This window comes from Anabaena sp. UHCC 0399 (assembly GCF_034931465.1).
Lineage (GTDB): Bacteria > Cyanobacteriota > Cyanobacteriia > Cyanobacteriales > Nostocaceae > Trichormus > Trichormus minutissimus.
Map to the genome: position 1 here is coordinate 1 of NZ_JAYGGZ010000045.1, position 57,671 is coordinate 57,671.

The window sequence follows — 57,671 nt, forward strand, 5'->3', positions numbered from 1 at the left end:
GCACTTCTTCCTCGCTGCTTGGCCTGTCATCGGTATCTGGTTTACCGCTTTGGGTGTCAGCACAATGGCTTTCAACTTGAACGGTTTCAACTTCAACCAATCCATCATTGATTCTCAAGGTCGTGTCATCGCTACTTGGGCTGACGTAATCAACCGCGCTAACCTGGGTATGGAAGTCATGCACGAGCGTAACGCTCACAACTTCCCCTTAGATTTGGCTGCTGGTGAAGTTGCTCCTGTTGCTATCAGCGCGCCTGCTATCAACGGTTAATCTTTAAGTCTTCGCTAATTAAAAACACCCCCCGAGAACGGGGGGTGTTTTTGTTTGTGTTGAATTTGTTGCTGATTTTGGCAACTTGCTGTGCAACCTGTTGATATTTTAGAAAATTTGAGAATGTTAATATTTGGATAAACTCAGCAGCTATTTAAACTATGACAGCGACAACACCAAAACGAGAATCTCAACGCAAAGTGCTGTTATATCATGGCGAGGATGGATATTTTGTTGTGGAAGTACCGAGTTTACCAGGTTGCATCAGTCAGGGAAAAACTCGTGAGGAGGCTTTAGCTAATATAGAAGAGGCTATTGCTCTTTACATAGAAGTTCTGGAAGACCGAGGCGAACCTGTGCCAGAAGATACTATTGAGGTTGTGCTGGTGTGAGTAAGTTACCTGTTATCTCAGGTGCAGAGTGTGTCAAAGCACTGGAAAAAATAGGCTTTATTGTTGATCGTCAACGAGTTAGTCACATTATATTGGTGCGTGAAGACCCTAGGACTACAATATCTATACCAGAACACAAGGAACTAGATAGGGGGACTTTGCGTGGAATTATTCGACAATTAGGCTTAAGCGTAGATGAATTTGTTGAACTAATGTGACGGAGTGATAGAGCGATCGCATTCACATTAGATAATTTACCTCACAGATGCAAAAAGCTGTGTTACGTCTTGGTGATGAGGGCAAGAGTTCAGGTAAAATACATATTCCGAACTGTATCTCCTCAATATCATGGGCAACACCTTTGGGCATTTGTTTCGCATTACTACTTTCGGTGAGTCTCATGGCGGAGGCGTAGGAGTGGTGATTGATGGTTGTCCTCCGCAACTGGAAATTTCGGCTGAAGAAATTCAAGTAGAATTGGATAGAAGACGGCCGGGACAAAGTAAAATTACTACCCCCCGCAAGGAAGCAGACACTTGTGAGATTTTGTCTGGGGTGTTTGAGGGTAAAACCTTGGGAACGCCAATATCAATTTTGGTGCGGAACAAAGATACTCGTCCCCAAGATTATGACGAGATGGCGCAAAAGTATCGCCCTTCCCACGCAGATGCTACCTATGATGCTAAGTATGGGATTCGCAATTGGCAAGGTGGCGGCAGGTCGTCAGCCCGTGAGACAATAGGAAGAGTGGCAGCTGGTGCGATCGCTAAAAAAATTCTCCGTCAAGTTGCGAATGTAGAAGTTATCGGTTACGTCAAGCGCATCAAGGATTTGGAAGGCGTAGTTGATCCCAATACTGTCACTTTGGATGAAGTCGAAAGCAATATTGTGCGCTGTCCTGATAGTGAATGCGCTCAAAAAATGATTGAATTAATTGAGCAAACTGGTAGACAAGGTGATTCTATCGGTGGTGTAGTGGAATGCGTGGCGCGTAATGTGCCGAAGGGTTTGGGTGAACCAGTATTTGATAAATTAGAGGCTGATATCGCTAAGGGTGTGATGTCTCTTCCAGCTAGCAAAGGGTTTGAAATTGGTTCAGGTTTTGCCGGGACGCTGTTAACTGGGATTGAACATAACGACGAATTTTATATTGATGAAAATGGGGAAGTTCGCACCGTAACTAATCGTTCGGGTGGGATTCAAGGTGGTATTTCAAATGGTGAAAATATTATTTTGCGAGTTGCATTTAAACCCACAGCCACTATTAGAAAAGAGCAAAAAACAGTGACGCGTGAGGGTGAAGAAACACTATTAGCAGCCAAAGGTAGACATGATCCTTGTGTTTTACCCCGTGCTGTTCCAATGGTGGAGGCGATGGTGGCTTTGGTATTATGCGATCATTTGTTACGCCAACATGGTCAGTGTAAGGTGTTGTAATTGATAGGCGATCGCCTTGATCCGTTCAACCCTTAAACTGGACTATATTATAGTTGTTGAATGAAAATTGAGTAAGAAGGTACTTTCGAGTATCTTCTTTATTATTTGTGGGCTATTTATCACTAATATTATATGAATTTCATTACAATTTTAGGATTATCCGCCGCTATATTAACCACAATTGCTTTCTTACCACAAGTGTTTCAAACATGGCGCACAAAATCAGCTAAAGATGTTTCTTACGTGATGCTGATTACATTCATGAGTGGTCTTTTTTTGTGGTTAATATATGGAATCTATCTCCAAGCTTGGCCGATTATTTTTGCTAATGGGACAACTTTAGCTTTAAACTTTGTAATTCTATGGCTTAAAATTAAATATAGATAGATATGCCTTTATTAAAAACCTGTGACATCCTCTTTATTTACTGCTGAACGCCTGTTATTTACCCCTGCTACGCCAGAAACCAACGCTATACCACTGATATTCGCTTTCCCTAATGAGTATACAGTGGGTATCACCAGTTTAGGCTATCAGGTAGTCTGGGCAACTTTGGCAATGCGTAGTGATGTGCAGGTAAGTCGTTTATTTACTGATACTTCCGAACCACTTCCAAGACAGCCAGAAATTCTAGGATTTTCAATTTCTTGGGAATTGGATTATGTGAATATTTTAAATCTTTTGGAATCTCTAGAAATTCCCATTAGAGCAATTAACCGTGATGATTCTCACCCCATTGTTTTTGGTGGTGGGACAGTTCTGACAGCTAATCCTGAACCTTTTGCTGATTTTTTTGATGTCATTTTATTAGGGGATGGGGAAGATTTACTGGGTAATTTAATTGACGCTTACAAAGCAGTGAGAAATGCTACTAGACAAACTCAACTGCAATCACTTGCACAAATACCTGGTATTTATGTTCCTAGTTTGTATGCAGTGGAGTATCACGCAGTAGATGGGGGAATTAGTTCTATTAAACCAATTTCCTCTGATATTCCCGCAGTGGTACAGAAGCAAACTTATCGGGGAAACACCCTCTCAGCCTCAACTGTGGTGACGGAAAAGGCGGCTTGGGAAAATATTTTTATGGTGGAGGTGGTGCGGAGTTGTCCAGAAATGTGCCGCTTTTGTTTAGCTAGTTATCTGACTTTACCTTTTAGAACAGCGAGTCTGGAAGGTTCGTTAATTCCCGCCATTGAAAAAGGCTTACAAGTTACAAATCGGTTGGGTTTATTGGGTGCGTCTGTAACGCAACATCCCGAATTTGAGACTTTATTGGATTATATTAGTCAGCCAAAATATGATGATGTGCGGCTGAGTATTGCTTCAGTGCGGACTAATACGGTGACGGAACAGTTAGCCAAAACTTTGGCGAAACGAGACACGCGATCGCTTACCATAGCTGTAGAGAGTGGTTCGGCAAAAGTACGCCAAATCATTAATAAAAAGCTACATAACGATGAAATTATCCAAGCAGCTATCAACGCTAAAGCTGGCGGCTTGAAAAGCTTAAAACTCTATGGAATGGTAGGTATTCCGGGGGAAGAACCAGAGGATTTAGACGCAACGGTAGCGATGATGCGGAGTATAAAAAAAGCCGCGCCGGGACTACGCCTTACCTTTGGGTGCAGTACCTTTGTACCCAAATCCCATACGCCATTTCAATGGTTTGGGGTAAATCGTCAAGCTGAAAAGCGGTTGCAGTTGTTGCAAAAACAACTTAAACCCCAAGGGATAGAGTTTCGCCCGGAAAGTTATAATTGGTCGATTATACAAGCTTTGATATCGAGAGGCGATCGCAGAATTTCCCAACTTCTCGAACTTACCCGCAACTTCGGCGACTCCCTCGGTAGCTATAAACGCGCTTTTAAACAACTCAAAGGACAAATTCCCGATTTAGATTTCTACGTCCACAGTCATTGGTCACATGAGCAGATATTACCCTGGAGTCACTTGCAAGGGCCACTGCCACAGTCTACACTACTAAAGCATTTGGCTGAAGCTACCAGTCATTTCCGTGAGTGCTGAGTGCTGAGTGCTGAGTGCTGAGTTCTGAGTTCTGAGTTCTGAGTGCTGTTAGCAGTAGCGCGGCGTTTAGCTGGTGCTGAGTAAAAGATAGTGAACTTCTGTCTCCTAATTACTTAATAAGTGAATGCAAAACACAGCTGAATTTTATTGTGCTTACTGCGGTGAACCAAACTTAACTTTTATTGACTTGAGTGCTGGGGGTCAGCAATCTTATATTGAAGATTGTCAAGTTTGCTGTCGTCCCAATATCTTATATATCCGAGTGGATGAAGATACGTTAGACATTGAAATTGATACCGAGTATGAAGGCTAGATTTTAGGTTTTTCTTTCCATGCTGCACTTTCAACATTCATCAGTTATTAACGCGCCAGTGGAAGTAGTTTGGAAATTCCACGAAAGACCAGATATACTACAACTACTGACTCCACCTTGGCAACCTGTACGAGTAATTCGCCGTGAGGGGGGACTAGAAGTAGGCGCAGTTACAGAGTTTCGTCTATTTCTCGGACTTTTACCCTTAACTTGGTTAGCGCGTCACACTGAATGCGAACAATATCATCTATTTACTGATGTACAAATATCGGGGCCTTTTGAGTCTTGGATACATCGCCATCAATTCGCAGTAGAAGGGGACAAAACCAAGCTGACTGATGATATTTCCTACATTATGCCTGGAGGCGATACAGTGGAATTTGTTAGCGGTTGGTTAGTACAAGCGCAATTAGAAGCGATGTTTCGCTACCGCCATTTTGTGACTAACCGAGAGTGTGAATCAAGATAAGTAGTTGGACAAAATTTGATTCATTGATAGAGATAGGAAAGAGGTGACAGGTGACAGGTGACAGAAAAAATTGTGTAATTAATTCTGTCTATGTACTTAGCTCTTTACAGAAAGAACTAAAATCAGACATTTTCTTTACACCCCTACACCCTGTTTCAACAAGTCACTATCAAAGCTAGCAGCGCGAGACAACCAAACTTGACGAAAATATTCTTTCATAGGTAGTTTTTGTAGAAACTTTTGCACAGATTCTAATTGCCATGCAAGGGGTGCAATTGGCTTTATTTTGGGTGCTGCTATGGCATAATTTAAGACTGCTTCCATCAAAGCTGCCGCTTCAATAGCAGGTTGTGGATGTATCCATGTAGGGAAAATACGAGCTTCAAAAGTGTGTTTTTCAGGTATTTGATGAATGATATTTTTGAGATTAAAATCACAGTATTTTGTCAACTGTAATTTAACAAGATATTCTCTAGCATCAGACCAAGATAATTCACAAAAATCAGGTTCATTGATTAATATCAATAAATCTTTATCCCATGTTCCCAAGCGTCTACATTTGGGGTTAGTACCTACCAAAACTTTTAAATTTTCCCCATGTGTCCATAGAACATTAACTAAGTTAGCAAAAACCCTCGTAGAACATAAAGGCGTAGCATCAAAGTGTAGATGAGTTGCACCCTCAGCCGGAATTGTAAACCCTAAAGAACGTGCTGATGCTAGGAGAATTTCTAGACGTTGAAGATGGTTGGTATCGATAGGTGGTGTAATTAGTTCACAAGGACGTTCTCGTTCTCCTGGTAGGGGTGCTGCGATCGCGATCGGATTGCCGATATGATCAGCAATACGTACCATTCCCCCTACTCCTGCTTCTAAATCAGTAGCAAATAAATTAGCAATTGGCTGGAGAACTTCATCCAAGGGTGCAGCCGCATCAGTATTACAGGTGATTAGTTGCAGCAGTCTCGTGTCATCGCTGATAATGCGATACCATCCTGGTTGCGGTGCTTGAGTTTTGTCTAAGTCGTCTTGCAGAGTTAAATCGTCTACACAGCGCGCTATCAAACATCCTTGCTGATCAATCACCTCAAACCCCAAGGTGAGATTATGGAATAAAGGAGTTCCCGGTACTTGACTCGGTTCAGACTGGGGATAAAAAATGCGACGCACTAAGCCATCATGTTGGTTAGCTATTAATTGCGCTAAATCTTTTCGGCTGAGTCCCTTGGGAGAAATTAACTCAATCTCAAAGCCAATTTTCCAGTTTAATTCAGACATAATTTTCCATAAAATCAGGGTGCATTCAGCACCCCATATTGATTTAAAAATATCAAGTAGGATAATTTATCTCTTTTGAGAACGCGCGTATCTTAAGGCTTGGTCAATTACTTCGTCATTGCCTAAAATTAAATTGCGTTCAATGCGAACTTTCGCATCTATCGCTGATTTTTCACCCCAAAATCTCGCCAGTGCCTCTGCATCATTATAGTTATATGTGGAATCTTGGTAAAATTTGTAGGGGCTGGAATCGCCAGGACGGGGTGTTTGGACGGCTCGTAGTGCTAGCACCCTAGCATCTACAAGCAACTGTTCTAGAATCGCAATGTTTTCTCCTCCCCAGAGAATTTTTCGACCCATTCTAGCCTTTGCATCTTCTACAGTTTCTCCCCAGAAATCTGCTAAAACACGCGCATCCCAATAGTCATATTTGCTAGTTAAAAATGCTCGAAGTTCGCTATTTTTATAGTTTTTAGTTGCTGATTTTGTAGGGTGCTTCAGCAGTTGAAGATGAGATTGGGTTGAGATAGAATTTATAGTTATCTCTTGAGCAACCACTGTATGAATAACAGTGCTAAAAGAGCCTACTAATACACTTAATAATAATAAAAAAATCCGCAGATTATATTTCACTTTCATTACCTAGCAATGTGAGTATTAATAACTATCGAATAGTAAGGACTCCATCTACATACAAGCTGTAAGTAGTTTTTTATTTTGAAATCTTACCTTTTGATGTTATTAATCTCTACCCTTTACAGGTGAACTGTTCCTGAAAATAATAGTTGATACTTTGAAATTTATTGGTACATCCCCATTCAACTGTTTAATGGCAGTTCAATTTGAGATTTTTCCTGTGGGAGTATTACTGTTTCTTGGAGAGGGGGACGTACACACAAATAAATTAACGCACCAAATAGGGGAATCACCGCAAATAACCAGAATAACTGCTGATTTCGCCAACCACGACGCGCCATATCATCTCTTAGTAGTGCTGGAAATAATAGAGAAAGTAAGCAAAAATCTAGACTCATGACATGGATGAAGCGGCTAGTTTGCCACTGTTGGACAAAGTTAGAGGAATCACCTTCAAGTACACCATAGGCGACTAGAATCGCTGCTGCTACGGTGAGAACTACACCAGTCACACGGGAATCTAGCAGCTTAATCAAGGCGTTCTTTTTGCCTGTAAATTGGGGATTGGGTTCTCGTAAAGCTAAATAAGGCAACAATGCAAACACACCGACACCAAAAGATGCAGTTGCAAATGGCCAAGCAGGTATTTTTTGCCCTCTACCATCAATAAAGAGCATCGCACTGTAAATCATCGGCCAGATGCCCATGAGGTAAAATAATGCTATTATTAGGGGGTTTATGCCTTGCCATTCAAAGATAGACAGGTCTTTGATTAGCTCGAAGTTATCGGGACGGTCTGGAGGCGCAAATACAAAAGCATAAACGACGAATCCTAGCCACAGCACCCCAAAAGCAATTTTTCTGACCATGATTTGTTGTGATTAACTGAAGGCTTCTGAGAGATAATCAGCAGCAGCAGTGACAACTGCGATCGCACTTTCGTAATCTAGGCGTGTTGGGCCTAAAACTCCTACACTCCCTAATGGGACTGCACCCCGGCGATAGGTAGAAGAGATTAAGGTACAAGTGCGAATTGGTTCTAGAGGATTTTCTGCGCCAATCCGCACCGTTACCTTTGATTTGGTGCTTTCTTCTCCCTCTGGTTCTTCAAAGATTAATCGCCATAGTTGTTCTTGTTCTTCTTCCAGCAGGTGGAGAATTGTTTGCACTTGCTGGAGTTCGGAAAATTCCGGCTGACGCAAAACTTCCGCCACACCCCGCACCATAATTTGAGTAGCAGTTGGTGCAAGAGTCCGCCGCGCTAATTCAGCGACAGAATCTTTTAAGAATTCCCCATAAAGTTGAAATTCCCGATCTAACTTACTCCAGTCTAGATTGCTGATTTCTAGAAGACTTTGCCCTCGCAAGTGGCTATTCAAGAAGTTAGAAACAATCTGCAACTCCCGATCAATTACTTCTGAGTCGGGTTTTGTTTCTGTTCTGGTTGGGGGTAAATCCATCAGCTTGGAATGGGTTTCATAACCATCCGTTACCAAAATCAGCATGATTCGTCCTGCTTCTATCTGCATTAATTGCAGATGTCGCACAACTACTGTGTGGGTTTGGGGCATGGTAATCAAGCTAATACACCCACTCAAGCTAGCTAAAATCTGTGCTGCTCCTTGTAAAAGTATTTCCATACTCCAGTCTTCCCACTGGAGACGCTGTTGTAAAGCTTGTTCTACATCTTTGGTTAAAGTATCCGTTCGCATCGTGTCCCGCAGAGAGGGTGTAATTAGCTGGTCAACATAGATGCGATAACCGGAGTCAGACGGTACTCTCCCAGCCGAGGTATGTGGTTGGTAAAGTAACCCCGATTTTTCTAGGACACCCATCACATTCCGAATTGTGGCTGAACTAACGCCCAGGTCATACTCATCGACCAAAGCTTTTGAACCCACAGGCTCTGCTGTAGCTATGTAGTGACGTACCGTTGCCCAAAGTATATGCTGTTGTCGATTTGTCAACTGGACTTGCATAAGAGTATGTTTGACTGAGAGCAAATTTTATTCAAGCTTTAAAAAAGTTTTTGAATTTGAATACTAAAAATTTAAGATTGACTAATTAAATTAGCGAAATAAATATTTAATTCTATTTTAGTAGATAACGTGAAAGTATTCAGTTGCTATTGGTCTAGCACACTTTTATGTCGAAAACTTTTAATTCCAACTGTTATTTATCTTTTTCCGTATTATTCTATAGATTGATCAAGTAAATTGTATTCTTAGATACGTATTTTTCCGGGCATGGGGCGATTTAATTCAAAATTCTTGCATCTTGCCCTCGAACGAAGTGAAGGGTCAAAATTAAAAAGCATTGAGGGACTACCTGCCTTGTCCCCACTGCTTCCCTGCTCCCCTGCTCAATACTGGGGAATAGAACTGTCAACTAGGATTGAATAAGCATCAATCCCACCCGAAATATTTTTCACATTAGTAAAACCCTGAACAACTAACCACTGGCACATTTGGGCGGAACGGATGCCATGATGACATAGCACTAAGGTTTCAGCATCAGGATTCAATATGGTGGGAATTTGATCTGACCACTGGGTAAATTCACTCAGTGGTAAATTAACAAAACCGTCAATTTTTGCGAGTGCTAATTCTTGTGGTTCACGTACATCTACTAACTGAATACTTGCATCATTATTAGCAAGACGTTGTGCGAGTTCTTCTACACTAACTTGAGTTATGGGTTGACCCGAAATATTCCCTGTCATGTCGTTTTTGTAAACAATCCTATATTATTCATGTTGACAGAAAATGTGATGACTGGGGAGTAGGGAGTGATGAGTAATGAGTAATGAGTGATGAGTGATGTTAGCGGTAGCGCGGCGTTTAGCCGGTGCTGAGTAGCGAGATAAGGGGGAGGACTCTATTACCCAATACTCCATGCCCAATTATGTAAACCTTTGTGCTAGATATGTCTACTGTAAATACACAACGTTCATTCTCTGGTTTTATTGTAGCTGGTGCGATCGCACTGGTGATTGTGGCGATCGCAGCTGGTTACTGGTTTTTTACTAAAAGTCCAGTGAGCCTGATTGCTTCTACTTCTCAATCTGGTGCGGCGATCTTCGTGTCTAAACTTGCACCTGTTACGGTGTCATTACTGGTAAATCCCGACCGATTGCAGGCTTTGGAAAGTGCTGGAGAAATATCTAAACTCAAAACCAGTTTATTGGCTCAGAGTGGTCTAGATTATCGGCAAGATATTCAACCCTGGCTAGGAAATGAAATTACACTGGCTGTCACCACCCTAGATATTGACCGCGATCCTGAAAACGGCAAGCAACCAGGGTATCTGATGGCTCTAGCGACGGAGAAGCCAGCAAAAAGTAGCGAGTTTATACAGTTGTTATTCTCCAAGCGGGTGTTAGCGGGAGCAAACCTCACAACGGAGGAATATAACGGTGCAAAGCTCATTTATGACGATGCACAACCAAAGCTAGAACCCTTAGCTAGTGCGGTGGTAGATCAGTTTGTTTTGTTTGCCAATGATGCTAGAGTGCTGCGGGATGCAATTAATAATGTCCAAGCACCTGATTTGAGTTTGACTAGTTCTCCCCAATACCAAAAAGCTATCGAACAACTGCCAAAAGGTGCTGTGGCGGTGACTTTCTTCAATCTTCCCACCTTGGCGCAATGGCAAGGGTTAGAACTACCAGAACCAATTTACGATAGTCAAATTACATCTCTGACATTAAACTCCAAAGGACTGTTAGCAGAGACTAGTTTTTTTACTACGTCGGAAGTTACGCCTCCATCCTCACCATTGTCTCAACCTGTGGGCGCGTTGCAATACATTCCCCCATCCGCAGGCTTGGTAATTTCTGGCTCTCATTTAAATAATTTAGGTGACAGCAATTTAGCCAAACTCTGGACACAAGCCAAAACAGCTATCTCTGGTTCAGGAACAGATGTGATTTCCCGCTTAGAGCAACCATTACTAGCCATCCAAAAAGCTTGGGGTATTAACTTGACACAGGATGTATTTAGCTGGGTACAAGGGGAATATGCGCTAGGACTCATACCCCGTAATGGAAAAACTTCTCCTGGCTGGATTTTTGTGGCGGAGAAACAAGACAGTTTTCCAGAAGGGATTGCGCGGTTAGATGCGATCGCCTCCTCTCAAGGACTCAACACCAATTCTCTGAGTTTGGATCAGCAAAAAGTTGTTGCTTGGACAGAATTAATTGCTGCTACTAAAAAATCTGATGCTCAAGATAGACCCGCATTCACAGTGGAAGCTAACGTTAAAGGTTTACATACAACCTTGGGAAATTATGAAGTCTTTACCTCCGACTTAGAAACCATGAATGAAGTTTTTACGAATAAAGATAATTCTTTCATGAAAAACCGTAATTTCCAAAATAGTGTTGCGGCGATTCCTGAACCAAACCAAGGATATGTGTATCTTGACTGGAATAAAAGTCACAATTTGTTAGAGCGGCAGTTACCTATTCTTAAGCTCTTGGAAGTCCTTGGTAAACCATTTTTTGACCAACTGCGATCGCTCACCTTCAGCAGTTATGGTAGTGACGCAGGAACGCTCAAAGGTGCAGCTTTTCTAGAACTTCATTCCTAGTAAGTTTATACTTAGATGAAGAAGATAAACAATTAATTCTGGAGCATGATTTAATTTTACAATTCTGTCAAAAATAACAATTGTGGCACATAGAAATGTGTCACATTTTTATGCTATTTAACCGAAATTTTTTAATTAGAATATGTATATATCTTTATTCTTATAAAAGCATATTTGGCAGGTTAATATGAAAAATTATCGCCCTTGGCTGAATTTTCGTGGCGGGTGGCTTATGGCTTTGTCTGCTGCTCTGATTGCTTCCCCCGTCATTGCAGAAATGCCAAATTTCGGTAAATTCAACTTATTACCAGGGTTTGAAGCTGCAAAAGCAAAATTTACTGGTTTTACTGGCGGTTCTTTCTCTTTGTCAACGATCAGTAACCGCGATCGCAATAGAAATATCTGTATTGGTTTTGCTGATCCTAAACCAGATCACATCATGGTTCTAGAAAAAGATTTTTCCCGTTTGAAAGTGCTGGTCAACAGTAGAGGTAACGATACTACTCTATTAATTAAGGGGCCAGACGATAAGACTATTCGCTGTGGTGATGATACTGGTAAGAGTAAGGATGCTAGTATCGACGATGAGCAATGGAAAAGTGGAGTTTATAAGATTTGGGTGGGTACATTCAAACCTGGAGTTAAGTACGATTACACTTTGACTGTGCAGGAAAAATAGGTGTTTAGGGAGTTGTCTAACAATTCTGCTTAACGAGGTAGGATGTCATCAAGTCGCAGTTGCAGATTTGGCAATATAACAGAAGCGATCGCTTCACCCAGACGGTACTGCTGCTGGTTATAATCATCACCACTCAACTGGCAAACTGTGAAAGTGGGCTGTTTGGGTCTACCAATAAAAGCAACTCCCCCCAGTCCTCGATAGTCGGCAATCCAGTATTCAGGGATGCCTAAAAGGGCATATTCTTCAAGTTTACGGGCATAATCAGTTTCCCAGTTGCTGCTAACAACCTCAACCACTAGTTTAACCGAGCGACCGAGGGTAATGATAGGTTCTTGTTCCCAAAGGGGTTCGCTGGGGAGAACAGTTTCATCCAGGACAATAATATCTGGTCTACGGGCAGTCATAGCATCAGCAAAGGGGCGAATCAGGCAAGTCCTAGGAATAAACCAAGGGAGTTGTGCGTTGGTAATGGCAATACCAATTTTGGTCGCTAGTTTACCGCTAACGGTTTCGTGGGGGCCTGTGGGTTCCATATCAACTAGTTCTCCGTCAGACAATTCGTAGCGGGGATTGTCGCGGTATTGAGCAAGAAAATCCTCGAAAGTGAGAAGCTTTGATGGTGCATGAGTCATCAGACTTTCTCCTAATTACATGGAAAAGTGGATTTTATAATTTCACTTTGACAGTGCAAGAAAAATAGGCGATTAGGGACTTGTTTAACTATTCTCCCAATCCTTCGTTCTCCAACACTTCTAATAGGTGTGGCACTAACGAAGGTAGATCCTCTTGAATCGTTGCCCAAACCCTACTCAAGTTCACTTGGAAATACTCGTGCGTGACAACATTTCGCATACCTGCCATTAAACGCCAAGGAATGAGAGGATACCGTAACTGGATTTCATGAGGTACACTCCTAATAGCTTCTCCAATCACTACGAAATCGTAGAGAACAGCTTTGACAAGCGTTTGATTTTTTTCAAATTCTTCAAAGCTTACATTACTTGTACATTGTTCAATTTCAGTAATAGATTCCACAATATCTTGAATGCGAAGTCGCCAATCTCTAGAAGGCACGAATGACATCCTTGAGTACAGGTTCTCGTAAATGTTCTCTCAAAGCATCCTGAGTTCCCAAATCTACAGAACACCCTAGAATATCTTCTAAATAATACTGCACTTGAAAAAGTTGAAACAATCCACCCGGTCGATGAAACTCCACTAAAAAGTCTACATCACTATCTGGACGAGCTTCATCCCGTGCCACTGAACCGAACAAATTAAGGGATTTTACTCCTAATTCATGTAACTTTTCTTGGTGTGCAGTTAGAATTGCCAGGACTTCATCCCGTTTCATGGTTTTTACCTCAACCAATTCCATAGTAAAAGTTTCAGCAATAGCGATTTCTAAGCCATACTTACAGCTAATAATTGCTCTGACATATCAAAGTTAGAGGTGACATTTTGGACATCATCAAGACTTTCTAGAGTATCAATTAACTTGAGGAGCGATCGCGCTTGGTCTGGTTCTGTCACTTCTATATTATTGCTGGGAATCCAACGTAATTCCACTTCAGTGACTCTCAAGCCTTGGTCTTTGAGGCTTTGGTTAAGGATTTCTAAATTGGCTATGGCGGTAAATACCTCTGCTGTCTCTTCCTCGGTCATTTCGTAAGATTCCGCACCACCTTCTAGAGATGCTTCTAACAACTGGTCTTCATCCACAACACCTGGGACTATACACACACCCTTTTGGTCAAACATCCAGCTAACACAGCCAGTTTCACCCAAGTTACCGCCATTTTTACTAAAGGCTACCCGCAAATCAGCCGCCGTGCGATTGCGATTATCGGTGAGGGCTTCGATTAAAATTGCTACACCACCAGGGCCATAACCTTCGTAGCGAATCTCTTCTAAGATGTGATTATCGCCGCTAAATGTACCTGCACCTTTAGCGATCGCTCTTTCAATATTGTCATTAGGAATACCCGCAATCTTAGCTTTATCAATAGCTGTACGTAGTTGAAAATTCCCTGCTGGGTCTGGGACACCGTTTCTCGCAGCCACGATAATTGCTCTGGATAACTGTGTAAAAGTTTTCCCCTTTTTAGCATCAACTACTGCCTTTTGGCGTTTAATATTTGCCCATTTACTATGACCTGCCATAAGCTGAAATTATTTCTGCACTCTCCAATAAACTAGGATATACATAGCTTCTGCCAAGATGCAAAGGCAAATATTAGGGACTGGGGAAAAAGATTAGCCTTAAGGGTATTGGGGTTTGTCCCCATATGGGCGTAGTCTTTTTGTAGAGAATTACGAATTAGTCTCCTATGCGGTTTTTTTCCCCTCCTCGCACATCCAAAGTAAAAAGAAGGTTGCAGTATAAGCTTCGTCGTTTGCTGTTGTTACTGCTGATAGGGATACTAGCTGTAAGCGGATGTCAGACTATACGGTCTGGAGTGGAAGCGAGTCAAGTTACACACATCACTTTTTGGCATGGGGTAAATCCGCCGGCTAACCGAGATGTATTGCAAAGATTGGTAGATAAATTTAACCAAACTCACCTCAATATTCAGGTAGAGTCGCTGTATGTGGGACAGCAAGATCAGCAAATGCCGAAGATTTTGGCGGCTGTTGTCGGTAATGCACCACCTGATTTATTGTGGTTTAACCCGACTATCACAGGTCAATTAGTAGAACTGGGTGCATTGATTTCTGTGGATGAGATGCTGTCCAAATCACCAATCAAAGACGAAATTGACCCAACTCTATATTCATCAATGGAATACCAAGGCAAACTTTGGTCAGTTCCCTTTGCTACGAATAATGTGGGCATTTTTTACCGTCCGAGTTTATTTAAAGCCGCAGGTATCAAAGCCATACCCCGCACTTGGGAGGAGTTTCGCCAAGTTGCCAAGCAATTAACTCGTGATATTAATGGTGATGGACAAATAGACCAGTATGGAATGTTTCTGCCTTTGGGGAAGGGAGAATTTACGGTGTTTACTTGGCTACCATTTATGTGGAGTGGTGGCGGTGAATTAGTGAGTGGGGATGGAAACAGTGCAGTAGGTGTGATGTTACCGGAAAATCCAGGCGCGATCGCCGCGTTGCAATTTTGGCGTAATCTAGTCCAAGATGGTTCGACAATGCTATCTGGCCCGGAACGGGGTTATGAGACAGATCCCCTACTGTCGGGAAAAGTCGCAATGCAAATCAATGGCCCTTGGAATTTAGGACAATTGCAGACAACTGACGTTGATTTTGGTGTGTTTCCGCTACCTGTTAATCAAAATCCAGCTACTAGTATTGGCGGCGAAAATCTCTTCTTTTTTAAGACAACACCAGAACGCCAAAAAGCTGCATTTAAGTTTGCTGAATATACGATGAGTGAAGAGTTTCAAACAGAAATCGCATTGGCAGCAGGTTATTTACCTATTAATTTAAAGTCCCGTGAAAGTGCAAAATATCAAGAATTTGTGCAGAGATTACCACAAGTTAAGGTATTTTTAGAACAGGCAAAATACGGGCGTAGTCGTCCTATTTTCCCTGGTTATAATCGCATCTCAGATAGCATAGGTAGAGCAGTTGAAGCTGTTGTGCTGGGTCAAAGTTCCCCTAAAGAAGCATTGCAAGCTAGTCAGCAACGTTTGGATTTAATTTTCAAATGATTATTTTGGGAATATAGAAAAGCTGGCAACAGTATTTCCACAACCAATAGAATTTATCTGTGTAAGAGCTTACTACCCGCGAATACCATTTACATAGGCAGCCGTCAAATCTTGCTGCGGTGCTGTAAAAATCTGCTCTACTGTACCATACTCGATTAATCTTCCCACTTCTGCTTGTACCCAAAACAAGGCAGCATAATCGCCAATGCGTCTAGCTTGAGCGAGGTTGTGGGTGACAATTACCACTGTGTAACGTCCTCGCAGACTAGCAATTAAATCCTCAACGACCCCACTAGAAATTGGATCAAGCGCACTACAAGGTTCATCAAATAGTAATACTTCTGGTTGCAGAACTAAAGCACGGGCAATACACAAACGCTGCTTTTGTCCGCCAGACAGAGATAAGGCAGAGGTATGAAGTCTATCCTTGACTTCTGTCCACAGTCCGACATCTTGCAGTGTATTTTCAATTAGCCAATCAAGTTTTTCGCGGTTTTTGATCCCGTGTTCTTGTAGCGGAAATGCTAGATTCTTCCAAATTGAGAAGGGGAAAGGATTGGGCTTTTGGAAGATTGTACCCACACGCCGACGTAGTGCGATCGCATCCACACTCTGATTGAGAATTTCTAAATCATTTAAGCAAATGCTTCCAGTAACTTTGGTATTAGGTATTAAATCAGTTAAGCGATTGAGACAACTCAAAAAACTGGTTTTGCCACAGCCAGAAGGCCCTACCAGTGCAGTAATCTGACCTGCCTGAATTGGTATAGTTACATCTGTAAAAGCAGCTTTTTTCCCGTAATACAAACTCAGCCGTTCGGTTTGCATTGCAGGCAGAGATAATCGAGAATTTTGTGTAAGTTGAGATTTTTTCATCAAGATGTAATTCTCCTAGCTAACCAAAATTGGGCTGTCCAAGTTGCCATACCATTGACCAGCAATAATAAAGTCAACAAGACCAAGGCAGAGGCGTAGGCGTTACCATCCCCGCCAGCTACATTCATTGATAAATCGAAAATGTGAATTGATAGCGATCGCCCAGAATCCAGTAATGACTCTGGCATTCGATCTACATAACCACTGGTAAAAATCAGTGCGGCTGTCTCGGCGATCGCTCTACCAATTCCCAGCACTAAACCCACAACGAACCCCGGTGTCGCTGCTGGTAATAGGAGTTTCCCTAATGTAGTGGTACGTGATAATCCCAAAGCCGCAGCCCCTAATCGATAATCAGCTGGAACAGCCCGAAGTCCTGCTTCTGTGGAACGAATCAATATAGGCAATACCATACAAGCTAAAGTCAAACCACCGGACAAAATCGAAAAGCCCAATCCCAACTTAATGGAGAAAAAGGCATTGCCAAATAAGCCAAAAACGATAGATGGTACTCCTGCCAACACATCCAAACTACGACGAACTAAACGCCCAAACAAACTTTCCGTGGTGGTAAATTCAGCTAATAGCACGGCAGTCCCAACACCAAGGGGAAGAGAAACCGCTATGCAAACTCCCAAAATCAGACAAGTAGAAATCAGAATTGGCGCAATTCTCCCCTCGCGCCCTGCATTTCGCGGTGCAGTTGTCAGAAATTCCCAGTCAAGCTGCCCTACACCATGCCAGAGGATATCACCTAAAATCCAGCAGAAAAAAGCGGTGACAAATAGAGCGATCGCCCAAAGGATCAGGGTAGGTAATGGAAGCTTCATGTATAAACGTTTCTCCTGCTCATAGCTTCGGCAATAGCGACTAAGATGGCGATCGCTACCATCAGCAACAAGCCACTGAAAAACAATGCTGAACGGTGATTTCCTGTGGCGTAAGCCATCTCTAAAGCGATATTGGCAGTGAGGGTGCGAACGGGGTCAAATAAGCTGGTGGGTGTTTGTACTACATTGCCACAAACCATCAATACTGCCATTGTTTCCCCAATGGCGCGTCCTGTTCCTAGAATCAAACCAGTAAGTAAACCAGATTTAGCCGCAGGTAAAACAACTCTGCTGATTGTTGCCCAACGAGAAATCCCCAAGGCGGCTGCACCCTGTAGATACTCAGTTGGGACTTCAGAAAAACTTGCCTCTGCGGTTAAAGCGATCGTCGGCAGAATCATTAATGTCAAAATGGCTATTCCTGCGAGGAGGCTAGTTCCTGGTGGTTGGAATTTACCAATCAGTGGTACAAGGACAACCAAACCCCAGAACCCGTAAACTACAGAAGGAATGCCTGCAAGTAGCTCAATTAACTGCCGATACAATCCCCCAATCAAAGGAGGTGCATAATACTGACAAAATATTGCCGAGCCAATGCCTAAAGGTGCAGCAAACAGTACAGCACCGATTGTCACTAAAAGACTCCCCCACAGCATTGGCATTAGGTTATAAAATTCTTGAACTGGATGCCACGACGGATCGCTGGCAAAACGCAACCATCCTACCTGTCGCAGTATCGGCAATGCTTCGAGTAATAAGAATGTGGTAATTAAGACAACAATAATACCTGTAATTAAACCTAATAACCGTAATATCCACAAGAGAACGATATCACTTTGAGACGGGGACAAAATCCTGTTTTTTAACAATGTCATGGACTTGTGGCGACTGTGCAAACTCGATAAATGCTTTATCTAACCCTTGTGGCTGGGTTTTAGTAACCAAATTCAGAGGGCGGGAAAGGGGAAATGTCTCATTCTGGACATTCTTTGTGGTGGCTGTGACTCCATTCAAGGGCAATAATTTGATAGGAACGCCGTTGTTGAGACTAAATTCGGCTGTACCAATCGATACATAACCAATAGAATTGGGATTACCTGCTACTGTCTTAATACCTTGCTGATTGTCTCCAATCACAACCGATGGTTTGATATCGCTATTCTTGAGTTTGAAGTAGCCAAGAAACAATTCGAGGGTAGAACGTCCTTCAGCTTTATTGACAACTGTAATTGTTGCATTTTCACCATTAATCTGTTGCCAGTTGTTAATTTTACCAGTATAAATATTGACGATTTGTTGATTTGACAGGGATTTTTCTGGATTATTTTTGTGCAAAATTATGCCAATCCCATCGCGGGCGATCGTAAAAGCTTGTAAATCTTGTTCCTCATCTTTGAGGCTACGAGACACCATACCAATATTAGCAACGCCTGTGCGAGCATCGGCAATACCGCGAGATGAACCCCCCGTTTGCACATCCACGCGCACATCAGGGTACTCTGATTCAAATCGCTTACCAATTTCTGCTGCCAACGGTGCTACTGTACTAGAACCTGTTAAAACTAGCTTTCCCTGTAACTTATCGTTTCCTTGGGCGGCTATTTTGGATGGTTGCGTACAAGATTGTAGTCCTAAGCAAATTATGAAACCAACAGTAATAAATACTAGGGTTTTGAGTTTTGTCATTGAAAAATTGCTGCTAAATTTTATTCAAAGGAGAGGAGACAACAGCCTAAATCAATGGCCTTACCACTGTTGTCTTGTCGCATGGTAGGAGCAAAGTGGTAAAGTACCGCTTTCCCATCTCGTGTCGCCTCCACAAAGCCTGCTTCCCGCAAGATTTTTAAATGGTGAGATAACAAACTCTGCTCTAGCTTCAAGACAGCATTCAGTTCTCCAACGTGTTTAGGGCCTTCCATGAGAATTTTTAGAACAGATAGACGTGTCGTATCTGCTAAAACTTTGAGTTGACGGGCGCAAAAGTCTGGAGATGATACAGTTTTTGGGTTCATCATTCACCCTTGGTATGGCTTGAATAATTATTCATATGAAAAAATTTTCAAGTTTTCCAGAGTGTATCATACTTCTTTTTCCAGATTAATAGAAATTGCATGCTAAAGTTACTAACTACTCAGGGTGCGCTTATTTTTGATGACTTAGCGATCGCACAGCTAACGCACCTTATTATTGATTTGGTGCGAAACAACTACCACAATGACAGAAGATAACGAACAAATTTCAGCACAAACTCAAAAATCTCAGAATTTTCCGTTGAGCCTAGGTCTAGTTTCTGTCATCTCATTAGCAGTGCTTAACTTAAATCACACTGAGCCGACAGTGCCTATTTTGGGATTTCATGGCCTTGTAGACATGAAAAATACTACCTTAGCTCTCAACACTAATGAAATGCAGTATTCTAAACAAGAGCTAGAGAAACTATTAGACTATTTAGTTGTTAATGATTATTGGTTTTTATCAACTCAAGATTTATATGATTTTTTCTTAACTAAATCCAAAGAAATCCCAGCTAAAAATCGCCAACAAAAGCCCATTATGATTTCTTTTGATGATGGTTATAAATCAGTACATACAAAATTATTGCCTATCTTATCGAAGCTAGAAAAAAAATATAATAAAAAAATAAAAGTTGTCTTATTTATCAATCCCGGCAATTTAGCTACACCTGGAATTAATAGTAAAACTCACTTGGGATGTCAGGAGTTAAGGGAAGGGTTACAAAAGGGTTTTTATGATATTCAATCTCACGGACTGAAGCATAAAGATTTAACTAAACTATCACGTCGAGAGTTACTCAGGGAACTTGTACAAGCCAGGACAATATTAAGGCAGTGTACACAAGATTTAGACCCAGAACAAAAGGTTGCATCTCATTTTGCCTATCCCTATGGAACTACTAATCAACAGGTAGCATTATATGTTTCTAGATATTATCTCACAGGATATTTATATAACAATGAAGTGTTAAATCACACTTGCATCAACAATTATTATCAAATTCCCCGTCTGATGGTTAATCGGCGAAAATCGCCTCAAGAACTTATACAAATGGCTGAAAAACAACATCCAATTAACAAGCAAGAGAGTGCTGAGTGCTGAGTGGGGAGTAGTAGGTCATCAAATTTGAATTGAGGGATAAGCAAGTTTGTAGTAAGGACTTTAGTCCTGATTTTTCTAAGGACTAAAGTCCTCTCTACGTTCGCGGAGCGTGTCGTAGACAGACGCTACGCGAATACTACGAACCTTCAAAACTAACGTGTAAAAATTTTCCATGTATATACATTTAACAAGGCATAGAAGGTATCTACTTGAAGTTTTACATTTTTCCATGTATATACATATATTCGGCAACTATAACCCTGAAATGTCTGGCTCATGATTCTCTACAAAGCCTTGACGAGCAAAAATTTCAATGGCTTCAGTACGAGTCAAGTTATGTTTAGCTGCTAGTTCTGCTAACTTTTCCCAAGCTGTATCTGTCAATCTAATAGACCTCAATTGCTTAGGCTCATTACCATAGTCCATCTCAAACTTACCCGAAGCACTGCGTTTGCGTCTAGGTGATTTCTGCTTAGTCCCAGAATACTGATTAGTAGACGTACTGTTTGAGAGATTTATCGTCATCAATTTGACTAGGTTGTCAATGAGGCGATCGCGCTCCATTGGTAGAATATCTTGACCATGCAGCATACTGTTAATAATCGTGAAATGTATCAATGTCCCCAGAAAGATACGTGCTGCTACTTGCGGGTCAGGTAATTGCAATTCTGGATGATCAGTAAAATACCGACTCACCAAATCCAACCCAGGCTTATCTATATTGCTGACAAAGACCCTTGCTAGAGAGGGAAAGCGTCCAGACTCCCCAATAATCAATCTCACCAAGTTTAACAACTCTTGTTCTTGATGGACTTGAGCCAAAATATGGTTTGCTAGGCGGCGTAGAACTAGCTGTGGTTCTCCTTGTAAAAATTCTGGGTCTTGGACTGCAAGATATTTTTCTTTTGCAAGTCGTTCAATTAAAGCGGTAAACAATCCCTCTTTATCTTGAAAGTAGCTGTAAACAGTTGTTTTAGAAACACCTGCGGCGGCTGTCACCCTATCCATTGATGTAGCAGCATAACCGTGTATCAAAAACTCTTGCATCGCACCAGCAAGGATAGCGTCTACTTTATCTTCTGTTTGTATCTTCTTTTTTCGCATCTTTTGGACATCGGGAGTGGAGAGTGAGGAACAAATACTGGCATCTAGTCTTTTATTTTCCCAGAAGACCCTTGACATTATTGTAATGGACAGTTTAGTTTAGTTTTAGGTAACTAAACTAAATAGTTTATTTAGCATACGAAGAAAAGAGGGCTTATGGTGCGCGATATAGCAGCTAAAAGTTCCGCATTTTTCAAACCTAGCTCTCGCCCATTCATCATACTGGCAGCAGCTACAGGTTTTGCGATCGCCGGACTTAATGGTTATAGATTTTGGCAAAGTCAAGCACAATCTTCTAGTGCTAGCGAAATTACCCAAGTCAGCCTACCGCCAGTCACAACGGTGACAGCTTTGGGTAGACTAGAGCCAAAAGGAACGGCAATTAAAGTTTCTGCACCCTCATCTAGTCAAGGGAGTCGGGTAGAGACACTATTAGTTAAAGAAGGGGATATAGTAAAAGCTGGACGGGTAATTGCAATTTTAGATAATCGCGATCGCCTACAAGCAGCATATCAAGAAGCCCAAGCGGCGGTGAAACTTGCCCAGATAAACTTAGAAAAAGTGCAGTTGGGGGCTAAAGATGGCGAAATAGTAGCCCAAAAAGCCGAAATCGCCCGCTTACAAGCACAGACAGTAGGGAGTGACAGAGAACAACAGCAAACAGTTGCTAGGTTAGAAGCCCAGTTGCAAGGTGAAACTACAGCCCAACAAGCTACTATTAAAAGATTAGAAGCAGAATTAAAAAACGCCCAAGTAGAATTTCAACGCTACCAGCAACTTTATACTGACGGGGCAATTTCCCAATCTGCATTTGACAGCAAAAGGTTAAGTGTAGATACCATTATCCAGCAGAGGAATGAAGCCAAAGCTAACCTGCAAAGAATTGATAGCACTGGACGCAGGCAAATCAGCGAAGCCAAAACCGCCTTAGCTAGAATGAATGCTACTGGCGACCAGCAAGTGAGTGCAGCAGCAGCCACCTTAGACAAAATAGCTGAAGTGCGTCCCGTAGATATAGCCGCAGCTAAAGCCGAAGTTAACCGGGCGATCGCATCTGCCAAACAAGCCCAAGCAAATCTAGCCCAAACCTATGTTAAATCTCCCCAAGAGGGTGTGATCTTTGACATTCATACCCGTGCAGGTGAAATAGTATCTAACGACGGCATCGTGGAAATTGGGCAAACTAACCAAATGTATGCAGTGGTGGAAGTTTACCAAAGCGATGTCAACAAAGTCCTACCAGGACAAAAGGTGCAGATATCAAGTAATTCTCTCCAAGGCAACTTACAAGGAACAGTAGATTGGATTGGCTGGAAGGTGCAACGACAAAACATTATCAACACTGACCCCAGTGAAAATATTGATTCCAGAGTTGTAGAAGTTCATGTACAACTAGATGAAACTTCCAGCGATAAAGCTGCAAAATTTACCAATTTGCAAATCAAGGCGGTGATTCAACTGTGATGGGATTAATTCTAGAACTCCAACGGCGTACACCCCTCGGATGGTTACAACTCAGCCATCACAAAAGTCGCTTACTTGTTGCATTAGCAGGTATTGCCTTTGCTGATGTCCTAATTTTTATGCAGCTTGGCTTTCAAAATGCCTTGTATGACAGCAACACCCGCCTCAATCGCGCCTTTTTAACAGACATCATATTAATCAGTCCCCAAAGCCGTAATATGCAGAATTTAGCTACCTTTTCCCGGCGGCGACTCTTGCAAGCTGCGGATGTACCTGGTGTAAAGTCAACACAAGGCATATATATCGGTTTAGTCACTTGGAAAAACCCCCAAACTCGCCAGAAAACTACAGTACAAGCTATTGGGTTTAATCCTGAGCAAGTAGCCCTGAATCTACCAGAAGTTAACAGTCAGCTAGATAAGATTAAACTACCAGAAAACTTTCTTTTTGACCGTGCCGCCAGAGGAGAATATGAACAGGTTTTTCAGCAAATTAATGCAGGTAAACTTGTCACCACAGAAGTAGATAAACGTACTATTAGCATTGGGGGCGTATTCAAGTTAGGAGCATCATTCGGTGCGGATGGTACTTTAGTTTCCAGTGATGAAAACTTTTTGCGTTTATTCCCCAGAAGACAAGCAGGAAGTATTAGTTTAGGCTTAATTAATATTCAACCAGGATATGACACCCAGCAGGTAGCAACAGCTTTAAAAGCGTACTTAAAAAGTGAAGATGTCAAAGTATTAACTCGTGCAGAATATATCAAATTTGAAGAAGACTACTGGAAAAAAGAAAGCCCCATTGGTTTTATTTTTAGTTTAGGTGTATCAATGGGTTTCATGGTGGGTGTCATTATTGTCTATCAAGTCCTCTCAACAGATGTTAATGCCCACATGAAAGAATACGCCACATTCAAAGCAATGGGCTATCCTAATTCTTATCTATTGGGTGTGATTTTTGAAGAGGCAATTATATTAGCAGCATTGGGTTTCATTCCCGGATTTATTGTTCCCTTGGGACTATATCAGTTAGCTGCAAATGCTACGAACTTACCAATATATATGACCGCAGTGAGAGCCATAATAGTTTTCTTTTTAACAATAATTATGTGTGCTTTCTCTGGAGCGATCGCCACTCGGAGATTGCAAGCGGCTGACCCGGCAGATATGTTTTAAACAATTCAAAATTCAAAATTCAAAATGTACACTGTGAATTCTGAGTCTGTGATTGCTATTGAAAGCTTAGATCATTACTTTGGTAGTGGTCAACTCCAAAAGCAGGTTTTATTTAATATCAACCTGGAAATTAATGCCGGGGAAATTGTGATTATGACAGGGCCTTCAGGTTCTGGGAAAACTACGTTGTTGACTTTGGTAGGTGGTTTGCGTTCTGCCCAGTCGGGTAGCTTGCGAATATTAGGTAAAGAACTTTGTGACGCTAGTAGTAAACAGTTAACTCAAGCGCGACGCAATAACGGTTATATTTTCCAAGCGCATAACCTGCATGGTAGCTTGACTGCAATTCAAAATGTCCGTATGGGTTTGGAAGTGCAAGCGAAAATTTCACCTCAAGAAATGCTGAAGCGATCGCAACATATCTTAGAAGAAGTGGGATTAGGAGAGAGACTACATTACTACCCAGATAACTTATCAGGCGGACAAAAACAACGGGTGGCGATCGCTCGTGCTTTAGTCAGTCAGCCTAAAATTGTCTTAGCTGATGAACCAACAGCAGCCCTTGATAAACAATCTGGTCGCGATGTCGTGGAACTAATGCAGAAACTAGCCAAAGAGCAAAGCTGTACCATTTTACTAGTTACCCACGACAACCGCATTTTAGATATCGCCGACCGTATTATTTACATGGAAGATGGTCATCTGGTTAGAAATGGAGTCACTGTAGGGGAGAAGGTGACAGGGGACAGGTGACAGGGGACAGGGGGAGCATCGTTACGAATTACGAATTACAAATTATTTGTTCTCGAATTATGCTCGCTGTAGCTGGTGCAAGCAAAACCCCATTACGATAATGTCCAGTCGCTAACAGAACATTACTAAACCCAGGCAATTCACCAATAACTGGTGCTGGACGACCTTCGGGACGGGGACGTAAACCTGACCAAGTGCGGATGATTTTGGCTGTAGCTAACTCTGGACAAAAGGCGATCGCTTTTTGTTTTAGTGACTCCAATAATTCTTGATTGGCTGAAATCTCATCACTATCTACAGGAAACTCTACTGTTGCACCTATCCAGTAGTCGCCGCCACCAATCGGGACAATATGCACATCACTACCGTTGATGGCTGGTTGAAAGTCAGATTTGCCTAACGGATGCCCTAGGGATACTTGCAAAGCTTGCCCCAGTACAGGACGAATATCTATTTTTTGATTTAACTGTGCTGTCAATGCAGTAGAACCCAACCCAGCCGAGATAATTATCCAATCGGCAGTGAAATTACCTGCTGTCGTTTCCACAGAGGTACATTTGCTATTCTCTGGACTGGATATACCTAAAACATTGACACCAAACTGAAAATTTACGCCTTTTTGCTGGGCTGCCTCAACTAAAGCCAAAGTCAACACCGTGGGGTCGAGTTGGCGGTCTTGGGGAGAGTAGACAGCACCAGTAACTTGGGGGTGATTAACTTGCGGACAAATATCTTTGAGTTTAGCCTTATCCCAAATTTCCAACTTCCAGCCTTGGGAGTGACGCACTTCTGCTAACTTTTCCCAGCCTTCTAAGTTTTCGTTTTCTAGACAAAGGTTGAGAATACCTTGACGGTTAAAAGGGATGGTACGCCCTGTTAATGCTTCCAGTTCAGGAATTAAAGTTTCATAACGTTGGATGCTCGTTTGTCGCAGTTGCCAAGCTTTACCCTTGATTTTATGGCTAATTATCCCCACTAAAACACCCAGTGCTGCACCTGTAGAAGCTTGTGCTGGGGGCTGTTTGTCAAATACTGTAATTTTGATTCCTGGAACTTGACTGAGTTCATAGGCGATCGCTGCCCCAACTACGCCACAACCGATAATCGCTACATCCATGATTTTTGCTTATGAGAGAGGGAATAGGGAATGGGTCATTGAGAACTGAGAAAAAATTCTCCCTTGTCTCCCCTGTCCCCTATCCCCTATCCTAGCTAGCCTCTGATTCGCTGCTGGTTTCAGGCAGCAGTTGAATGAATTTATCAATATCTGCAAAAGCAGCTTGATAATTACTTAAGGCCAGTTGAGTATTACCAGCACTAGCCGCCTGATCGATTTTAACCAAGTGACTGAGCAAATCTTTGTTAATTTGCCGGGCTGCGGATTGTTCTTTAGGGAGTAGGTTGGGTGTGATATAAGTTATGCTCAACCTAGCTTCTGTAATAGGGCCGTGGATAAAATTACCCACATTGATCCAGTCACCTTTTTGAATCAGGGTTTTCAGTTCACCTGCGCGATCGCGCACAGCTTTAATCTCAGGTGAGTGTACCTGAATTTTCTCAAGTTGAGCAGTTGTGTAAGTTGGAGGTGCAACTGTAGCAGTAGGACTGCCGCAACTAACTAGAAATGTTGCTACCAGTACGATAAGTAATGAAATAATTGAGCGTTGACGCGCCATACACTGAAATTGGTTGGTTTCTTTATGCTGATTCACAGTGTAATTCTATATCGCTGAGGTAATTTATCGTTCCTACTAGCAAATGATTTTGAAGAAAATTTTGCATATGTCTGTTGACATTCTTCCACAAAAAGCTCATTATAAACTATTTTGGTAAAAATTTTAAGTACAATTACTTAATTAAAGGCTAAAGACTAGAAGCTAGAGGCTAAAGACTGGATAATTGACTTAATCCCCATTACCCCTTATCCCCAGAGGGGGCCCCGAGTTCCCCACTCCCCACCTTTAATTCAGTCCACATCAAGGAGTGTTTTTTTCGTGAATGCAGCTGAACAGGCAACTAACCTTGAACTCGCCAGCAAGATTGCTACAGCAGTTAACTTGTTCAAATTCGAGTTTCCTGATGCCAAATCAGATTTAAACCCCTGGAAAAATGACCCAGACACCAGAGAATTAGTTGATCCAGATTCTATAGATATAGGTTTTCATTTTCCAGGTGTTAGTAAATCTTGGCGCAGTCGCAGTGTCTTAATTCAAATCCGCTTTCACCAAGACCCCATCACGAAATCACGACGAGCAATTGGCTTAGAGGTAGCAGGGTTTGACCATCGTGGTGAGGTGTGGCGACTTTCTACAGTAGAAACTTGGAGTTTTGTCGGGGAGTCTATCCCTTCTATAGAGGTTACAGAGAGACTGAAACAAGTTTGCCGCCAGATTTTAGAAGTGTTTAATAAACCAAGTGATTAGGAATTAGCAATTGGGAATTGGATTTTCTCCCTCTGCCTCCCCTGTCCCCTAACTTCTGCAATTATCATCAAAACAATAAGCTGATTGATACGTACTAGTCCGGTTACCAAACAGGGTATAACGATTGTCGCGGATTTGTTCGTAGAAGCGATCGCCTGCCCATTTTGCCCCCGGTAAAGCTCGATATGCGTCTACAAAAATGCTACCAAGGGGCAACAATCGGCCAATTTCTTCGGCTGCATTACTACCCTGCCAACGTCTATCAGGCATATTGGCATCAATTAACATCATCCCTTGTTGACAATCTTCAGATGTGATAAGCCATTGAGCAAGGGTTTGCTCATCCTGCATGGGGATATAACGAAATATTTTGCCTTGGTCTAGAGTTTCTAGTAACTGCACTAAAGTCACGCAGAGATTACAGTTGCCATCGTAAATAAAATAGTAATTCATCATTAATAACCCATCTTTTTGGTAACAATATTACGCAAAATATCTTAATATATATTAAAGCAGTAAATTTCCAGTCGATTAAGTATTATTTTATTGATAAATTCCCATAAATACTTGATTTAACAAAGTATCATCAAGCTGATTGAGAGATTGAATAAATTTTACACTGAAACCTAAAAACTTGTGGGTGAGAATGATGCCGGAAGAGAAAATCCTGAGTGTTGATCTAGCTCAAGAAGATTCCTATGGGGAAATTCTACCGCGATCGCCCCTGATTTCTAGTTACCATGCTCAATGGGAAGGGTTACGTTTTGATGTTCATCAACAGCCTATCCATGAAACTCCTGAACATATTATTCAACAACACGTTATTAGTATTAGCTTAAGGCCGCAAGTTATCCAAGCAGAGCGAATATTTAACGGACATTTTCAACAAGAGAATATAGTCAACGGAGACGTAGCAATTATTCCTGCTCATATCAATCACATATCACGCTGGCAATCGGCAGCAGAGTTTATCATCATTAGCCTAGAACCAGCTTTTTTGAGACGAATTGCTATAGAAATAGGTGATTGGCAAGAATTTGAAATCAAACCACGCTTTGCAGCACCAGATCCATTAATTCATCACATTGGGTTAGCACTCAAATCAGAACTAGAATCTCAGAGTAATGGTAGCCGTGTTTATATTGAATCTCTGACCAATACACTTTGTGTTCACCTGCTCAAACATTATTGTGCAGCTAATAAAACAAGTCTTCATTACTCTAGGGATAAAGGTCTTTCTGGCTGGAAACTCAGACAAGCAATTGCCTACATTAATGATAACCTCAACCAAGATTTAACTTTGGCAGAGATTGCGGCGGTAGTAGATATGAGTATGTACCATTTTTCGCGGCTGTTCAAACAATCAACAGGCTTTGCACCACATCAGTATGTGATGAATTGCCGAATTGAGCGATCAAAAAAACTCTTGGCTCAAAGCAATCAATCTATAGAAAAAATCTGCCAACAAGTTGGCTTTCAAAGCCAAAGTCACTTCACCAATGTCTTTCGTAGGTTAATAGGTATTACACCCAGAACATACAGAGAACAAGTGAAAATTTAAGGGGACTGGGGAGAAAAGTCCTACCTTTTAGGCACGGAGAGTCTCAATGATTGTAAAATGATACCATTCGCGATCGCTTGTTTAGTGGTACATTTAGTTTCATAAATAACCATCAAAGCTAAATTTATGGCTAAAATGACCGTTACATAGCACATTCAGCTATTTTAGCCATCCATCATTGGCATCCTTCCTGTCATAATCGCTATCTATCGCCAGGAAGTTTCGCACAACACGCTATTCGCAATAGTATCTATAGAGTGAATTCTGACAAGCCATTAGGTAGAACAATGAGTGAAAATACTCTATCAACACGTCTGTACCCCACCCGTATAGACATTCCGGCTGAAGTGCGAGTGCAAATCGTCGCTATCCTCAACCAAACTTTAGCAGCTACTTTGGACTTGAAAACTCAAAGCAAACAAGCTCACTGGAATGTCAAAGGGACTGATTTCTATCAATTACACGAATTGTTTGATGAACTAGCAGGCGAATTGGAAGAGTTTGTTGATATGGTGGCAGAAAGAGTCACAGCTTTAGGTGGATATGCTGTTGGTACAGCTCGTTCAGCTGCTCAAAATTCTATTTTGCCAGAATATCCTTTTGATATTTTGGATGGTCAAGAACACGTAGCAGCCTTAGCAGACCGCTTTGCACCTTATGCCAAGCATATCCGAGGAGCGATCGCTAAAACTGATGATTTAGGCGATGCTGATACTGCTGACCTATACACTGAAATTTCCCGCACCATTGACAAGCGGCTGTGGTTCTTAGAGGCGCATCTACAAGCATCAGCAGTTAAGGAAGGGAATGGTGTATCTGGCGTGAAAACTCAACAAAAAGCTGCGCTGAGATAAATATTTTTGGGGAATTTTTGCTGTTGTAGAGATGTTGCAATTCAACATCTCTATAGGCGTTGTTATTTCGGCAAATTATCGGAATCGTATTGAATAGTATCCTTTTGGTAAGTACGCCACTTTTCAGTGCGTACTTTTCATTTTGTATGGATGTATCTTACTATTTAGATAGTTCAAATTCAGACAAAAAACTTTAGTAATTTAAAAGATAAAAGTTAGATAAATTTCCCATAAAAATAAAATTTTTTCATTGCCTAGTCTCTAATTTAAAAGTGAGGTAAATTCATGTCTCCAAATACAATTAACTATCTAGTTCATGGTCGCAGCGATCGCGGTCATAGTCAAACTGGTTGGCTTGATAGTTCCCATACATTTTCCTTCAGCAGTTTCTATGATCCCAATCGGATGGGATTCCGTACCTTACGAGTGATTAATGATGACCGCATTGCACCGGGTGCGGGATTTCCTACCCACGGTCATCGTGACATGGAAATTCTCACCTATGTGCTATCAGGTGCAGTAGAGCATAAAGATAGTTTGGGTACAGGTTCAGTCATTCGTCCTGGCGATGTGCAAATAATGAGTGCTGGTACTGGTATTCAGCATAGTGAATTTAATCACTCCCAAACTGAGCCACTACACCTGCTGCAAATCTGGATTTTACCTGATCAGCAAGGACTCTCACCTAGATATGAGCAAAAAGCTTTTTCCGCAGAAGAAAAACGCGGTCAACTCCGCTTAGTTGCGGCTAAAGATGGACGTGATGGTGCTGTAACTATTCACCAAAATGTGGATATCTACTCGTCTGTTTTAGAACCTGGTGATGTGGTCAATTATCACGTCAAACCAAATCGTTATGTTTGGTTACAAATTGCTCAAGGTGTCGCCACTTTGCATGGGGAAGAATTGAGAGCCGGGGATGGCGTACAAATTAATGGCGAAGAACAGTTAGAGATTGGTACTAACATTAGTACAGAATTGTTACTGTTCGATTTAGCTTGAAATCGATGTAATAATACGCAGATCAATGAAGTACAGCATCTAAAAGTGATTAGATAATGACAGTAACTGTAATCTATTTTCTGCGCCTTCCCTGTGGGACGCTCCGCGAATGCGCCTCCCCAAGTTTCGAGCCTAGGCTTCCTCGGCTCGAACTTCTCTGTGGGTAAACTTTCCACCCACCATTCAGCACCGCACTGGAACTTGTAAAAACTCCCGCACGCGCCGCAGGTAAGTCCCTGCATCCTCCAACATCGGAAAATGCGCGGTATTAGGAATCATGAAAAACTCTACCTTTTCATTTAATGCTGCTGCTTGTCGCCCCATTTGAGCCGGAATAATTTTGTCATACTCCCCGGAAATTAGTAGAGTCGGCACTTGTAACTTAGCAAACTCATGCGGCATTAATTCCGCCTGTGCCTTGCTTACCGAAGTAAAAATAGTACCTAAAGCAGTATCATAATCAGCGTCGAGAAAATCTTGTAAAAAAGCCTGACGCTCATATTTTGGGATTGGACGATGCAAAAACCTCGCCATAAACATCCTGTCAACAAATGGTATTTTTCCTAACCAATTGGGACGGAATTTAACTACATAACCCCCAAATTTATGGAAGGATGTAAAGGCTTTTTCGTCATACTCAAAAATCCCACTACAAGTTAAAATGCCTTTTTCGACTCGTTGGGGATAAAGATTAAAAAACAAGGCCGCAACAGAAGCACCCATTGAATGAGCATTAATATAAACACGCTGGAGGTGCAATTCATCTAATAAAACTGCCAAATCTTCAGCATATTCTTCTAACTCATAACTTAGCTCTTGAATTGCCTGAAATTTTTCTTGGCTTGACTGTGATTCAGCAACAGACTCACTGGCTTGGACAACCGTTGGTTTACCCTGAGAACGCCCAAATCCACGCATATCATAGAGTAGACAATCAAACTGGTCTACTAAAGCATTCGCTGTACTTTTCCAGTACCTAGCAGAACCAGCCCAACCATGAATGAATACCATCACAGGCTTTGCCAAATTATCAGATGGCTGTTTCACCCACTCGTAATAATGCTCAACGCCACGAACATTTACATAAGGCATTTTTCAAGAGTCCATAGTCAAAATAATTCGTAATACTCTCAAAGCGAGTATTACGAATTAGTAATTATGCTGATTCTGGTTTGGGTAATGAAGATGGATGTACTATGAGTTCAGCTGTTGAACGCTTCTCAACCATTTCTCGTGTGACAGTGCAGCGAGTTACATCTTTACGGGATGGTAACTCGTACATCACATCTAGCATGAGTTCCTCTACAATACCGCGTAAAGCTCTCGCACCAGTTTTTCGCCGATAGGCTTCTTGCGCGATCGCTCTTAAGGCATCTTGTTTAAAATCTAGTTGGACGTTATCCATCTTCAGCAGTTTTTGGTACTGCTTGACTAAGGCACTGCGTGGTTGGGTGAGAATTGCCATTAAAGCTTCTTCATCTAGGGGATCTACCACCGCTACCATTGGTACTCGTCCGATAAATTCGGGAATCATGCCAAATTTGACTAAATCATCTGGTTCGAGATGACGAAGTACATCTGCTGCCCGCTTTTCTTTTGTTTGCACCTCTCCGGGTTGCACAAAGCCTATGGCCTTTTTGCCGCCTCTTTGCTCTACAACCTTTTCTAAGCCTACGAAAGCTCCGCCACAAACAAATAGAATATTACTGGTATCGATTTGGATACAGTCTTGATAAGGGTGCTTGCGTCCGCCTTGGGGTGGAACATTGGCAATTGTGCCTTCCAACATCTTGAGTAAGGCTTGCTGCACACCTTCGCCGGAAACGTCGCGGGTAATCGAGGGGTTTTCACTCTTACGAGCGATTTTATCGATTTCGTCGATGTAGATAATGCCTCGCTGCGCTTCTTCAACATCCAAATCAGCCACTTGCAGTAGTCGTAGTAGGATATTTTCGACATCTTCCCCTACATACCCTGCTTCTGTCAGAGTGGTGGCATCAGCAACTGCAAAGGGGACATCTAAAATTTTGGCGAGGCTTTGGGCTAAGAGAGTTTTGCCACAACCAGTCGGGCCAATTAAGAGAATATTGGATTTTTGCAGTTCTACAGCATCATCAGCACCATTTTTGCCACTGCCTTTAGCTTGTAATATCGCCAGCCGCTTGTAGTGATTGTAAACGGCAACTGATAAAACTTTCTTGGCTTCATCCTGACCTATGACGTGTTCGTCTAGGTATTTTTTTATCTCTGTAGGTTTGGGTATTTGGCTCAAGGAGAGACTGGACGAACGGGTGCGACGTTTTTGAGGTGGTTCTGATTTTGGTGCTGGTTGCGCCGCCGCCCCATTAGTATCTAGTAACTCTTCATCTAGTATTTCATTACACAAGTCAACGCATTCATCGCAGATGTAGACTCCCGGGCCTGCGATCAACTTACGCACCTGCTCTTGAGACTTGCCACAAAACGAACATTTTAAATGGGAGTCGTACTTAGACATACCAGCCTCTTATTTGACAATGGTGACATTTTCCCCTGCGGTGGGAAGATTTTGTCTGGAGATGACTTGATCGATCAAACCGTAGTTTTTTGCTTCTTCTGCCGACATAAAGAAGTCGCGGTCAGTGTCTGTTTCAATTCTTTCTAAGGGTTGACCAGTGTGTTGAGCCAATAACTGATTCAACATACCCTTAATATAAAGAATTTCTCTGGCTTGGATTTCTATGTCAATTGCTTGACCTTGTGCGCCACCTAGGGGTTGGTGAATCATGATGCGGGAATCAGGTAGAGACATACGTTTACCCTGAGTTCCGGCTGTTAGCAAGAATGCCCCCATGCTTGCGGCTAATCCAAAACATATGGTAACAACATCGGGACGGATCTGCTGAATTGTATCATAGATTGCCATGCCTGCGTAGACAGCACCGCCAGGAGAGTTAATGTAAAGTTGTATGTCTTTTTCTGAATCTTCAGCATCTAAGAACAACAACTGGGCAACAATTGTGTTAGCTACGGCATCATCGATGGGTGTTCCCAGAAATATAATTCGCTCTCGCAGTAGACGGGAGTAGATGTCAAAAGCCCTTTCTCCCATGCCCGATTGTTCCACGACCATAGGCACAATATTGCTAATACCATGCAAATTGGAGTAAATTCCTCCGATTTGACTTAAACTGCTGATTGGGTAGTTTGCCGACTGCGATACAAGCATAGGAGAACTTTTAAAGATAGGTTGATTACAGATATTGTGCTAGCGATCGCTGCTAGATATGAAATAGAGTAAATTTTGATTTTACCTATGTGTATTATGCCTCATCTATATTCTTCTCGTGTAGCAGGGTATCAGGCAAGTAAGATCACAAATCTTGTTATTTATTGGGAATGGGGCATAGGGCAGAGAAAAATAGGTCTATTTACTCAATTCCTCATTTAGCATTTATAACCCAGTCTTTGTCGGTTGTGCGAAGGGTTGTCACCCCTGACAAGTCGAGGTTTTTCATTAATAAATGAGTGATGTGTGTAAAACCAAGCCACAAATCATCATTTTCCTAACTCTTATACCCCTACACCCCTACACCCCTACACTCCTGATTCTGTTGTAGATTCTGATGTTTCTGCCTCAGTCTCAGGTTCAGTTGTTTCTGTAGCTTCCTCTGCGTTGGACAATGAACCTTCCGGTACAAGTTCCACTGTAGAATGGTCTAACAGCCAATCCATAATTTTTTCGGTTAACATTTCGTTTTCTACTACAGAGCGCAGTCTGTCTTCGTCAATCTCTTCTTCTGCATACTGCTCTAATAGTTCTGTAACTCTGGCTTCGATTTCTTCGGGAGTTAGTGAAATTGACTCGCGTTTAGAGACTTCTTGTAAAGCTACAGACCGCTTGAGGCGTTCGATGGCTTCATCGCGCGATCGCTCCCGTAACTGCGGAATGATATCTTCGGTAAATAACTTCCTCACATCTAAACCCTGCTGCGACAGCTTAATTGCTGTTTGTGTCAGCATTGTGTCGATTTCTTGGTCGATCAGGGTTTCGGGTAAATCGACTTCTACGTGCTTAACTAATTCGTTTACCAGGGCTTCTTGCTTATTTGCTTTGGTTTTTTCCTCTGCTTCTTTTTGATATCGCTCATCTAAAGACGCACGCAAGGCTTCTAAGGTGTCGAAGTCGCTGACTTCTTGGGCGAAGTCATCATCTAGTTGTGGGAGTTCTTTTTCTTTGAGTTCTTTGAGTGTGATCGTAAAAATTGCTGGTTTCCCGGCTAATTCTTGGTTGACATAGGGGTCTGGGAATTGCGCCGACACTTCTCTGGTTTCTCCAGGATTCATCCCCATCATGCCAGAAACAAAACCAGGAATAAATTTATCTTCTTCTAACTCTACTTGAAAATCACTAGCTTCGCCGCCAGGAATTGGTTCTGGTTCGACTTCTGGGTCTGCATCTTCAGGTTTGGCGATGACACCTTGAAAATCTACTACAGCTACATCACCCATTTGGGCTGCACGGCCTTCTACGGGAATTAATGTGGCCATTTGCTGACGTTCTTTTTCTAGAACCTCGTCTACCCGATTGGAGTCATGCTTAATTTCTTCAGCTTTAGCTTCCAGCCCTGTGTACTGCGCTATGTTAACTTCTGGTTTGACATCAACTGCCGCCGTAAAGATCAGGGGTTTTCCTGGTTCGTAGTTATTGATTAAATCATCAAAAGAAGAGCGCAAACGGGGTTGACCAATTGCTTCGATGGATTCTTGTTTTACCGCTTTTTCAATCCCATCTTGGATTAATTCTTCCAGTGCGGCAGCTTTTATGCGAGTATTGCCCAATTGCTGTAACAATATGTGCCTAGGTACTTTGCCTTTACGAAACCCAGGAATATTGATGGTTTTGGCTAAGTTTCTTATAACCTGTTCGTAAGTTTGCTGAGTGCTTTCTGGTGTAATCTCTATTTCCAGCCCAATTTGGCTAGCGGGAAGTTTTTCCTGGGTAACTTTCATGCTTCGTCTCTAAATTTTCTGGTGTTTGTGACTCCAAGTACACACAAGATGCGATTTACCGCTTCTGGATTTGATGTCTCTTGGGTAGAATGGGAGGTATCTACAAGGCATATTTCCTGCCTTTCAGTAGAGATCCAGTGTACTGCCAATGGCAAAAGACTGGACACTTTACCGCTATAACTTTACTGGAGGAAATTACCCACAGACTTTGTTTAAGCTACTATAGATTTTCTGCTTTAGAGCAGGTCATTGTACAATGTACTTAATTTTTTGATTTTAGTGGGAAATTTCAGCCAGAAATACAGTAAACTTTACTATTAACTTATGTCATGTAATTGAAACAATATTTTTATCTGTCAAAAATATTCAGTGAGATAAAAAAATAATTTAACCTCTGTTACTGCTATTTAATCCTCGATCTTACCAAAAGATAGATTATCCATAACCTCTTAGAAGGAGGAAATCAGTTTGTCAAAGTTGTATCGTGTAGCTATTTTGGGAGCAACTGGTGCTGTAGGCACAGAATTGCTGGAATTGCTGGCAAGCCGGAATTTTCCAGTAGCGGATTTAAAATTATTGGCATCAGCTAGAAGTGTGGGGCGATCGCTCCCGTTTAAAGGCGAAAATATCCCAGTAGAGCTAGTAAGCGATCGCGCTTTGGAAAATGTTGATATAGTCCTAGCTAGTGCTGGTGGTTCGACATCCAAAGCTTGGGCAAAAGTCGCAGTGGAAAAAGGCGCAGTTGTCATCGATAACTCTAGTGCTTTCCGTATGCACCCGGAAGTTCCCCTAGTAGTCCCAGAAGTCAACCCCCAAGCCGCCGCCAACCACAAAGGGATTATTGCAAACCCTAACTGCACCACGATTTTGATGACCTTGGCAGTTTGGCCTTTACATCAAATCAAACCCGTGCAGCGTATCATCGCCGCTACCTATCAATCTGCTAGCGGTGCAGGCGCGAAAGCAATGGAAGAAGTCAAAATCCAAAGTAGTGCCATTCTCCAAGGAGAATCACCAGTTGCGGAAGTTTTACCCTACCCATTAGCATTTAACTTATTTCCCCATAACTCCCCTATGACAGATTCGGGATATTGTGAGGAAGAAATGAAAATGGTCAACGAAACCCGCAAAATTTTTGACGCACAACAAATTAGAATTTCTGCCACCTGTGTACGGGTTCCCGTATTGCGGGCGCATTCGGAAGCAATTAATCTAGAGTTCGCTGAACCATTTCCCCCAGAAGCAGCCAGGGAAATCTTAAGTCACGCTCCTGGAGTAAAATTAGTAGAAGACTGGGGCAAAAATTATTTTCCCATGCCTATAGAAGCCAGTGGTCGAGATGAAGTGTTAGTCGGGAGAATTCGTCAAGACATTTCTCATCCCTGTGGCTTGGAACTGTGGCTATGTGGCGACCAAATTCGCAAAGGTGCGGCATTGAATGCAGTCCAAATTGCGGAGTTGTTAGTAGAGAAAAACTTACTCCAACCAGCTAAGGCATATGTTTCTTAGGGGTGTAAGGGAGTAGGGGTTTAGGAGAGAAAAACTAGTACCCATTATTCAACACCGCTTAAACGCCGCGCTACGGCTAACAGCACTATAAATCTTGTAAACAACTCATAAATAGGTTATTACAATAAAAACCACCAAGACACAAAAATATAAAAAGGTAGTTAGGAGTAAAAAAGGGTGGGAGATTTTGGTAGAGTTTTAACCGCTATGATTACACCGTTCAAAGCGGACGGTAGTGTAAACTATGCTGTAGCGGCAGAACTAGCAGCGCATTTAGCTGATAACGGTACAGATACATTGGTGGTGTGTGGTACAACTGGGGAATCTCCTACTTTGAGTTGGGATGAAGAATACCAGTTGTTTGTGGAAGTTTTGCAAGCAGTAGCAGGCAAAGCTAAAGTAATCGCTGGCTGTGGATCTAATTCCACCAAAGAAGCGATCGCAGCGACACAAAAAGCAGCTAAAATAGGTGTACATGGTACTTTACAAGTTGTACCTTACTACAACAAACCGCCACAGGCAGGACTGTACCAGCATTTTCAGGCGATCGCCCAAGCGTGTCCCGATTCACCGATATTGTTGTACAATATTCCCGGCCGTACTGGTCAAAATCTCTCTCCAGAGACAGTTGTACAGTTAGCTGAAATTGAGAATATAGTAGGCATTAAAGAAGCTAGTGGCAATCTCGACCAAGCCAGTGAAATCCGCAGGTTGACACCAAGAGAGTTTCGGATTTACGCTGGAGATGATTCGTTAACCCTGCCCTTGTTAGCGATCGGGGCTAAGGGTGTTGTAAGTGTAGCCTCTCATCTGGTAGGCAACCAAATCCAACAGATGATTCAAGCTTTTGATGCAGGTCAAGTGGAAATTGCTAGTAAAATTCATCTACGATGTTTCCCATTGTTTAAAGCATTATTTCTCTCTACAAATCCTATCCCTATTAAACAGGCACTAAAACTTCAAGGTTGGGAGGTTGGCACGACTCGTCTGCCATTATGCGACACTGACCCTAGTGTTAGTGAAAAATTAGCAGTAGTCATGAAAAAACTCGAATTAATGTAATCATAATTATCATTATTGCGGTCTTTGCTAATTATTACTATTTGTCAAAACTGTATATCGATTAAATCGGCATAATTGTGACTAAATTTCTATGGCAACGCCTGTTGAAAAATTTAATAAATATAGAATGAATTATTCAATGTAAATTCCTTTTTATTGAATCAAAAATTACATATTTAATGAAAATTTGGCTGCTGACAAACAGCAGGCTCATTGTTGTCATTCATACAAGATTAATAAGTTTGAATTTATTAACCCTAAAACAACAAACAACCTCAGGAGAAAATGGTTAAAAACGAATCTACCCCTACCCTAAAAATTATTCCATTGGGCGGTTTACATGAAATTGGTAAAAATACCTGCGTTTTTGAATACGATGATGAAATCGTCTTATTAGATGCAGGATTGGCTTTCCCCACCGAGGCGATGCACGGAGTGAATATAGTTCTCCCAGATACTACCTATCTGCGGGAAAATCGCCACAAAATTAAAGGCATGATCGTAACTCATGGTCATGAAGATCATATCGGGGGGATTGCTTTCCACCTCAAACAATTTGACATTCCTGTAATTCATGGGCCAAGACTCGCCATGGCCATGTTAGAGGGGAAATTAGAAGAAGCTGGTGTGCGCGATCGCACAGAATTAAGAACAGTCCTTCCCCGTGATGTGGTAAGAATTGGCAAACACTTCTTTGCAGAATACATCCGCAACACCCACTCCATTGCTGATAGCTTCACCGTCGCTATTCACACTCCCTTGGGTGTCGTGATTCACACCGGGGATTTTAAAATTGACCACACCCCTGTTGATGGTGAGAAATTTGACTTGCAACGCCTGGCAGAACACGGCGAAAAAGGTGTACTTTGTCTGTTAAGCGATTCGACTAACTCCGAAGTACCGGGATTCACCCCTTCGGAAGCGGCGGTTTTTCCTAACCTGGATCGAGTCTTCGGTCAAGCAACTGGTCGATTATTTGTCACTACCTTTGCTTCGAGCGTGCATCGCATCAACATGATTTTGCAACTGGCTAGAAAGCATAATCGTGTGGTGACAGTGGTCGGGCGTTCCATGCTGAATCTAATTGCCCACGCCCGTAATCTGGGTTATATCAAGTGTGAAGATAAACTGTTTCAACCCTTACATACAGTTCGCGGTCTTCCCGATGAAAATGTGCTGATTCTCACTACAGGTTCTCAAGGTGAGACAATGGCAGCCATGACCCGGATTGCTAACAAAGAACACCCCCACATTAAAATTCGTCAGGGAGACACAGTTGTTTTCTCTGCCAACCCCATTCCTGGCAATACCATTGCTGTTGTCAACACCATCGATAAGTTGATGATTCAGGGAGCAAAAGTTGTCTATGGAAGAGATCAAGGTATTCACGTTTCTGGCCACGGTTGTCAGGAAGAACAAAAGCTGATGATTGCCTTAACTCGACCCAAGTTCTTTGTGCCATTCCACGGTGAACATCGGATGCTGGTGAAACACTCCCAAACAGCGCAGAAGATGGGTATACCAGAAGAGAACATGGTGATTATTCAGAATGGGGATGTGATCGAACTAACAGAAGACTCCATTCGTGTAGCAGGGAAAGTACCATCGGGTATCGAATTGGTGGATACTACAAGCTCTGGTATGGTCAGTGCTAAAGTTCTCCAAGAAAGGCAACGCATGGCAGAAGAAGGAATTGTGACTATTGCTGCCGCTATTGATTGGCAAGGTAAATTAATGGCCAAGCCAGAAGTTCACCTACGAGGTGTGGTGACAAGTGTAGACCGATCCCTCGTGCAGAAATGGGTACAACAGCGCATTGAAGAAATTCTCAATGTGCGTTGGTCAGAGTTTGTCACTGGAGATGGCGAGAAACCGGATGTAGACTGGGGTGGATTGCAAGGTACTTTGGAGCGTGAATTGCACCGTTCTATTCGACGGGAATTACAATGTCAGCCTTCTGTAACTTTGTTGATGCAAATCCCAGATGAGCCACCCGTGAAGGTTGCTGACGGTAGAAGACGACGAACTCGGACTGCGGCTCAAGTAGCTTCTTAGAGAGTGCTGAGTGCTGAGTAATGAGTAATGAGTAGTAAGTAGTGAGTAGTGAGTGCTGCGTTGGTAAACAAGTAAAAGCTTACGCAAAGGCGGACACTTGCATGGGTGGGTTTCCCTACCTGTACGCGGAGCGTGTCATAGACAGACGCTCCGCGTACCCTTCGGGGTGAATCCTACGGATACGCTACGCGTTCACGCAGAGAGTATCTGAGGGTCTTGGCACTTTTTTGTGAAGTTTCTGCGGTTGAGTATCTCAAATTACTGCCAAGAGAAAGAAGTCGAAATTTTGTAGAAATGGTAATTTTAGGATCTATGCTTTTAGCAACTAAATAATCTGTCATTTTTATGAGTCGTTCCGCTTGCCTTATTTTTAACCCGGTGGCTGGACAGGGTAATCCAGAGTTGGAATTGGCACAAATTCGGGCAATATTAGAACCGGAAATTACTTTAGATATTTACTTGACAACAGAAGAGATTGGCGGCGATGAGTTAGCAAAGGCGGCAATCCAGCAGGGAGTAGATTTAATTATTGCTTCTGGAGGGGATGGGACTTTATCGGCGGCGGCTTTGGCTGTGGCGGGTACTGATATTCCCTTCGGGATTATTTCACGGGGAACGGCTAACGCTTTTGCCGCAGCTTTAGGAATACCTGATGCTATTGATGTGGCTTGTCGGATAATTTTACAAGGCATCACCCGTGATATAGACATTGCCTATTGTAATGATCTGCCGATGATTCTATTAGCAGGGATTGGTTTCGAGGCAGAAACTGTGGAAATGGCAGACAGGGATGCTAAAAAACGCTTTGGGATGATGGCGTATGTCCTCGCCGGTATTCAACAGCTAAGAGAGTTAGAAATCTTTGATGTCGAGATTGAAACTGAAGACAAAATTATTAAAACTAGTGCTTCGGCGGTAACGGTGGCTAATGCAGCACCCCCAACTTCAGTGTTAGCACAGGGGCCGGCTGGGATTATTTATGATGATGGGTTACTAGATTTGACAATTGTAGCTCCTAATAACAAAGCAGGAGCGATCGCAGCTACCTATCATTTGTTTCAAACCGCCTCTGCTGGAAATGCCGCCGAACGAGATGATATTGGCTATTTACGAGCTAAACAATTTAAAATCACGACTGTTCCGCCACAAAAGGTAGTGGTTGACGGTGAAGTAGCCGGCACAACGCCAATTGAAATTAAATGTGTTCCCGCAGCTTTAAAGGTATTTGTCCCATCAATACCCGAAGAGAAACTACTAGAGAAACTGGAAGGGCTGCCGAATTTGCAGATTGAAATGAAAGAGTGAGGGAGTGGTAAGTGGAAAATGGAGATTAGAGGTTCAAACTTTAGTTTAAAAATGTGAGATTGATCATTATAAACATAAATATTTGAGTTCTGAACTAAAATGTCCTCATTTAGAACCGAAATATTCTCACGCAGAACTAGAGTATTTTCATTTCAAACAGGAATATTCTTATCTAGACATAGAATGTTTTCATTTCAAACAAGAATATTCTCGCTTAGAACTAAGATATTCTTATTTAGAACTAAAACATTCTCGTTCAAACCTCTCTGATTCCCACTCCCCATCACTAAAAAGGAGTAAATTCAATTGAAACTCGTCCACGATCCTCCAATAGCTAAGAAAATCCGGAAGATGCAGCAACGGGTACGTTGGCAAGACTCGTTAATTTTAGAACGGAAGATTGATCAAACTCGTCTATGTCTGGAGGATGGACAAGCTGATGAGAGGGAATTCTCTTTTTTAGTCGTGGGTGATAGTGGTTCTGGTAAACATAAGGGACACAACCCCCAACGAGAGGTAGCAGAATTGATGTTACCCCATCATCAGGAATGTCGTTTTTTGCTACACACAGGAGATGTAATTTATTTGGTAGGGTCGAGTGAATATTATCACCAAAATTTTATTCAACCTTACCGAGAATTACTTGTGGGTGGGGAGCATCCTAAAAAGGTTGCTTACGACGATATGGTGTTTAAGTTACCAGTCCTCCCCGTTCCTGGTAATCATGATTACTATGAGTTACCGCTATTGTTGAGTTTGCTATCGGTGTCAACTTTACCGATGCGATACATATTGCGATCGCGCTTAGATATAGATATTGGTTTGCATGGTTCAGGGGTTGGGAATGCTTACGCTAAGGCTTTTCTCGACTATCTCCAAAGGTTTCGCCTACCAGGAGAATTACCCCACCATTTAGATCAACACTACACCGCTACCACCGACACAGGCCGCGCTCTTGCCTATAAACCAGGATATTTCACCCGCTTACCTAATCGATATTACACTTTTCGCTATGGTGGGATTGATTTTTTTGCCCTTGACTCCAACACATTTAATCAGCCGCAGCCTTTACCAAAAACCAAAAAAGGTGATAGCGATCGCCAAATATTAGCTAGTCGTCAGCAAGATTTAGAACGGGAGAAGATGCAAATTATTGAATCTTCCGCGAAATTAAACGCCGATAACCCTAACGAAGCGGAACAATTAGATGATTTTCACTATAAATTATCCCAAATTGAGGAAATTATTGTTGATATCGACAAGCAGCTAAACACTGATCAAGCACCGCAGACTGACACCGAACAATTAGACTGGCTCAAACAGAGATTAATTGCATCTTGGCATAACTCAGAAGTGCGAGGAAGGGTAATTTACTTTCATCACCCACCGTATGTAACAGAGGCGACAAAATGGCAACAGGCGCAGACTTTGGTAATTCGCAGCCGTCTGCGTGGGGTACTAGATGCAGTGGCTAAAGAAATAGGTGCGCTCAATCAAGGGCGACCTTTGGTAGATTTAGTCTTAAATGGTCATGCCCATTGCTTAGAATACCTAAAAACTCTAGATACTGGACACGCTGATGCTAATATAAACTGGCTCGTTTGTGGCGGTAGTGGTTATAGTTTGCGTCGTCAGCGTACTGAGGGAGCAGATTTAAGTGAAACTTGGGGAAATGAAGAAAGATTAATAGCGCGATCGCATCTTTTTCTTGGTCGTAATGGACAAGGTTCACATAAACGCCGCCCTTATTCTTGTGTGCGAATTGATGTCAAAGGCGATGAGCGACCCCAGTTTATTGTTCGTCCTTTAGTAGCAGAATGGTATCAGCGTCAATGGCATAATTATGAGCTAACACCATTAATTCTTTAATATTTTTTCAGTAAATTCACTTAAGAAAACAGTAAATCTCGGCAACAAGCCCAAGCATATCTGCAAATGATTAATCAAGCCTGTAGAGACGGTGCGATGCAGCGTCTCTACTTTGTTTTACACCAGAGATAAGGAATAGACCTGACCATCAATTAATAGTCTGGTAATACCCTTGGCTTGTAAATGGGTGCGAGCCTTATGCAGCATCTTACTATCAGGGACTTTAATCACGCGATCGCGTTTGGTAGAAAAACGCTTGGCAACTCGGTGATTATCAAACACAGGTAGAGTTCTTTGCTGGTTTTCCAGGCTGGGAATTTGTCCTAAATCACCAAAATCCTTGAGTGGTCTGGTAATTAATTCCGAGGAGCGGTCAATTACCAAATAGCAAGTTTTGGGTAAAGCTGCTACCGATAATGGTAAGACCTGAACGGGTATTTCTCCCATTCTACGTCTGCTTACAAGAGGTCTTGGCTGTTCAAAATACTCTTCGTCCTCCTCGTAATCGTCTTCATCTTCTAAATCGTCTTCTAAATCCTCCTCATCATCCAAATCTTCAGACTCGTCTAATAAATCTTCTCCCAGCATTCTGGCAATAGCAGTTACGTCAGATTTGTCATCCTCTAATAAAGGAATGGGAATACTGGTGATTTCCTGCGGTTGTTCTACTGGAATTTCTAATTGCTTGACGATTGGTTGCTTGGGCTTTGGTTTGACCTCTGCTTCTGTGACAGCGCGTTTCCGTACTCTTCTGACAGGGTGGATTTGCTTGTCTTCCTCTTCTTGGTCTGGTGACGCTACTGGCTGTTCTACCTGCCTTGGTTGCTCAACTTCAGGAGATTTTAAACGTGGTTTCTCCTGACTTTTAGCTGGTACTTCTGGCTCTGGTTGAACAAAAGCAGGTACTTGTTCATAACTGACTTGCGCTCTACCTTCAGGAGTCCTCGCCGCACGTTTTAATGAAACGAGGTATTCGTACTCATCTTCTGGCAAGGTACTTTTTAGCAGGCGGCTAATTGTGGAGTTACTCACGTCATAGCGTTCTGCTAAAGTTGAGGTTGTTTCCGCAGTCTCTCGATATAGTTTGAGAATTTCTTGTTTGTCAGGATTTGTTAATTTTCTCACGGTAGACACCAATGTTTTCTATGCTCGTTTTCTTGTGCGCTCCCGCCTAGTCCGGCTTAATGATGCGTCATATTCTAGGGCTGCGCCCATACCAAATAACACTCCACTAAACACCCAAAACACTTCTAAGATTTCTCCACTTTGATAATTTGGACCCTGGGCGTATTTAAACCACATATCTGCAATGTAGAGCGAAAACGCGGCCGCTGCAATCATTCTCCAGGATTGGGCAACGCGCCCCCCCCAAAAAGCTAATAGCAGAATGGTAGCGATAATTAACAGCAGTACATCGCTAACTATGTAAAACCAGTTCAAAACCACTACTAGCAATTCTTCTGAGTTGGTTGCTTGCTGCATAGAAATCCACCATGCCAACAAACTACCAAAGACTCCAATTGCTAATACAATGAGCCATTGCCATTTTTCTAAATTAATTCGTCTAGCAGCTACTGCTAAAATCATGCCTACGCCTAGGGATATATAACTTAATACAAAAAACACGTCGCCAATAGACGCATCCGGTTCATCTTTTAAAACTATTTCCGTGTACCCAAAAAATATCCCTCCTAGGACATAAGAAATCATACCTATGGCAATGGCTAGCCAGACATTTCGACTACTAACAATCTGTTGACTACGCCAATTCCTTAAGCATAAAATCCCAGCACCCAGATAAGCTAACGCTTCAAAAATATTTGTACCAATTACGTACCACTCGGCACGGGTTTCTACACCATCAGATCCAGGAACTTTGGCACTGAATAATAAAAAGTATAGCAGTGCCAGCACACCCCAGCCAATGCTAGCCAAAACTATTTTCTGGGTAGTAAACAGGGATTTGCTCAGGGGCGGTGAATTTTTGTAAGAACTATTCATAGGATTTAACTAAATGCACTCTGGTAAAATTTTGATCTGCAAGATTTTCTATATGCACAATTGGAAGCGAATAGCAACTATCCATAGTTACTTGTTTTGCAACAAGTTCTATGCTAATGCCACAGTTTACTTAGTGAAGATTGATTTAGCCAGGATATAAATAGCGATCGCTCTCCTTCTGGCATATCCTGTAAGTGATTGGCTACTTGATGGGCAAAATTGGCATTACCAAAATAAGTTTTCCCTAGTTTATGTAGTTCTTGTAAGAAACAAACTACATGATTTTCTTTCCAGGGAGGAAGTTTCGCAGATTCTAGGGGGTTATTAGCTACCAAGTATTTCACAGCCTCAATAGAACTAGTCTCAGGAAACTGCTGCTGTTTCAGGACTTCCGCAATATCTTTTTCAAATAATGAAGCTTGCTTTGTCCCCAAGAAGTCTTCAATATCCATGTGAACGGCTTGCAACAGCAAAATACTAGCCTGGATAAAAGTGCCGTTTTTGCTATGTCCGCCAGTATCATTATCTATTTGGTCTAAGCGTACCTTACCCCAAACGCTAAAGCGTTCCGGTTCTTCCAACAAGACGCAAGCCTTACCCCGATGATCGGTTAATTCTCTCCACAAAGTTCTTGCTTCTTCTTCTTGTCCAGCTTTGAACACACTAATCAAGCGAAAAGTCTGCCCCTGGTAATGGAGAATCGGCACTTGCTGATCCTTTTTTGGGTGCTGAATGCTTGATATTTCAACATCCTGCCGTTTCAAAATAAACATGGCACTAGCAAATAACTCCTTACAGGGGCTTTGTAGATATGCGATTTATAATCTGATTTGGCAACATCGCCAATAGTGCGATTACTTACGTGGTGTAGGTGATCGCCATCAACACGCAAATAACTTCTAGCTAATTAATAGCCGCTTCGTTGCGTTTTTAGTCTAAATTGACTAACTTGCGCCTAGAATCTTAGCCCTACCAGCCGTAAATCTGCAATTTTTTAATTGCTTATTAGTAGAGGTAACGATATAATCGTCTATATGGCTCTCAAAAAAGCCTGAGTATTCACTTGGGCGCGTAACTCAGTTGGATAGAGTATCCGCCTTCTAAGCGGACTGTCGCAGGTTCGAGCCCTGCCGCGCCTGTTGCCAGTAAATATGAACCTTCAAACACTGTAAAGTAGTTTCGTAGTCCTGTATCAAAAGGGTTCATTGTAAAAAAGTAAGAATATGTTGAGCAGTGATTTTTGGCTGTTCTAAATGGGGTATATGACCACAATTCGCAATCCAAATTAACTGACTGTGAGGAATGGCACGTTTAAATCTTTTCGCATCTTCAGTTCCTAAAATTTTGTCACTATCACCCCATAAAATCAAAGTTGGTTGCTGAATTTCTACCAGTTTTTTAAATCGAAAAGCACTATAACCGCCACTTTTTGTAAAATTAATTAAAGCCGACGACCAATTTGTCATTTCTAGATGTAATGCACCGCAGCATAGAGCATCAACTGAAGCTAAAGTGATATCTTTATAAGCAGCACGAGAAACGCGATCGCGTACTTTCAGACTCCGCAAAAAATTAGTAGCCCAGGCATCCAAGGGCGGAAACATCAATTTAGTTAACGGTGAACCCCCCTTCAACCCAGCACTGTCAATTAACACTAACTTTTTGACAACTTCTGGGTAAGTGAGAGTAAAATCAATCGCCGCCGCGCCTCCCATCGATGCACCCACTAAAATCACTGGTTGGTTAATCAGGGTTTTCCAGAAATAATACAGGTGGGTTTTAATAGCAATAGGGTTAAATAATATGCCTGAAAGTCTGTCTGTAAATCCAAACCCTAATAAATCCACTGCCCAAGTTTCATTTTCTTGCGCTAGCAATGGTAAAAGCCGCCGAAATTCTAAAACAGAACTATCGAAGCCATGAATTAATAATATTGGTGTACCACCACTACCTTGACGTACATAAGTTGTGGTTATGGGTAGATTAATTAAGGGCGTAGCGATCGCGTGAGTTTGAATACTTTGAGCAAAAGCGATCGAGCTAGGTTCTGTCAGTTGTTCAACGGTAGTAGGTAAGAAACTAGGAAACATCGTCAATAGTCAATAATAAAGAGTATCTTAAGCAGATTACCTGAACTTTGGTAGCGATCGCACAGGTGACATTAGCCCGTTCATGAGATTATAGTCAAGCAGAAATCAAACCTCCTCAGACCTTTGACATTTAAATTCTGCAACGCTAGAAAAATATCTCCTTTGTCAAAAAAGGGACAAAGACTCGTAAAATTAATATTACTTATTACTGATTAGGAGCTAATGCCATGCCAATGGCTGTTGGCGTTATTGAGACTTTGGGTTTTCCGGCTGTGCTGGCAGCAGCAGATGCAATGGTTAAATCTGCCGCAGTTACCCTGGTGTATTATGGTCAAGCGGAAAGCGCACGCTTGTTAGTTGCTGTTAGGGGTCATGTTTCTGAAGTCCAAACAGCAGTTGCAGCTGGGATTGAAGCTGGTGAACAAGCTTACGGTGGTGAAGTAATCACCCATTACATCATTCCTAATCCCCCGGAAAACGTGGAAACTATTTTACCCATCCACTTCACCCAAGAATCTGAGCCTTTCCAAATGTTCTAAGCAATTTCATCAGCATAGTTTGTAGCAAAACTGCGTACAATTCACTGATAAACCCACGACCTCATACTTTTATTCATACAGGAGATTACTAATGTCACTACAGGCAGTTGGAGCGTTAGAAACTAAGGGTTTTCCTGCTGTATTAGCCGCAGCAGACGCAATGGTCAAAGCTGGCCGAGTTACCCTAGTTGGGTATATCAGAGTAGGTAGCGCGCGTTTTACCGTCAATATTCGGGGAGATGTTTCTGAAGTTAAAACTGCGATGGCGGCTGGGGTGGAAGCTGTAGAAAAAGTTCATGGTGGAACTCTAGAATCTTGGGTAATTATTCCCCGTCCCCATGAAAACGTTGAAGCCGTGCTGCCAATTGGCTACACCGAAGCAGTTCAACAATATCGGGACTCTGTAGAAAACCCTATCGTCCGAGCATCTAACAGACGTTAGAGCAACTTTACAGGATGAGTATAGAGTAGCAGGGGAGCAGGGGAGACTTAAATCAGTCAACAGTTATCAAGTGACTGATAACTGATAACTAATAACTGTTGATGCCCAATGCCCCGCACCGCAATTTAAAACCTGAGTTAAAGATTTTATTGCCTTAACTGGGCAAAAGATTTCTACATTAAAATGAGCCTGATAGTCTACGCACAAGAAATATTACAAAATTTTCTAATTTTCAAAGGAAAGTTCGTCAGATGAAACTTTTACGGTGCAAACAGCGTCTTTGGGGAGGTAAATTCCAGTAAATCCTCCAAATAATCGTAAAATGTCATTTTTTACCCCCCCCTTTTCCAGAAAGGCGCATCTTCTACTTTTTATGTCTTTTTACAGAAAGTATACAAAACTTTAACTTGAATTAAATACAGGGAAATGCTTGATGTACCGTAATTTCCGGTACTTACCAACTAACGATCAAGATAGTTCTGAGTAAATTCCTGCATAAAGTTAGTGAATTTAGACGTAATAACAATGGAATCGCTGAAAAGTCTTCATCAAGATGAAGGACTCACAAGCAAGTGCTAGCTAATCATTTGAGTGGGATGAAAGGGGGTTGTGATGCAAACTTTAAAACAGGGTTTCGAGGAGCGCAATCTCGCTATGGTAACGGAAGCAGAAAAACTAGCGCAATTTTGGCACAAGCGGCTAGCTGCGGAGTGTCCAGAACAAAGTGTCGCTGCTAGAGAAAGCATTGTTCTCTGGCTGTTAGGTCGTGATTTACAACGGTTTGATCTGCTCAACCCCAAGGAACTTGGCATTGCTAAACAAGCGATGGAATATCGCTGGAAGATTTTAATTCAACGCTACTTAGGGATAGGACGAGAACGCGCCTATCGCCACCTGATCACTCGCTTAGGGAGTGTAGCGACATTACGGAATAAAATTCAAGTCTGGATTTCCCTCAGTCGCGATCGCCAGCGTAGTGTGATGGATGTCTTGCAAGAAGTGTTGCAAGAACTGCTGCAAAACGATAATTATATGCAGCAACAAATGGCCTATATTGCCGAAATTACCCTAGATAAACGCCTTAAAGATACTTTATTATTTGCCACAACAGAAGAATATTGTTTACGACCAGTACGTAATCAACCATTGTTGGTGTATCGTTTTGTCAACTATCTCCGCCGTTCTCAACGTGGTGGTTTAACCCAAGTACCTGGTAGTGACTTAGTACGGCTAGTTTCTGAAGAAGTGTTAACCGATGACAGCGATAATCGAGTTAACTTGGTAGATAATCAGGCGATCGCAGAATATCAAGAAGCACAGCAAATAGAAGAACAACAGGCACTCCGGCAAACAGTCCAACAAGAATTTGCCAATTATTTACAAGAAAACTTAGGTAACGAAGCAGTAGACTGGCTAAAACTCTACCTCCAAGGCAAATCCCAAGATGAAATAGCCAAGAGACTAAACAAGCCCATCAAAGAAATCTACCGACTGCGCGAAAAAATTAGCTATCACGCTGTCCGTGTTTTTGCCCTCAAAGATAAACCAGAACTCGTAAATAATTGGTTATCAATTTCCTTACAAGAAAATAATTTAGGTTTAACCACAAGCCAATGGCAGCAACTTGATCAAAAGTTAACTCCCATAGGTAAGCAAATCTTAGATTTAAGGAAAGCTGGGAACTCTATAGAAGCCGTAGCCGAACAATTGCAACTCAAACCCCATCAAGTTATGGGTGAATGGACAAAAGTCTATCTAGCGGCGCAAGCTATCAGAACTCAAGAGTGAGTGGTGAGTGGTGAGTGGTGAGTGCTGTTAGCGGTAGCGCGGCGTTGAGCAGCCTGCTGAGTAGTGTTAGCGGTAACGCGGCGTTTAGCCGATGCTGAGTGGTGTTAGCGGTAGCGTGGCGTTTAGCCGGTGGTGAGTGGTGAGTGGTGACTGCTGAATGCTTAAAAAATTCTACCTTGTCTACCTTGTCTCTCCTACCCTCTTCCCCCACTTGGTAGTTAATTTTACTTTAAACAATTTAACAAGTATATTTATTTACTGCTAACTAGCTAAGAGCAACATAGAATATTAAAAAAACACCAAACCAGCAAACCTATGTGGTCTCCAGAGGGTAAAGCAGCTGATACCGGAGTAAGTAGACAGGAAATGCTACACACAACTCCCAGTATTTGGGAGCAAGAACCAGAACGTGAACAAATATTTGAACTGATTGATAGCCTATTATCCTTTGAAGCTTGTCTATACCACCAAATACTGCCTTTAAGGTTAGAAAAAAAGCAACTATTGCTAGGTATGGTTCATCCACAGGATAGCGGGGCTTTAGATTATGTGAATCGCATTGTGTCCTATGTCAATTACACAATGATGACCCAGGACATTCCCATCGAAACTCACCGCAGCATCCTCTCAGTCTATCTCAGCTACAAAAATACATTTACCCCGGACAACCAACCGACAGAAGAAGCAAACACCAACACTAATTTAGAACAGCATCCCCATCACAAAACTGCGGGAATTGATATTACACCCCCATCCTTAGAAAACAAATATTTCGCAAATACTCATCAACCTTCTGAAAAAAACATAAATAGTTCTGCTCAAACTCCCAGCGTTACGCCTTCTGTTAAAAATCAGCCAGAAGAAAATGTGAGTTTCAACGATGTGACTGTTTTGCAGTTGCACCCTCCAGAAGTATTCACCTCTATAGAATCACTGGCAAGTTTACCACCTAAGAAATTACTAGAAGAATTACTAGCGCGAGTCTTAAGCGGAGGGATTGGCCGCCTGTATTTAGAAAGACAACCTTATCAAGGAAGAATTATCTGGAGCGATAACGGTATCTTGCAATCAGTCTTAGAAGATATACCTTTATCTATTTTTCAAGGGGTACTGAATGAATTGAAGCGTTTTGTGGCTTTGCCTGTAACCAGACACGCAGAACCAAGGCAAATAGAAAAAGAATGCTTATATCAACAAACGCGTGTGTTATTACGCATTCGAGTAATGCCAGGAAGCTATGGCGAAGAAGCTACATTACAAGTTTTACGAGGAGCGGCTTTAAAATTCTATCAACAGCAACAGTTAGTTTATCTCAGCCAAGATGTTATAGGAATTTCTCAACAACTCAGCCATAAATTACACGAATTAAACCAACGACTCTTGCTCAATTCAGTCCTCAAACCAGAAGAATCAGAAGCCATTGCAGCTCTGACCCGATTAATGGAAAATTTAGACCAACAAATCAAAATACTGACAGCAAATAAACATCTGCCAATTTGAAACTCCTCGCTCGGAAGGAGTCAATCTGCAACTATGTTGTTGTTTCTTAGGGGTTTTCAGCCAGCCCCCCCATAAAGTGTCAGTAAAACCTCTGATTGCGATTTTCTATCCAATTGTTATGTTGTAATGACAATACAGACTATCTTTTTAACAAGTTCTAGTTACAATTATTACAAACTTTCTGCCTTCATCTGTAGCCAGATTGTGGCTTTAAGACTTAAAAATAGCTAGCTTTATTTTCCATTCCCAAATTTATTTTTAGTAGATATTTCATGCAGACCGAGGTTTTTAGTGAAATCTTCCCTTTGTTGAGTACAGCCAATCCACAAACCCTAGAGTGGCTGCTCAATGTTGCCATTGAACACGAATACCCAGTCGGAAGAGCGGTTTTAATGGAAGATGCTTGGGGTAACGCAGTTTACTTTGTAGTTTCTGGCTGGGTGAAAGTCAGACGTACCTGTGGAGAAGATTCTGTAGCTTTAGCGATTTTGGGTAAGGGCGATTTTTTTGGGGAAATGGCAATTTTGGATGAATCTCCCCGTTCAACAGATGTTATTGCCCTTTCTACCGTAAAATTGCTCAGTATTTCCAGAGAACGCTTTATTCAAATACTGTTTAAAGATCCCCAGTTACATCATCGGATGTTGCAATTAATGGTGCGGCGATTGCGACAAATTAACCAACGGTTACAAATTAGGTCTTCACCACCTGCCGTCAAACTGGCTCATACGTTGGTAAGTTTAGGGGAAAGCTATGGCTATGAATCCGAAACTGGTAAGGAAATTTTGAATATTCCTTTTAAGGATTTAGCTGAAGTGACAGAAATTGGTGTGGAAGAAACGACTAAAATTATGGAAAAACTACACGAAAAAGGTTGGATAGAAATTGACCATACTAACAATATTGTGTATCTTATCAACTTCAAACAGTTGGTGAATTTAGCTGGTAAAGTCTAATAATTGCTAGTTCTTAAGCATTGATTCATCAAGTAAATATAAAATTTTTATTAATTATTAATGCAAATAACCCACAAAGAATTTAATGTTTACTTTATAAATAACCTCTGAAGAAGCAGTGTTTTGTTAAGCTAAGTCAGGTGGGCGAGTCCTTAGTTCCGATATGGCAAGCATTAGTGAGCTTAATCTGGGTTAATTTTCGCCAGGTTGGCTCTATTGTAGTAAATGGCGTTGCTGCATACTTAAGTGCTGAGTCTAACGTTGTTAACTATTGACTATTGACCATGAACTATTAACTATTAACTATGGACTGACTTTTGACTGAGAACTTATCACTCTTAACTACAGATGACTGAAGCAACAGCACCTCGTATCGATATTGACGTCCAGGAAACCGTGCCGACGATTTATTATCAGGTGGCAATGCCACAACCAGAAACGCATCTATTTGAGGTTAGTTTACAAATTGTAAACAATACATCATCAATTCTTGACTTAAAAATGCCGGTATGGACACCAGGATCATACTTGGTGCGGGAGTATGCCAAAAATCTACAAGATTTTGCAGTTTTTGCAGGAGACAAGCCTTTAAGTTGGCGTAAGATTAGCAAAAATCACTGGCAGATCAACACAAATAATGTATCACAAGCAACTATAAGTTACCGTATTTTTGCAAATGAGCTATCGGTAAGAACCAATCATTTAGATGCTACCCACGGCTATTTTAATGGTGCAGCCCTGTTTTTGAGACTGCTGGGATGCGATGATCGACCAATCCGTATTACTGTCATACCACCGTATCCCCAATGGCAAGTAACTACTGCTTTACCAACAATCGGTGAGCAGTCTAATACTTTCTATGCTGCCGATTTTGATACCTTGGTGGATAGCCCTTTTGAAGTAGGTGAGCATCAGCTGTATCACTTTGATGTGTTAGGAAAACCTCACGAACTAGCAATTTGGGGACAGGGCAATTTTCAAGTACAGCCACTAATTAGCGATATTCAAAAAATTATCCAAGTGGAAGCCCAGATGTTTGGCGGCTTGCCTTACGATCGCTACATCTTTTTGCTGCATTTATTTGCTCAAGCCTATGGAGGTTTGGAGCATAAAAATTGTTGCTCTTTGATTTATCAACGGTTTGGATTTCGCACTCAGGATAAATATGAACGCTTTATCCAATTACTAGCACACGAGTTCTTCCACTTATGGAACGTCAAGCGCATTCGCCCCAAAGCCTTAGAGGTGTTTAATTACGACCAGGAAAGCTATACACCGTCTTTGTGGTTTTGTGAGGGGACGACTAGTTACTATGACTTGTTAATTCCTTTAAGGGCAGGAATTTATGATGCTAAATCGTATCTAAATTATTGGAGTAAGGAGATTACTAGGTTTTTGACGACACCAGGGCGGAAAGTACAATCCCTGGCTGAGTCGAGTTTTGATGCTTGGATTAAACTCTATCGTCCAGATGCTAATAGTGGCAATTCTCAAATCTCCTACTATTTGAAGGGAGAAATGGTGTCTTTGTTACTAGATTTGTTAATTAGAGCGCGGCATCGCAATCAGCATTCTCTGGATGATGTGATGCGACGAATGTGGCATGAATTTGGGCAACCAGAAATTGGCTACACACCACAACAGTTGCAGGCAGTTATTGAGTCTGTAGCAGAAGTAAATTTGGCGGAGTTCTTTGAGTGCTACATTGATGGTACGGAAGAATTACCATTTAATCAATACCTAGAACCTTTCGGATTATATTTGGTGACAGAGAAGGAGGAAGAGCCTTATTTGGGAATCAAAGTACATACCGACAATGGTAGAGAAATGATTAAATTTGTGGAAGCTGGTTCTCCTGCCCAATTAGCAGGAATTGATGCAGGTGATGAGTTGCTAGCGATCGCAGGTATCAAGGTGACATCTCATCAATTGAGCGATCGCCTCAAAGATTATCAGCCACATGATCCCATTCAGATCACAATTTTTCATCAAGATGAACTGCGGACTTTATCTGTCACTCTTGGACAACCACGTCCTATGAAGTATCAGGTACTAGCAATAAAAGACCCCAACTCTATACAGCAAGAAAATTTTGCTGGTTGGTTAGGTATGTCGCTATCTACAATTGGTTAATCGAGATTTTAATTCAGTCAGTCTCTTATTAACTCAGAGGCTGACTGGAAATTATTTTTTATACTCAGTTCTGGCAAACCAATTATGATTTTCAGTAGTAGAATTATTTAATTAGTATATTTATTAATTTGTACTATATTTGTACCCAACCAATTAGTATATTCATTTAACTATCTAACTAATACGAGTTACAACATAGTCACGAGTACGGGAATCAAGAGGCTTGGTAAAAATTTTTTTAGTGATACCAAATTCCACCAAATGTCCAACGCGATATTCATTCAGGTGAAAGAAGGCTGTAAAATCAGATATCCGGGTGACTTGTGATAAATTGTGGCTAATAACCACTATTGTTAGTTCAGAGCGTAAACGTAAACTTTGGATCAAGCTCTCCACCTTCATACTAGCGATGGGATCAAGACCAAAACACGGCTCATCCATTAAAATAACTTTTGGCTTAACAGCTAAAGCACGGGCAATACAAAGTCTTTGTTGTTGACCTCCAGAAAGGTCTAAAGCAGACTTATGTAGTTTATTTTTTAACTCATCCCACAGATCAGCATCTTTGAGTGCTGATTCGACAATACCATCTATCTCTAATTTGGGACGCCATCCCACTATTTTGATCCCATAGGCAACATTATCATAAACACTCATGGGAAATAGATTCGGTTTGGAAAAAACTATACTCACTTGTCGGCGTAATCGATTTAAATTGACTCGACGTTCATAAATATTTTGATTAAAAAATTCCACTCTACCTTCAACTCTTACTTCTTTTTCTGCTTCGTTCATCCGATTGAGAGATTTCAAGAAGGTAGATTTGCCACAACCACTAGGGCCAATAATTGCAGTGACTTTACTCTGGTAAATATCCATTGACACACTTTCTAGTATTTTTTGGGTGTCGTAATAAAAACTGAAGTTTTTGACTCTGATGGCTGGAATTAATTTATTCATGCTGGTAAACCCGGTGTAATAAAGAATGATTCAACACAGCAAAAAACTAAAAGTGATGCTGTTTCACTATTTATGTAGCTAATATTGATTTTGCATAGCTCTGTCACAAGGGAATTAGCATTTACGCTGGGTTGAATGTAGTTTTTAACATACAGATATGTATATTAAAATCCTGTTCTTTAATCTAGAAAACCTGCTATTACTTCAGTATGCTAAAATCAAGCAAGTAACAAACTAACTAAATTTTTAGACTCATTCATCAGTTGCATTGACAATCACATTGTATTCATTATTTTCAATCATTATCTGAATTATCTTATACTTAGAGACAGTTATGAGGAAATATATTAATGTTATTGCCTGCAACCCATTTTCTTAAGCAAAATTACTGAATAATTTTAAAGCTGGTATCTGAAAAGCATGAAAATTACTTAAATGGGGTCAATCTGATAGTATCAACTCACTCCATAACCTACTACCGACGTGAAGTCAAAATTCACAAAGCTTATAGAATAGGCTTTTTACTTATTTAGTAGCTTGCTTCCTACCAGGGCTATAGTAGCTCTATTTATGCCGTACTGTACTACATACAACTATCTGGAGATTTATCTCAGTATTAATATTACAAAATATATAATTGCTCTACGAGAATATAAATTAAAAACATTGATAAACTGTTACCTAAATATATGCAGAAATTCATCAAAACTTTGTAATTTAGTATTGACAGAATAAATATGAAAAATGAGATTTATCATCATCAAGTTATCCAGAGATATCTGCATTAATAAGATGCTAAAAGCTAATAAACTCTTAAATTTAAAGTTTTTAAGCTCATTAAACCTTAATTAACCCATTGAGTATATAATTTCTCATAGTCTGACAAATCCACTTTGATGGTTGAAGAGACGTGATAAATCGCCGTCTTCTAAGAAACGCCTTTTTGTTAAAAAATTGCCATGATTAAATGTCAAAGCCTGTTTCACTTCTCTAGCCCTAAGCTCAGGCTTGCCTAATTTTTGCTGTGTCAATGAAATAGCCTTTTAGCCAAAACGCCCGGAAACATAGTCACGGGTACGAGAATCGAGGGGGTTACTAAAAATTTGAGTTGTAACACCAAATTCGACCATTTGACCAATACGACTTTCATCTGTACTAAAGAAAGCAGTAAAATCAGAGACGCGAGTTGCTTGCTGCATATTGTGGGTGACAATAGCAATTGTTAGTTCAGAACGCAAGCTGTGAATTAATTCTTCAACTTTCATCGTAGCGATGGGGTCAAGAGCAGAACAAGGCTCATCCATCAAGAGAACTTTTGGCTTGATGGCTAAAGCACGAGCAATACAAAGTCGTTGTTGTTGACCTCCAGAAAGCCCTAAAGCTGATTGGTCTAGCTTATCTTTAACTTCGCTCCAGAGTGCAGCCCCTTTGAGGGCAGATTCCACAATTTCATCTAATTCTGCTTGCGGTAGCCTGCCTGATATTCTCACACCATAAGCAACATTTTCATAGATGCTCATCGGAAAAGGATTTGGTCTTTGAAA

At 41.6% G+C, this 57,671-nt stretch carries 57 protein-coding genes, 1 tRNA gene and 1 pseudogene (1 of these 59 running past the window's edge); 31 read left to right on the forward strand and 28 right to left on the reverse strand.

Going from position 1 to position 57,671, the window contains the following annotated elements; genetic code table 11:
* The 8 genes and pseudogenes from VB693_RS21400 to VB693_RS21435 form a co-directional block, all read left to right on the forward strand.
* A pseudogene (locus VB693_RS21400) lies at nt 1-271 on the forward strand (photosystem II q(b) protein); the annotation flags it as partial.
* A gap of 161 nt (nt 272-432) precedes the next feature.
* Nucleotides 433-663, forward strand: coding sequence for a type II toxin-antitoxin system HicB family antitoxin (locus VB693_RS21405; protein ID WP_190699340.1), 231 nt, complete (start codon nt 433-435; stop codon nt 661-663).
* Entirely contained in the window at nt 660-881 is a 222-nt protein-coding gene (locus tag VB693_RS21410) for a type II toxin-antitoxin system HicA family toxin (RefSeq protein ID WP_323268025.1), read from the forward strand. Before VB693_RS21405 ends, VB693_RS21410 begins: the two co-directional genes overlap by 4 nt.
* Nucleotides 882-1,011: 130 nt before the next feature.
* The gene (aroC, locus tag VB693_RS21415; RefSeq protein ID WP_323268026.1) at nt 1,012-2,100 is read left to right on the forward strand and encodes a chorismate synthase; all 1,089 of its coding nucleotides are present in this window, start codon (nt 1,012-1,014) and stop codon (nt 2,098-2,100) included.
* 132 nt (nt 2,101-2,232) lie between these two features.
* The gene (locus VB693_RS21420; RefSeq protein WP_323268027.1) at nt 2,233-2,487 is read left to right on the forward strand and encodes a SemiSWEET transporter; all 255 of its coding nucleotides are present in this window, start codon (nt 2,233-2,235) and stop codon (nt 2,485-2,487) included.
* Between the two features lie 21 nt (nt 2,488-2,508).
* A complete protein-coding gene (locus tag VB693_RS21425; RefSeq protein WP_323268028.1) occupies nt 2,509-4,128 on the forward strand; it encodes a radical SAM protein in 1,620 nt (539 codons plus the stop codon).
* Nucleotides 4,129-4,252: 124 nt separating this feature from the next.
* Nucleotides 4,253-4,441 carry a CPXCG motif-containing cysteine-rich protein gene (locus VB693_RS21430; protein WP_190699323.1) on the forward strand — a complete coding sequence of 63 codons (189 nt, stop codon included), beginning with the start codon at nt 4,253-4,255 and terminating at the stop codon, nt 4,439-4,441.
* 19 nt (nt 4,442-4,460) lie between these two features.
* Entirely contained in the window at nt 4,461-4,910 is a 450-nt protein-coding gene (locus VB693_RS21435; protein ID WP_323268029.1) for an SRPBCC family protein, read from the forward strand.
* A gap of 135 nt (nt 4,911-5,045) precedes the next feature.
* On the opposite strand, the gene VB693_RS21440 is transcribed toward VB693_RS21435, so the two are convergent.
* From VB693_RS21440 to VB693_RS21460, 5 genes are all read right to left on the reverse strand, one after another.
* Nucleotides 5,046-6,188, reverse strand: coding sequence for an amidoligase family protein (locus VB693_RS21440; protein ID WP_323268030.1), 1,143 nt, complete (start codon nt 6,186-6,188; stop codon nt 5,046-5,048).
* 66 nt (nt 6,189-6,254) lie between these two features.
* On the reverse strand, nt 6,255-6,821 hold the full coding sequence (locus VB693_RS21445) for a hypothetical protein (protein ID WP_323268031.1): 567 nt from the start codon (nt 6,819-6,821) through the stop codon (nt 6,255-6,257).
* Nucleotides 6,822-7,006: 185 nt separating this feature from the next.
* Nucleotides 7,007-7,693, reverse strand: coding sequence for a DUF2834 domain-containing protein (locus VB693_RS21450; protein ID WP_323268032.1), 687 nt, complete (start codon nt 7,691-7,693; stop codon nt 7,007-7,009).
* A 12-nt stretch (nt 7,694-7,705) separates the two neighbouring features.
* Complete coding sequence (hrcA, locus tag VB693_RS21455; protein ID WP_190699279.1) at nt 7,706-8,803, reverse strand: heat-inducible transcriptional repressor HrcA; 1,098 nt, start codon at nt 8,801-8,803, stop codon at nt 7,706-7,708.
* A gap of 383 nt (nt 8,804-9,186) precedes the next feature.
* A complete protein-coding gene (locus tag VB693_RS21460; protein WP_323268033.1) occupies nt 9,187-9,546 on the reverse strand; it encodes a rhodanese-like domain-containing protein in 360 nt (119 codons plus the stop codon).
* Nucleotides 9,547-9,749: 203 nt separating this feature from the next.
* On the opposite strand from VB693_RS21460, the gene VB693_RS21465 reads away from it, so the two are divergent.
* Together VB693_RS21465 and VB693_RS21470 are read left to right on the forward strand one after the other, a co-directional pair.
* On the forward strand, nt 9,750-11,414 hold the full coding sequence (locus tag VB693_RS21465) for a DUF3352 domain-containing protein (RefSeq protein WP_323268034.1): 1,665 nt from the start codon (nt 9,750-9,752) through the stop codon (nt 11,412-11,414).
* Nucleotides 11,415-11,601: 187 nt separating this feature from the next.
* The gene (locus tag VB693_RS21470; RefSeq protein ID WP_323268035.1) at nt 11,602-12,093 is read left to right on the forward strand and encodes a hypothetical protein; all 492 of its coding nucleotides are present in this window, start codon (nt 11,602-11,604) and stop codon (nt 12,091-12,093) included.
* 29 nt (nt 12,094-12,122) lie between these two features.
* On the opposite strand, the gene VB693_RS21475 is transcribed toward VB693_RS21470, so the two are convergent.
* The 4 genes from VB693_RS21475 to VB693_RS21490 all read right to left on the reverse strand — a co-directional run bounded on the left by VB693_RS21475 (nt 12,123) and on the right by VB693_RS21490 (nt 14,259).
* A complete protein-coding gene (locus VB693_RS21475) occupies nt 12,123-12,728 on the reverse strand; it encodes a Uma2 family endonuclease (RefSeq protein WP_323268036.1) in 606 nt (201 codons plus the stop codon).
* Between the two features lie 88 nt (nt 12,729-12,816).
* On the reverse strand, nt 12,817-13,170 hold the full coding sequence (locus tag VB693_RS21480; RefSeq protein WP_323268037.1) for a DUF86 domain-containing protein: 354 nt from the start codon (nt 13,168-13,170) through the stop codon (nt 12,817-12,819).
* Nucleotides 13,160-13,474: a nucleotidyltransferase family protein gene (locus tag VB693_RS21485; protein ID WP_323268038.1), complete on the reverse strand. Its 315-nt coding sequence runs from the start codon at nt 13,472-13,474 to the stop codon at nt 13,160-13,162. The genes VB693_RS21480 and VB693_RS21485 overlap by 11 nt, the downstream gene beginning before the upstream one ends.
* A 26-nt stretch (nt 13,475-13,500) precedes the next feature.
* A complete protein-coding gene (locus VB693_RS21490; protein WP_323268039.1) occupies nt 13,501-14,259 on the reverse strand; it encodes a YebC/PmpR family DNA-binding transcriptional regulator in 759 nt (252 codons plus the stop codon).
* A 167-nt stretch (nt 14,260-14,426) separates the two neighbouring features.
* On the opposite strand from VB693_RS21490, the gene VB693_RS21495 reads away from it, so the two are divergent.
* A complete protein-coding gene (locus VB693_RS21495) occupies nt 14,427-15,767 on the forward strand; it encodes an ABC transporter substrate-binding protein (RefSeq protein ID WP_416233410.1) in 1,341 nt (446 codons plus the stop codon).
* A 72-nt stretch (nt 15,768-15,839) separates the two neighbouring features.
* On the opposite strand, the gene VB693_RS21500 is transcribed toward VB693_RS21495, so the two are convergent.
* The 5 genes from VB693_RS21500 to VB693_RS21520 are packed head-to-tail and all read right to left on the reverse strand — an operon-like array spanning nt 15,840 to nt 19,488.
* On the reverse strand, nt 15,840-16,643 hold the full coding sequence (locus tag VB693_RS21500) for a phosphate ABC transporter ATP-binding protein (protein WP_323268041.1): 804 nt from the start codon (nt 16,641-16,643) through the stop codon (nt 15,840-15,842).
* Entirely contained in the window at nt 16,643-17,473 is an 831-nt protein-coding gene (gene pstA, locus VB693_RS21505) for a phosphate ABC transporter permease PstA (protein WP_323268042.1), read from the reverse strand. The genes VB693_RS21500 and pstA overlap by 1 nt, the downstream gene beginning before the upstream one ends.
* A complete protein-coding gene (pstC, locus tag VB693_RS21510; RefSeq protein WP_323268043.1) occupies nt 17,470-18,348 on the reverse strand; it encodes a phosphate ABC transporter permease subunit PstC in 879 nt (292 codons plus the stop codon). Before pstC ends, pstA begins: the two co-directional genes overlap by 4 nt.
* Nucleotides 18,305-19,159 carry a phosphate ABC transporter substrate-binding protein gene (locus VB693_RS21515; RefSeq protein ID WP_323268044.1) on the reverse strand — a complete coding sequence of 285 codons (855 nt, stop codon included), beginning with the start codon at nt 19,157-19,159 and terminating at the stop codon, nt 18,305-18,307. The genes pstC and VB693_RS21515 overlap by 44 nt, the downstream gene beginning before the upstream one ends.
* A 20-nt stretch (nt 19,160-19,179) precedes the next feature.
* A complete protein-coding gene (locus VB693_RS21520; protein ID WP_199319267.1) occupies nt 19,180-19,488 on the reverse strand; it encodes an ArsR/SmtB family transcription factor in 309 nt (102 codons plus the stop codon).
* A gap of 199 nt (nt 19,489-19,687) precedes the next feature.
* On the opposite strand from VB693_RS21520, the gene VB693_RS21525 reads away from it, so the two are divergent.
* The gene (locus VB693_RS21525; RefSeq protein ID WP_323268045.1) at nt 19,688-20,590 is read left to right on the forward strand and encodes a polysaccharide deacetylase family protein; all 903 of its coding nucleotides are present in this window, start codon (nt 19,688-19,690) and stop codon (nt 20,588-20,590) included.
* 252 nt (nt 20,591-20,842) lie between these two features.
* Here VB693_RS21525 and VB693_RS21530 read toward each other — a convergent pair whose 3' ends face one another.
* The gene (locus VB693_RS21530) at nt 20,843-21,694 is read right to left on the reverse strand and encodes a TetR/AcrR family transcriptional regulator (RefSeq protein ID WP_323268070.1); all 852 of its coding nucleotides are present in this window, start codon (nt 21,692-21,694) and stop codon (nt 20,843-20,845) included.
* 156 nt (nt 21,695-21,850) lie between these two features.
* On the opposite strand from VB693_RS21530, the gene VB693_RS21535 reads away from it, so the two are divergent.
* The 3 genes from VB693_RS21535 to VB693_RS21545 are packed head-to-tail and all read left to right on the forward strand — an operon-like array spanning nt 21,851 to nt 25,086.
* Nucleotides 21,851-23,158: an ABC exporter membrane fusion protein gene (locus tag VB693_RS21535; protein WP_323268046.1), complete on the forward strand. Its 1,308-nt coding sequence runs from the start codon at nt 21,851-21,853 to the stop codon at nt 23,156-23,158.
* Nucleotides 23,155-24,333, forward strand: a complete 1,179-nt coding sequence (gene devC / locus VB693_RS21540; protein ID WP_323268047.1) for an ABC transporter permease DevC — start codon at nt 23,155-23,157, stop codon at nt 24,331-24,333. The genes VB693_RS21535 and devC overlap by 4 nt, the downstream gene beginning before the upstream one ends.
* 24 nt (nt 24,334-24,357) lie before the next feature.
* Nucleotides 24,358-25,086 carry a DevA family ABC transporter ATP-binding protein gene (locus VB693_RS21545; protein ID WP_323268048.1) on the forward strand — a complete coding sequence of 243 codons (729 nt, stop codon included), beginning with the start codon at nt 24,358-24,360 and terminating at the stop codon, nt 25,084-25,086.
* Between the two features lie 28 nt (nt 25,087-25,114).
* Here VB693_RS21545 and VB693_RS21550 read toward each other — a convergent pair whose 3' ends face one another.
* Nucleotides 25,115-26,203, reverse strand: a complete 1,089-nt coding sequence (locus VB693_RS21550) for an FAD-dependent oxidoreductase (protein WP_323268049.1) — start codon at nt 26,201-26,203, stop codon at nt 25,115-25,117.
* A gap of 91 nt (nt 26,204-26,294) precedes the next feature.
* A complete protein-coding gene (gene psbQ / locus VB693_RS21555) occupies nt 26,295-26,762 on the reverse strand; it encodes a photosystem II protein PsbQ (protein WP_323268071.1) in 468 nt (155 codons plus the stop codon).
* 318 nt (nt 26,763-27,080) lie between these two features.
* On the opposite strand from psbQ, the gene VB693_RS21560 reads away from it, so the two are divergent.
* Entirely contained in the window at nt 27,081-27,509 is a 429-nt protein-coding gene (locus VB693_RS21560; RefSeq protein WP_190699250.1) for a hypothetical protein, read from the forward strand.
* Between the two features lie 48 nt (nt 27,510-27,557).
* Here the strand turns inward: VB693_RS21560 and VB693_RS21565 are convergent, their stop codons facing one another.
* Nucleotides 27,558-27,962 (reverse strand): thiol-disulfide oxidoreductase DCC family protein, encoded by a 405-nt coding sequence (locus VB693_RS21565; RefSeq protein ID WP_323268072.1) that lies wholly within the window; start codon nt 27,960-27,962, stop codon nt 27,558-27,560.
* Between the two features lie 193 nt (nt 27,963-28,155).
* Here VB693_RS21565 and VB693_RS21570 point away from each other — a divergent pair, with 193 nt between their 5' ends.
* The 3 genes from VB693_RS21570 (at nt 28,156) to VB693_RS21580 (ending at nt 30,926) form a co-directional block, all read left to right on the forward strand.
* Nucleotides 28,156-29,070: a helix-turn-helix domain-containing protein gene (locus VB693_RS21570; protein WP_416233411.1), complete on the forward strand. Its 915-nt coding sequence runs from the start codon at nt 28,156-28,158 to the stop codon at nt 29,068-29,070.
* 287 nt (nt 29,071-29,357) lie between these two features.
* Nucleotides 29,358-29,924 (forward strand): DNA starvation/stationary phase protection protein Dps, encoded by a 567-nt coding sequence (dps, locus tag VB693_RS21575; RefSeq protein ID WP_323268050.1) that lies wholly within the window; start codon nt 29,358-29,360, stop codon nt 29,922-29,924.
* Between the two features lie 285 nt (nt 29,925-30,209).
* A complete protein-coding gene (locus VB693_RS21580) occupies nt 30,210-30,926 on the forward strand; it encodes a pirin family protein (RefSeq protein WP_323268051.1) in 717 nt (238 codons plus the stop codon).
* A 183-nt stretch (nt 30,927-31,109) separates the two neighbouring features.
* On the opposite strand, the gene VB693_RS21585 is transcribed toward VB693_RS21580, so the two are convergent.
* The 4 genes from VB693_RS21585 to tig all read right to left on the reverse strand — a co-directional run bounded on the left by VB693_RS21585 (nt 31,110) and on the right by tig (nt 35,918).
* Nucleotides 31,110-32,018: an alpha/beta hydrolase gene (locus tag VB693_RS21585; protein ID WP_323268052.1), complete on the reverse strand. Its 909-nt coding sequence runs from the start codon at nt 32,016-32,018 to the stop codon at nt 31,110-31,112.
* A 64-nt stretch (nt 32,019-32,082) separates the two neighbouring features.
* Nucleotides 32,083-33,423 carry an ATP-dependent protease ATP-binding subunit ClpX gene (clpX, locus tag VB693_RS21590; RefSeq protein ID WP_323268053.1) on the reverse strand — a complete coding sequence of 447 codons (1,341 nt, stop codon included), beginning with the start codon at nt 33,421-33,423 and terminating at the stop codon, nt 32,083-32,085.
* A 9-nt stretch (nt 33,424-33,432) separates the two neighbouring features.
* Nucleotides 33,433-34,134, reverse strand: coding sequence for an ATP-dependent Clp endopeptidase proteolytic subunit ClpP (gene clpP, locus VB693_RS21595; RefSeq protein ID WP_190699237.1), 702 nt, complete (start codon nt 34,132-34,134; stop codon nt 33,433-33,435).
* Nucleotides 34,135-34,502: 368 nt separating this feature from the next.
* Entirely contained in the window at nt 34,503-35,918 is a 1,416-nt protein-coding gene (tig, locus tag VB693_RS21600) for a trigger factor (protein WP_323268054.1), read from the reverse strand.
* A 468-nt stretch (nt 35,919-36,386) separates the two neighbouring features.
* Between tig and VB693_RS21605 the strand changes: the two genes are divergently transcribed.
* From VB693_RS21605 to VB693_RS21625, 5 genes are all read left to right on the forward strand, one after another.
* Entirely contained in the window at nt 36,387-37,427 is a 1,041-nt protein-coding gene (locus VB693_RS21605) for an aspartate-semialdehyde dehydrogenase (protein ID WP_323268055.1), read from the forward strand.
* A gap of 177 nt (nt 37,428-37,604) precedes the next feature.
* Nucleotides 37,605-38,489: a 4-hydroxy-tetrahydrodipicolinate synthase gene (gene dapA / locus VB693_RS21610; RefSeq protein ID WP_190699229.1), complete on the forward strand. Its 885-nt coding sequence runs from the start codon at nt 37,605-37,607 to the stop codon at nt 38,487-38,489.
* Between the two features lie 285 nt (nt 38,490-38,774).
* Nucleotides 38,775-40,544 (forward strand): ribonuclease J, encoded by a 1,770-nt coding sequence (locus VB693_RS21615; RefSeq protein ID WP_323268056.1) that lies wholly within the window; start codon nt 38,775-38,777, stop codon nt 40,542-40,544.
* Nucleotides 40,545-40,889: 345 nt separating this feature from the next.
* Complete coding sequence (locus VB693_RS21620) at nt 40,890-41,849, forward strand: YegS/Rv2252/BmrU family lipid kinase (protein WP_323268057.1); 960 nt, start codon at nt 40,890-40,892, stop codon at nt 41,847-41,849.
* A 306-nt stretch (nt 41,850-42,155) separates the two neighbouring features.
* The gene (locus VB693_RS21625; RefSeq protein WP_323268058.1) at nt 42,156-43,718 is read left to right on the forward strand and encodes a metallophosphoesterase; all 1,563 of its coding nucleotides are present in this window, start codon (nt 42,156-42,158) and stop codon (nt 43,716-43,718) included.
* Nucleotides 43,719-43,835: 117 nt separating this feature from the next.
* On the opposite strand, the gene VB693_RS21630 is transcribed toward VB693_RS21625, so the two are convergent.
* The 3 genes from VB693_RS21630 to VB693_RS21640 all read right to left on the reverse strand — a co-directional run bounded on the left by VB693_RS21630 (nt 43,836) and on the right by VB693_RS21640 (nt 46,492).
* Entirely contained in the window at nt 43,836-44,843 is a 1,008-nt protein-coding gene (locus VB693_RS21630) for a transposase (RefSeq protein ID WP_323268059.1), read from the reverse strand.
* A gap of 18 nt (nt 44,844-44,861) precedes the next feature.
* Nucleotides 44,862-45,719 carry a hypothetical protein gene (locus tag VB693_RS21635; RefSeq protein WP_323268060.1) on the reverse strand — a complete coding sequence of 286 codons (858 nt, stop codon included), beginning with the start codon at nt 45,717-45,719 and terminating at the stop codon, nt 44,862-44,864.
* 113 nt (nt 45,720-45,832) lie between these two features.
* Complete coding sequence (locus tag VB693_RS21640; protein WP_323268061.1) at nt 45,833-46,492, reverse strand: Npun_F0813 family protein; 660 nt, start codon at nt 46,490-46,492, stop codon at nt 45,833-45,835.
* A gap of 292 nt (nt 46,493-46,784) precedes the next feature.
* On the opposite strand from VB693_RS21640, the gene VB693_RS21645 reads away from it, so the two are divergent.
* Nucleotides 46,785-46,858 (forward strand) — tRNA-Arg (locus tag VB693_RS21645).
* 63 nt (nt 46,859-46,921) lie between these two features.
* On the opposite strand, the gene VB693_RS21650 is transcribed toward VB693_RS21645, so the two are convergent.
* A complete protein-coding gene (locus VB693_RS21650; protein WP_323268062.1) occupies nt 46,922-47,809 on the reverse strand; it encodes an alpha/beta hydrolase in 888 nt (295 codons plus the stop codon).
* A 227-nt stretch (nt 47,810-48,036) separates the two neighbouring features.
* Here VB693_RS21650 and VB693_RS21655 point away from each other — a divergent pair, with 227 nt between their 5' ends.
* From VB693_RS21655 to VB693_RS21680, 6 genes are all read left to right on the forward strand, one after another.
* Nucleotides 48,037-48,348, forward strand: coding sequence for a carbon dioxide-concentrating mechanism protein CcmK (locus VB693_RS21655; protein WP_190699205.1), 312 nt, complete (start codon nt 48,037-48,039; stop codon nt 48,346-48,348).
* Between the two features lie 91 nt (nt 48,349-48,439).
* Nucleotides 48,440-48,790: a carbon dioxide-concentrating mechanism protein CcmK gene (locus VB693_RS21660; protein ID WP_190699202.1), complete on the forward strand. Its 351-nt coding sequence runs from the start codon at nt 48,440-48,442 to the stop codon at nt 48,788-48,790.
* A 612-nt stretch (nt 48,791-49,402) separates the two neighbouring features.
* Nucleotides 49,403-50,578 carry a HetZ-related protein 2 gene (locus VB693_RS21665; RefSeq protein ID WP_323268063.1) on the forward strand — a complete coding sequence of 392 codons (1,176 nt, stop codon included), beginning with the start codon at nt 49,403-49,405 and terminating at the stop codon, nt 50,576-50,578.
* Between the two features lie 315 nt (nt 50,579-50,893).
* Nucleotides 50,894-52,078 carry a pilus assembly protein PilB gene (locus tag VB693_RS21670; protein ID WP_323268064.1) on the forward strand — a complete coding sequence of 395 codons (1,185 nt, stop codon included), beginning with the start codon at nt 50,894-50,896 and terminating at the stop codon, nt 52,076-52,078.
* Nucleotides 52,079-52,350: 272 nt separating this feature from the next.
* Nucleotides 52,351-53,034 carry a Crp/Fnr family transcriptional regulator gene (locus tag VB693_RS21675; protein WP_190699191.1) on the forward strand — a complete coding sequence of 228 codons (684 nt, stop codon included), beginning with the start codon at nt 52,351-52,353 and terminating at the stop codon, nt 53,032-53,034.
* Between the two features lie 348 nt (nt 53,035-53,382).
* Complete coding sequence (locus VB693_RS21680) at nt 53,383-55,167, forward strand: M61 family metallopeptidase (protein ID WP_323268065.1); 1,785 nt, start codon at nt 53,383-53,385, stop codon at nt 55,165-55,167.
* A 174-nt stretch (nt 55,168-55,341) separates the two neighbouring features.
* Here the strand turns inward: VB693_RS21680 and VB693_RS21685 are convergent, their stop codons facing one another.
* Nucleotides 55,342-56,127 carry a phosphate ABC transporter ATP-binding protein gene (locus tag VB693_RS21685; protein WP_323268066.1) on the reverse strand — a complete coding sequence of 262 codons (786 nt, stop codon included), beginning with the start codon at nt 56,125-56,127 and terminating at the stop codon, nt 55,342-55,344.
* Between the two features lie 1,043 nt (nt 56,128-57,170).
* Nucleotides 57,171-57,671, reverse strand: the 3' portion of a protein-coding gene (pstB, locus tag VB693_RS21690) for a phosphate ABC transporter ATP-binding protein PstB (RefSeq protein ID WP_323268074.1). Its footprint extends 279 nt past the window's final position; 501 of the gene's 780 nt are visible here — the last part of the coding sequence; the start codon falls outside the window, past its right edge; it ends in the stop codon at nt 57,171-57,173.

What these genes read in the sequence shown, in the direction of transcription:
- VB693_RS21405 (WP_190699340.1), top strand. Translation starts at nt 433, where the DNA reads ATGACAGCGACAACACCAAAACGAGAATCTCAACGCAAAGTGCTGTTA.
- aroC (WP_323268026.1), top strand. Translation starts at nt 1,012, where the DNA reads ATGGGCAACACCTTTGGGCATTTGTTTCGCATTACTACTTTCGGTGAG.
- VB693_RS21420 (WP_323268027.1), top strand. Translation starts at nt 2,233, where the DNA reads ATGAATTTCATTACAATTTTAGGATTATCCGCCGCTATATTAACCACA.
- VB693_RS21430 (WP_190699323.1), top strand. Translation starts at nt 4,253, where the DNA reads ATGCAAAACACAGCTGAATTTTATTGTGCTTACTGCGGTGAACCAAAC.
- VB693_RS21435 (WP_323268029.1), top strand. Translation starts at nt 4,461, where the DNA reads ATGCTGCACTTTCAACATTCATCAGTTATTAACGCGCCAGTGGAAGTA.
- VB693_RS21440 (WP_323268030.1), bottom strand. Translation starts at nt 6,188, where the DNA reads ATGTCTGAATTAAACTGGAAAATTGGCTTTGAGATTGAGTTAATTTCT.
- VB693_RS21450 (WP_323268032.1), bottom strand. Translation starts at nt 7,693, where the DNA reads ATGGTCAGAAAAATTGCTTTTGGGGTGCTGTGGCTAGGATTCGTCGTT.
- hrcA (WP_190699279.1), bottom strand. Translation starts at nt 8,803, where the DNA reads ATGCAAGTCCAGTTGACAAATCGACAACAGCATATACTTTGGGCAACG.
- VB693_RS21460 (WP_323268033.1), bottom strand. Translation starts at nt 9,546, where the DNA reads ATGACAGGGAATATTTCGGGTCAACCCATAACTCAAGTTAGTGTAGAA.
- VB693_RS21465 (WP_323268034.1), top strand. Translation starts at nt 9,750, where the DNA reads ATGTCTACTGTAAATACACAACGTTCATTCTCTGGTTTTATTGTAGCT.
- VB693_RS21470 (WP_323268035.1), top strand. Translation starts at nt 11,602, where the DNA reads ATGAAAAATTATCGCCCTTGGCTGAATTTTCGTGGCGGGTGGCTTATG.
- VB693_RS21475 (WP_323268036.1), bottom strand. Translation starts at nt 12,728, where the DNA reads ATGACTCATGCACCATCAAAGCTTCTCACTTTCGAGGATTTTCTTGCT.
- VB693_RS21485 (WP_323268038.1), bottom strand. Translation starts at nt 13,474, where the DNA reads ATGGAATTGGTTGAGGTAAAAACCATGAAACGGGATGAAGTCCTGGCA.
- VB693_RS21490 (WP_323268039.1), bottom strand. Translation starts at nt 14,259, where the DNA reads ATGGCAGGTCATAGTAAATGGGCAAATATTAAACGCCAAAAGGCAGTA.
- VB693_RS21495 (WP_416233410.1), top strand. Translation starts at nt 14,427, where the DNA reads ATGCGGTTTTTTTCCCCTCCTCGCACATCCAAAGTAAAAAGAAGGTTG.
- VB693_RS21500 (WP_323268041.1), bottom strand. Translation starts at nt 16,643, where the DNA reads ATGAAAAAATCTCAACTTACACAAAATTCTCGATTATCTCTGCCTGCA.
- pstA (WP_323268042.1), bottom strand. Translation starts at nt 17,473, where the DNA reads ATGAAGCTTCCATTACCTACCCTGATCCTTTGGGCGATCGCTCTATTT.
- pstC (WP_323268043.1), bottom strand. Translation starts at nt 18,348, where the DNA reads ATGACATTGTTAAAAAACAGGATTTTGTCCCCGTCTCAAAGTGATATC.
- VB693_RS21515 (WP_323268044.1), bottom strand. Translation starts at nt 19,159, where the DNA reads ATGACAAAACTCAAAACCCTAGTATTTATTACTGTTGGTTTCATAATT.
- VB693_RS21520 (WP_199319267.1), bottom strand. Translation starts at nt 19,488, where the DNA reads ATGATGAACCCAAAAACTGTATCATCTCCAGACTTTTGCGCCCGTCAA.
- VB693_RS21525 (WP_323268045.1), top strand. Translation starts at nt 19,688, where the DNA reads ATGACAGAAGATAACGAACAAATTTCAGCACAAACTCAAAAATCTCAG.
- VB693_RS21530 (WP_323268070.1), bottom strand. Translation starts at nt 21,694, where the DNA reads ATGCGAAAAAAGAAGATACAAACAGAAGATAAAGTAGACGCTATCCTT.
- VB693_RS21535 (WP_323268046.1), top strand. Translation starts at nt 21,851, where the DNA reads ATGGTGCGCGATATAGCAGCTAAAAGTTCCGCATTTTTCAAACCTAGC.
- VB693_RS21545 (WP_323268048.1), top strand. Translation starts at nt 24,358, where the DNA reads ATGTACACTGTGAATTCTGAGTCTGTGATTGCTATTGAAAGCTTAGAT.
- VB693_RS21550 (WP_323268049.1), bottom strand. Translation starts at nt 26,203, where the DNA reads ATGGATGTAGCGATTATCGGTTGTGGCGTAGTTGGGGCAGCGATCGCC.
- psbQ (WP_323268071.1), bottom strand. Translation starts at nt 26,762, where the DNA reads ATGGCGCGTCAACGCTCAATTATTTCATTACTTATCGTACTGGTAGCA.
- VB693_RS21565 (WP_323268072.1), bottom strand. Translation starts at nt 27,962, where the DNA reads ATGAATTACTATTTTATTTACGATGGCAACTGTAATCTCTGCGTGACT.
- VB693_RS21570 (WP_416233411.1), top strand. Translation starts at nt 28,156, where the DNA reads ATGATGCCGGAAGAGAAAATCCTGAGTGTTGATCTAGCTCAAGAAGAT.
- dps (WP_323268050.1), top strand. Translation starts at nt 29,358, where the DNA reads ATGAGTGAAAATACTCTATCAACACGTCTGTACCCCACCCGTATAGAC.
- VB693_RS21580 (WP_323268051.1), top strand. Translation starts at nt 30,210, where the DNA reads ATGTCTCCAAATACAATTAACTATCTAGTTCATGGTCGCAGCGATCGC.
- VB693_RS21585 (WP_323268052.1), bottom strand. Translation starts at nt 32,018, where the DNA reads ATGCCTTATGTAAATGTTCGTGGCGTTGAGCATTATTACGAGTGGGTG.
- clpX (WP_323268053.1), bottom strand. Translation starts at nt 33,423, where the DNA reads ATGTCTAAGTACGACTCCCATTTAAAATGTTCGTTTTGTGGCAAGTCT.
- clpP (WP_190699237.1), bottom strand. Translation starts at nt 34,134, where the DNA reads ATGCTTGTATCGCAGTCGGCAAACTACCCAATCAGCAGTTTAAGTCAA.
- tig (WP_323268054.1), bottom strand. Translation starts at nt 35,918, where the DNA reads ATGAAAGTTACCCAGGAAAAACTTCCCGCTAGCCAAATTGGGCTGGAA.
- VB693_RS21615 (WP_323268056.1), top strand. Translation starts at nt 38,775, where the DNA reads ATGGTTAAAAACGAATCTACCCCTACCCTAAAAATTATTCCATTGGGC.
- VB693_RS21620 (WP_323268057.1), top strand. Translation starts at nt 40,890, where the DNA reads ATGAGTCGTTCCGCTTGCCTTATTTTTAACCCGGTGGCTGGACAGGGT.
- VB693_RS21635 (WP_323268060.1), bottom strand. Translation starts at nt 45,719, where the DNA reads ATGAATAGTTCTTACAAAAATTCACCGCCCCTGAGCAAATCCCTGTTT.
- VB693_RS21640 (WP_323268061.1), bottom strand. Translation starts at nt 46,492, where the DNA reads ATGTTTATTTTGAAACGGCAGGATGTTGAAATATCAAGCATTCAGCAC.
- VB693_RS21650 (WP_323268062.1), bottom strand. Translation starts at nt 47,809, where the DNA reads ATGTTTCCTAGTTTCTTACCTACTACCGTTGAACAACTGACAGAACCT.
- VB693_RS21655 (WP_190699205.1), top strand. Translation starts at nt 48,037, where the DNA reads ATGCCAATGGCTGTTGGCGTTATTGAGACTTTGGGTTTTCCGGCTGTG.
- VB693_RS21660 (WP_190699202.1), top strand. Translation starts at nt 48,440, where the DNA reads ATGTCACTACAGGCAGTTGGAGCGTTAGAAACTAAGGGTTTTCCTGCT.
- VB693_RS21665 (WP_323268063.1), top strand. Translation starts at nt 49,403, where the DNA reads ATGCAAACTTTAAAACAGGGTTTCGAGGAGCGCAATCTCGCTATGGTA.
- VB693_RS21670 (WP_323268064.1), top strand. Translation starts at nt 50,894, where the DNA reads ATGTGGTCTCCAGAGGGTAAAGCAGCTGATACCGGAGTAAGTAGACAG.
- VB693_RS21675 (WP_190699191.1), top strand. Translation starts at nt 52,351, where the DNA reads ATGCAGACCGAGGTTTTTAGTGAAATCTTCCCTTTGTTGAGTACAGCC.
- VB693_RS21680 (WP_323268065.1), top strand. Translation starts at nt 53,383, where the DNA reads ATGACTGAAGCAACAGCACCTCGTATCGATATTGACGTCCAGGAAACC.
- VB693_RS21685 (WP_323268066.1), bottom strand. Translation starts at nt 56,127, where the DNA reads ATGAATAAATTAATTCCAGCCATCAGAGTCAAAAACTTCAGTTTTTAT.